The organism is Candidatus Baltobacteraceae bacterium (assembly GCA_036559195.1).
Taxonomy (GTDB): Bacteria; Vulcanimicrobiota; Vulcanimicrobiia; order Vulcanimicrobiales; family Vulcanimicrobiaceae; genus JALYTZ01.
Genome location: DATBTN010000060.1, coordinates 1 through 57,671, shown reverse-complemented (window position 1 = coordinate 57,671; position 57,671 = coordinate 1). Strand labels below are relative to the sequence as shown.

Below are 57,671 nucleotides of genomic sequence, written 5' to 3'. Positions count from 1 at the left end.
CCTGCTCGATCGTTTGCGCGGCGGTCTCATCGTCTCGGTCCAGGCCTGGCCAAACTCGCCGATCGACGATCCCTACGTCTTAGCGGCACTGGCGGCCGCGGCCGAAAAAAACGGTGCCGTCGCCGTGCGAATCCAGGGCGCAGCAAATCTCGCCGCCGTGCGCGAGCGGGTCGCGGTCCCAATCCTCGGGCTCGTCAAGCGCGACTACGAGGGATTCGAGCCCTACATCACGCCGACGCTGCGCGAAGTGCGCGAGATTCTCGAAACCGGCGCCGAGATCGTCGCCTTCGACGCAACCGCGCGCCCGCGCCCGGCCGGTGCGACCGTCGCCGGTATCATCGGCGCGATCCACGCCGCCGGCGCTCTCGCGATGGCGGATTGCGCGACCGAGCCCGACGGCGTCGCCGCCGTCGCGATGGGAGCCGACGTCATCGCCACCACCCTCTGTGGCTATACAAAGGAAACGCAAGGCCATTCCCTCCCCGCCCTCGACCTCGTCCACGCTTTCGCCGAACTCGACATCTTCACGATCTGCGAAGGCGGCATCCACACCCCTGCCGACGCCCAATCCGCCCAAATCGCCGGCGCCGACGCCATAGTCGTAGGCACCGCCATAACCAACACCGACTGGCTAACCCAAACCTTCGCCACCGCCCTAAAAAAATAACAAAAAACGACAAAAGCCCGCCGCAAAAATCGCACCGGCTTGCGTGGGGACGGGTACGGCACGGCGGGCGTGCGAGGGAGGAGCGAAGCCAGGATGGCGAGAGCGACGACGAGCCGAGCAGCTTTTTCGCACGATGCGAAAAAGCGGGCGTCCCGCCGTGTCGTGCCCGTCCCCGCGCAAGCAGCCAGCCGATCTCCCAGGGCCTTTTGTCGTGGCAAGGCAAGGACGCTTTTTCCTATAGTCGTAATAGACTCTTCGAGATGTCATGCTCAAGTTTGTTGGGGTATTTGCACGTTGGCTGTAGAGAATAGAGATCCGGCGGTCCATCTCGACCGGGGTTTTTGGCTAGCAACGTTGGTGATCGCGGTCCTTTCGGTGCTCAGCATTCTGTATTGGTGGCTGATGGCTCCAATCACGAGCTGGCTGCCCGAGGCCGTCGATAAAGCGCAGCAGATCGATTCGCTCTCGCGCTTCCTGCTCGCATCGGGCACGGCGCTCTTCATCATCGTCGTCGGCTACCTGCTCTATTTCTCGTTCGCCTTCCGCCGTCGCAAGACCGACGCGCCCGACGCGATCGGCGTACAGATCCACGACAATCACAAGCTCGAACTCTGGTGGACGCTGATTCCGACGATCTTCGTCGTGATCATGGCGGTCTTCAGCATCAAGATTTGGGCCGGCATCCAGCTCGGCGACAACAACGGCATGGTCGTCGAAGCGCTCGGGCACCAGTGGTTCTACTCGTTTCGCTATCCCGACGTGCATGGCGAGATCACCAACGAGATGCATCTGCCGCTCGGCGTTCCGGTCACGCTGCACGTCAGTTCGTACGACGTGATCCACTCGTTCTGGGTGCCGGATATGCGCCTGAAGGCCGATATGGTTCCGGGCATCATCAATACGCTGCGCTTCACGCCGACCCGTCCGGGCCGCTATCAGATCATCTGTACGGAGTTTTGCGGAACGCTGCACGGCGAGATGAACAAGCAATACGTGGTCATCGATACCCCGCAAGCCTACAAGAAATGGTATCAAGGCTGGCAGCAAAAGAACGCGCACGCATCCGATGCGATTCCGACGCAGTCGAGCGGAGCGATCAGCCTTGCGGGCGGCGACGTTAACGCCGGCAAGATGCTCTTCACGCAGAAATGCTCGGCGTGTCACGCGATCGCCCCGTTCGCCCACAAGGTCGTTGGGCCGGGCCTCAAGGGCGTTTTGAACGATCCCGCCCACCCGAATCTCGTCGACGGAGCCGCGGCGACGCCGGCGAACGTCGCGAAGATTTTGCAGCAGGGCTATAAGGGCGACATGGGCCAGATGCCCAACCAAACCGCGAACGGACTGACCGACAAAGATATCGCCAATCTCGTCGCGTTCCTGAAATCCACGAAGTAACTGGAGCAAGCATGGCAGTAGCAGCGGTACACGCAGGCGGCATAGCCGACCACATTCATCCCGAGCCGCAAGGGTTCGTGCGGAAGTATTTGTTTTCGATCGATCATAAGATCATCGGCATTCAATACCTCATCACGGCCGGCGTCTTTCTGGTTCTCGGCGGTCTGCTCGCAGAGTTGATTCGCGTGCAATTGATGAACGCGAACGGCGGCTTTATGACGCCGGATACCTACAACGAGGTCTACTCGGTACACGGCTCGACGATGGTCTGGCTCGTGATCATTCCGATGTTGACCGGCGGCTTCGGGAACTTCGTCTTTCCGCTGCAGATCGGCGCGCGCGACGTCGCGTTTCCCTGGCTGAATATGTTGAGCTTCTGGCTCTTCCCGCCGGCCGGCCTGATGCTCTACGGCTCGTTCCTGATGGGCGCGCCGGCGGCCGGCTGGACCGAGTATCCGCCGATGTCGCTGCAAGGTCAGGCGGGTACCTCGATGTGGTGCGCCGCGATCTTTTTGGTCGGCGTCAGCTCCACGCTTACCGGTATCAACTTCTTGGTGACGCTGCTCAAGATGCGCGCGCCCGGCATGACGTATACGCGCATGCCGTTGTTCTGCTGGGCACAGTTCGTGACCGCCCCGCTGCTGATGATCGCGACGACGGCGCTTGGCGCCGCACTCGCCGCACTCTTTATCGAGCGCCAATTCGGCGTGCCGTTCTTCGACCCGACCAAGGGCGGCAGTCCGCTGCTCTGGCAGCACATGTTTTGGTTCTACTCGCATCCGGCCGTCTATATCATGATTCTGCCGGTCTTCGGAATCGTCTCCGAAGTCTTCCCGACCTTCGCGCGCAAGCCGATCTTCGGATATAAAATGATCGCCTTCTCGTCGTGTTCGATCGCGATTCTGGGCTTTATGGTCTGGGCGCATCACATGTTCACCTCGGGCATGGCGCCGTTCTTGCAATTGCCGTTTATGGTGCTCACGATGCTGATCGCCATTCCGACCGGCATCAAGATCTTCTCGTGGGTCGCTACGCTCTGGGGCGGCAAGATCCACTTCTCGACCGCAATGCTCTTCGCGATCGGGTTCATCGCGACGTTCACGCTCGGCGGCATCACCGGCGTCTTCTTAGCGGCGGTTCCTTTCGACTTGCACGCGCACGGCACGTACTTCATCGTCGCGCATCTCCACTACGTACTCGTCGGCGGCAGCTTGATGGGCATCTTCTCCGGAATCTACTTCTGGTATCCGAAGATGACCGGCCGCCTGATGAGCGAGAAGCTCGGCAAGTGGTCGTTCTGGCTGTTTTTCATCGGCTTCAACGGCACGTTCTTACCGATGCACAACATGGGACTGCTCGGCATGCCGCGTCGCGTCGCCGAATACGACCCGCAGTTCCAGACGCTCAACCGGATCGCATCGTCGTTTTCGTTCGTGATGACCATCGCAATTCTACTCACCATCATCAACGTGCTCTACAGCATCAAGAAGGGCAAACGAGCGGGGCACAATCCGTGGAACGCGCGGACGCTCGAGTGGCAGATTCCGTCGCCGCCTCACTATTACAACTTCAAACACATCCCGTCGGTGTTCGCCAATCCGTACGACTTCAACGAACCGCTGCCATATCGCGGCCTCGAAGAAGAACTCACCGACTCTCCGGCGCCGATGGGGGCTCACTAGCGTGGCGGTAGCATCTTCGCTCTTGTCGACTCCGCTCACGCACGGGCACGACGAGGCCGATCAACTCTACATCGAGACTCGCGAACTGCGCGTGCAGGGTTTCCTGCTCTTCATGGTCAGCGATCTCGTGCTCTTCTCGTCGTTCATTTTCGCGTATCTCTATCTGCGCAATTCGGGCCAAGGCTGGCCGCCTGCGGGGGGACCGCACGTCGACATCTGGCTCGCGGCCATGAACTCGGTCGTGCTCTTCGGTTCGGGCGCCACGATGCACTTTGCGCTCGAAAACTGGAAGCATCGCAACTTCATCAAATTTGCGAACTGGATGATGGCGACCATCGTTCTGGGCTGCCTGTTCTTGGGCGGTCAGGGCGTGGAGTACGTGAGTCTGTACACGAAGGATCACGCATCGTGGGCCGGCAGCGGAATTTTCGGTGCGTCGTTCTTCACGCTCACCGGCATGCACGGCTTCCACGTGTTCGTCGGCGTGATCTATCTCATCACGCTGCTGCTGCAGGCGACCGCGGGTAAATACACCTTCTCGCGCTATACGGGCCTGACGCTCGGTACGCTCTACTGGCATTTCGTCGACGTCATCTGGGTCGTACTCTTCTCGATCTTCTATCTGCTGTAAGGCGAGGCACCATGGATCATACAATCATCGTCGAACGCACGATCGCCATCGTCTTCGGCATCGTCGTGCTCGTTACGGCACTCGTCGCGCTCAAGAACGATTGGAAGACGCCCGGCCTCGAGAATCACGTCTTCAAAGTGATGCTGGGATTGCTCGCGCTCGGAGGCCTGCTCGGCACGCTCGCCGGCATCGGCATCATTGGAAAGGCATAGCATGTACGACATGACGGACGAGCGCGGCGTTCCGACGAGCCGCGGCATCCCGACGGCGGTTCGCATCGCGATCCTCATCGGCTGCATCATCATCTTTGCCGTTGGCGGCGACGTGATCTTCAACGCCAGCTACGGGCACCAGTGGCCCGCTAACAAAACGCTCCGCGTTCCGCTCTCCGGCGGCTAGCGACGGGGCGCGATTCCGATCGCGAGCAGCGGGATCTCCTCGTCGGGCAACACGCCGGTCGAACGGCCGTCGATTTTGTGGATGCCGCCGAAGGTCGAGAATTCCGCCATCGCCGGGACGACGAGTTCGGGCAGCGGTTTCTTACCGAAACATTCCCACTCGCACGCGACGCCTCGATCTTCGAACAACACCGCGACGTAGCCGGTCGATTCTTCCTCGGATTCGACGTCGGGCGCGCGGTAGCGCACGTAGCCGTCGACGATGAAGATCGGTTTGAACGTGTGGACGTACGCGCGCACCGGGGCGAAAAGCACCGCGAAAAGATAGCCCGCGAACAGGAGCGCTACGAACGCGAAGCACGGCGCTAGCACGACGAGATCGTGCTGGGACGAATGGTTCGCGCGCCACACGATACCCCAGGTCAACAGCGAGAAGAAGAGCGTACCGAGCAGCGGCTCGATCGCAATCGCGAAGCGCCCCGTCAGGCCGCGCCACACCTTGCGGCGCTCGTCGTCGGTCCACGAGCGACGCGCGAGATGCCGCTCCGTCTCCATCCACTTGAATTTCATCGCGCTTCTAGTATCTCACAGGTTGATGCGCGTGCGACGATCTCGCGATGCGCCGCGCTCGGCGCCAAGGTACCGAACGCATGGCCCCAGTTGCCGGCAATGCGCGAATCGATGAAGGCGTCGCTCACCGCCGCCGGAGCGAACTGAACGAGCAGCGCGGCTTGCCAGAGCAACGCGAGCGTTTCTACGAATGCGCGCGCCGACCGCTGCCCGTCCGCACCCCGCGCGCGCGAGAGAACGCGTAGCCGGTCCAGCGCCGCCTGCAGACGTTTTTCGTGCAGCGCCGGCGCGATCTCGGCGCCGAACGCTTCGAACGTCTCGGGCGCTTTCTCGACGATGCGCAGCACGTCGAGCGCGTTGATGTTTCCCGAGCCTTCCCAGATTGAGTTGAGCGGTGCCTCGCGGTAGAGGCGCGGCATTCCGGAGTCTTCGACGTACCCGTTGCCGCCGAGCGACTCCAGCGCTTCGGCTACGTGCGCGGGCGTTCGCTTGCATATCCAATATTTGCCGACCGCCGTGCCCAGGCGGCGCAGCAGCGCTTCCGCCGGATCGTGCTCCGCGCGGTCGGTGGCGCGGGCGAGCCGCACGAGCAGGGCCGTGGCGGCTTCGGATTCCAGGGCGAGATCGGCGAGCACGTTCTGCATTGCCGGCTGCTCGACGAGCGGTCTGCCGAACGCGGAACGATACGTGGCGTGGTGGATCGCGCGCACGGTCGCGCCGCGCATGAGCGCTGCCGAGCCGTTGATGCAATCCAACCGCGTACAGTTCACCATTTCGACGATCGTGGAGATACCGCGTCCTTCTTTGCCGACGCGCAGCGCCCACGCGCCGTCGAATTCGACCTCGCTCGATGCGTTGGAGCGATTGCCGAGCTTGTCTTTGAGGCGTTGGACGAACATGCGGTTGCGCGTTGCGTCGGGAAGCACGCGCGGCAGCAAGAAGCACGTCAAGCCCGCATCGGCCTGCGCCAGCACGAAGAACGCGTCGCACATCGGGGCCGAACAGAACCACTTGTGTCCGGTAAGCAGGTAGGCCTCGCCCATCGACGTGTGCTCGGCAAACGTCGCGCGCGTCGTGTTGGCACGCACGTCGGAACCGCCTTGCTTCTCCGTCATCGCCATGCCCGTAAGCGCGCTGCGCTTTTCGGCGATCGGCACGAGTCGAGGATCGTACTCGCGCGCCGTCAGTCGCGGTTCCCATACTCGCGCGACCTCGGGCTGCAGGCGCAGCGCGGGAACGGCGGCGTACGTCATCGAGATCGGGCAGCCGTGGCCGGCTTCAACTTGCGCCCAAAGAAAAAACTTCGCCGCCCGCGTAACGTGCGCGTTCGCAGCCGGGTCGGCCCACGGTGCCGCGTGCAGGCCGAAGCGCGTTGCTACCTCGAGCAGTCGATACCAACTCGGATGGAAGCGCACTTCGTCGATGCGATGACCGTAGCGGTCGTGCGTTTGCAGTTCCGGTGGATTCGCGTTGGCCTGCTCGCCCCATGCGATACATTCGGGCGAGCCGGCGAGCGTTCCGATACGCTCGACCTCGGCGTCGGGCGCGCTGCCGCTTTCGCGTTCGATCGCCTCGCACAACGCACGGTCCGAGCGAAGTGCGTCGTAGGGCTCGAGCGGCGGGGGCTGGTTGAGGACCTCGTGGGTGTCCATCAACCTCACTCGGGCGTTTGGACTCGAAGTTCCTCTCGCCGGCTGCGCAGAGTTGCGGCGATCGCCATCGCGATCAAGGCGACGACGGCGAAAGCGAGATAGGTATCGCGGTACGCGGCGCTGTCGGAGAGCGCGATGCTCATGATGCCGCCGGCGAGCGATCCGCCGAGGATCTGACCGATGATCAAAAACTGGCTCAGCAAGCCAACGGCGGTCGAGCGCGTCCGCGGCGTCGTTTCGTTGGTGACGATATAGCGCGTCGGCGCGCCGAGCAACGCTCCGAAGCCAAGTCCGGCAACGATCATCGCCGCGATCGACATCCAGAGCGTATCGAAGCCGAGTGCGAAGAACGCGATCCCGACCTCGGTGCAAAACGTGCCGACCAAAAGCACGTCGCGGCTGCCGATGCGATCGAGCGCCCGGCCCGCGCCGGGAATGACCGCGACGAAGACGAACGCGCCGATCGCGGCGATGAGACCCGCGGCAGCGTACGAGAGATGCTGCGCGCCGACCAGCACCGTCGGAACGAAGAAGAGCGAGCCTTCCAGCATCCCGATTGCGAGTTCGAGCGCGTAAGTCTTAACTAGTTGCGGCGTCGTGAACAGCTTCGGCGGCACGATCGGATGGCGCGCGATGCGCTGCCAGAGCCCGAAACCTACGAGCAGCAAGAGACCGATGGCGATCGTCGTCGCGTGCGCGCCGCTGATGCCGTACATGAGCGAGAGCAGTCCCAGCGCGAGCAGGCTCAACCCGAATCCGTCGAGCGGACCGCGCACGCGCGGCGCGTTGACGGGAACGTAGGTGCGCGCGAGATAGATCACGACCGCGGCGAGCGGGAAGTTGAGAATGAAGATCCAGCGCCACGAAACGAAGTGCGTGACGACGCCGCCGAAGAGCGGGCCGATCACGGCCGCAACGCCCCACGTGGCCGCCACCATACCGAGCGCGGCACCGCGCCGCGCCGGCGGAAACGCATCGGCGATCGCCGCGGTGGCGACGGGAAAGATGCCGCCCGCGCCCAGCGCTTGGATCGCGCGCGCGAAGAGAAAGACGTTGTAGCTCGGCGAGAGTACGGCGATCAAACTGCCGAGTGCGAAAAGCGAGACGCACGCGATGTAGATCGGGCGGCGACCGTAGCGGTCGGCGAGCGTACTCATAATCGCGATCGAGACGATGTTCGCGAGCAGGTAGAGCGTGAAGATCCACGAGAGATCGCCCGTGCCTACGCCAAACTGCACGCCGATGGCCGGCAGCGCCGGCGAGAGCACGCCCAGATCGAGGGCGCCGGCGAGCACGCCGAGGCCGAGCGTGAGCAACAGCGGAATCGCGGAGTTTTCGAGTTCGTGTCCCGCGATCGTGCGCGTGCCGGTGTTAAGCAATGATCCGGTCGATTACCATGATCGCGCACATGAGCGCGAGGTAGATCAAGGAGTACTTGAAAAGATGGCGCGCCCAAGTCTTGCCCTTATCGCGCCACGTGCGGACCGCGTCGAGCAAGAAGATGCCGCCGAGCACGGCCGCGGCGGCGAAATAAAACGGCCCCATGATGTGGAGCGGATAGAGCGCGAGCGACGCGAGCACGAGCAAGATCGAATAGTAAATGATCTCGCGTTTGGTGCGTTCGACGCCGCTCACGTTCGGGAGCATCGGAATGTGCGCTTTATCGTAGTCGATCTCGGTCATCAGCGCGAGCGACCAAAAGTGCGGCGGCGTCCAGAGAAAGATGACCGCGAAGAGCCCGAGCGCCGGGCCGCCGATCGCGTGGGTGACCGCGGCCCAGCCGACGAGCGGCGGTACCGCGCCGGCGGCGCCGCCGATCACGATATTGAGCGGCGTGATGCGTTTGAGCCACATCGTGTAGATGACGACGTAGTACGCGTTGCCGGCGAGTGATAGCCACGCAGCCAGCGGGTTAACCAAGAAATACAAGGATGCAAACGAGAGTACGCCCAGCGCGACGGCAAACGCCGTCGCCGCCGAAACCGAGATGCGCCCTTGCGGCAACGGACGGTTGCGCGTGCGTTTCATCAGCGCGTCGATGTCGCGATCGTAGATGCAGTTGAGCGCCCCGGCCGATGCCGATGCCAGCGCCCCGCCCAACAGCGTCCAAAAGACGAGCGCGAGGTTCGGAACGCCGCGCGCGGCCATGACCATCGCCGCCGCGGTCGTGATCAAGAGCAGCACGATGATGCGCGGCTTGCTCAATTCGTAGTAGTCGCCGAGCACGCCGCGCCATCCGCCGGAACGGCCCGCTGCGGCGCCGTCGACGCGGGAGAGCGTGCTGCTCACGCGGCGACCGGTTCGTACGTGCGAACGGCGCCGAGAATCGCGAAGGTGGTGGCGATGACGAACGCTAGGAAGACCAGCGCCGCGTTTGCGGCGTGCGCTTCGCGCAGATCGATGGGCAGGCGCAGCGCCACGTTGAGCAAGCCCAAGAGGACTTGCACGAACACCAGAAGCAGACCCACGGTCGCCATCAGGCGCACGCGCGCGGCCGCCCGCCACGCCCAGGCCAGGGCGAACGAGGCGACGGCGCTTAGCAAGCAGGCAGCCGCAATAAAGCGATGGAGCATTTGCACATACTGACCCGGGCTATATACTACGACGTTCCCCGCGCATCCCGGGACGCTCAGGCAAGCCAGGCCGGCGCCGCTGGAACTGACATACGCCCCAACGCACATCGTGACGAAGGCCACGAGCGTGGTTCCGGCCAGCACGCCGGTCAGAATCGTCTCGGCGGCGTTGCTCTCGCGCGCCGCCGGCGGCGAGCCGCGCAAGCCGGCTCGGGCGAAGATCGCCATCGCGCAGAGTCCCGCGATAAAGGCCATCGCCGTGCCCCAATGCCAAACCACCGAGATCGGGCTGTTCGATAGATGCACGGTCGCCGCCCCGAGGAAGACTTGAAATGCGAAGAGCAGGGCGATCGCCCACATCGTCGGTGCGATGAAGGGCGAGCGTTTGCGGTTGCGCCAGGCGGCGACGACGACGGCGATCACGAGCGGGGTGAGAACAAAGACGAGCAGCCGGTGGGTCCATTCCCAAACCGTTCCATCGCCAAGCGGCGGGACCAACCGGCCATCGCAACGCGGCCAATCCGGGCAGGTCATCCCCGCGCCGTTGATCCGGGTCCAACTGCCGAGCATCACCGCGCCATACGCGACGATAACCGCCGCGAGCGAAAGCCGCCAGAGAGTCTTCACTAGGCTTTACAGTCTAGCCGACGCTCCACGAAGCATCAACGATTATTCTAGCATCAGCACCCGGTGACGGCGCCGGTGATGTGGTCGGCGGCTAGGGCTTCGTCGTTCGAGATATCCGGGATGCGGCTCTCAAAATCGGCGGCGGCCGCACGGGCTTGGTCGGTTGCTCGAAAGTTCGGATTTTTGATCGAGAGCACCGGCACGACCGTATTGTCGAGGGCGTTGCCCCGATGTATTTCGCCGGGGGAGATCGCTCGAGTGGGATCGGGCACGCCGTAGATCCCCATGTTGGCCTGCTGTTGCGATTCGTCGAACGTCACCATGTCGTGCGCGTCGGTCGCCGCCAAAAATCCGTTGAGATCGCGAGCGATCGTCTGCTGACGCCAAAGCGCGCCGCCCAGGACGTCGGCAAAACTTTTGAGTTCTTTTTTCTGGGTCGGGTCGTTCGATTTGGTCGCGAGCCCGCGCAGCCGCTGCACTTCCCGATCGCCCGAGCGCGACTGCTCCATCAGCGTCTTGGCGAGATCGCCGAGGGCGCGCAGCCCGTTCTGCCGGTGTATCACGTTGCCGTCATCCAGATTTACATCGCGCAGCTCCGCGACCGTTTGCGAAACGACGAAGTCGTCGCGCAGCGCGGTGGTAATCGCGCTGTTGGCGTGCGTCGCAATCTCGGCGCACGCGGCCGATGCCCGAACGTTTCCGATGACCTTTAAGACCGGCTGCTCCGTCGCCGCCGGATGCGGCGCGGAGCTCGGGATCGGCGCCGGGACGCCCGCGACGATCAATGCAACGACGAGAACGAGGTGGTGCGGCATGGCGACCTCTTCGCAAAATAACGGTACTAGTAGAATGCACCCGCAGGGCGGCCTGTGACAACACCTCGAACGCCATGCGCGTGAAACGGCTTTGGGTCTTGGTGGCGCTGCTGCTCCTGGTTGGGTGCCGCGACGTTCGCATCCAGACGCTCAAACAAGGAACCACCACGGTTCTCGGAACCGGAAACGAGATCGTCGTGGTGCGTGACGAGCCCACGCTCGAACGCCTCGGCGTTCGCGCGCCGGTCCGCTTTCGCAACGAATTCGGCGTCGTGCTCCTGATGGGCCCCCATACGCGCACCGGCTACAAACAAGTGATCGAGTCGATCCACGCAGATCCGGACCGCGTACGGGTGGTCGGATTCGAAGAGGCACCCGCCGATGGCGGCGAGCCTTCGCGAGACTATCGAACCTACACGCTGTGGATCGTCCCCAACGCCGTCTACCGGCGTGGCGTGCGGGTGGAAGTCGTGACGCCTTCGGACACCGCCGTCGCCCAAACGGTGCTCCCCTAGCTTCGTGCGTCCCCACCTCGCGCTCGATTCCGAGACCCTGGCCGCCAACGCTCGCCGCTGGGCGCATCATTCGCGGGTACCGGTGCGCGCGGTCGTCAAATGCGACGGCTACGGCTGGGGGTACCGCCCGCTGGTAGCGGCGCTCGACGACGTCGTAGCCGGCTACTGCGTCGCCGATGCCGACGAACTCCGGTCGGTCCGCCGTTACACCTCGCACCCGGTCGTCGTTTTGGGCGGCGTCGCTCCCGATCGCCTGGCCGAAGTCCTCGAGGCCGGCGGACTGCCGACCGTCGCCAACGCCTTGGAGCTCGAAATCGCCATGCGGTGGGCGCGCTCCCGCGGGCGACCGCTGCGCCTGCGCGTCGGCCTGCTGCCGGCCGCCGGCTGGACCGGCTCGACGATCGCCGCGGTCGCCGAGTTCGCTCCGGCCTTAGCCGCGAGCGGCGCCGAGGTCGAATTGTGGACCCACGTGACCGACGCGGCGAGCGCCGCCGAACTCTTCGGCCTCTTCGCCGAGGCCGAACGGCTGCTTCGCGGAAGCGGGGTGCGCGTGGTCGGAACCGATCTCGCCAGCACCTATCCGGCGGCCGCCTCGGGTAGCGGCGGCGGGCAGAACGTGCGCATCGGCGTCGGCCTCTTCGGAGCCGGCTCCGACCGCGTAGCGGGGCTGGCGTGCGCGCTGCGCGTGGTCGCGCCGGTGGTACGAATCGAGCGCCTCGCTGCCGGAACGCGCCTGGGCTACGGCGAGGCGACCCTGAGTGACGACGAAGAGGTCGTGGCGGCGCGCTGCGGTTACGGCGACGGCCTGCCTCAAGCCGTGGCCGGAGCGGACGATATCTTATCGGTCGGGATGCAATATCTGACCGCCCGAGCCGCGCGCTGCGACAAAAATCGAACGCAGGTCGTCGTGCTCGATGGTAAAAGCAAGCTCGATGCGTTTGCAGCGCGAGCGGGCCGCCTGACGCACGAGATTGTGACCGCGTTCGGAAATGCCGCGCGCGCAAACAACGTTACGACTGAGGGTTAATGCTGGCACACGCAATCACGGACCTCGCGATTCACGTAGAGCGTCTCGCACTGGTTCTCGAACCGAACGGCGATCCGTCGGAATCCGAAGGAACGTTAAATCCGGCCTGCGCGCGCACGCGCGAGGACGAGCTCGTTCTCTATCCGCGCGACGTCGCGGTGGGGAACATTTCGTGCGTCGGCCTGGTGCGCGCGCGCGAACGCGCGAACGTTCCGTCGTTCGAACGGAGCGGATTCGCGCTGGTTCCCGAAGCGCCGTACGAACTGCGCGCTCACCCCGGCTACGGCTGCGAAGATCCGCGCGTCACGTTCGTCCCCGCCCTCGACCAGTACGTTATGGCCTACACCGCGTTCGGGCCCGACGGCCCGCGCATCGCGCTCGCACTCTCGCACGACGGCCTGGCCTGGAAGCGCCTGGGCCTGCTGCGCTTCGGCAAACCCGGCATGCACATCGGCGACGATAAAGACGCCGCATTCTTTCCGGAGCCGGTGATCTCGCCGCAAGGCGTGAAATCGCTCGCGTTCTATCACCGCCCGATGCTGCATCTTTCCGCGGTCGACGGCCGCGCCGCGATTCCGATGATCGAACGTATGCCGTTCGTGGACCGGGAGTCGATTCGTATCGGCTATATTCCGCTCGAACCGGCGATTGCGGATCGCGACGCGCTGCTCGAGGTCTCCGAGAGCGAACTCGTGATGTCGCCCAACGACGACTGGGGTTCGCTCAAACTCGGCGCCGGCACGCCGCCGGTGCGCATTGCCGAGGGGTGGATGTCGCTCTATCATGCGGTCGACGTCCTCGACGGCAGCGGCATCAAACCGAAGCTGCGATACAGCGCCGGCATCATGATCCACGACTACGCGCAACCGCACCGCATCATCTACCGGTCGCCCAAACCGATTCTCTCGCCGGAGCTCGAAACCGAACGCCGCGGCATCGTCGATAACGTGGTCTTTCCGACCGGTATCGATCCGCGACCCGATCTCGGCGAGCGCGTGTTCGATTTCTATTACGGTATGGCGGATTGGGCGATCGGCGCGGCGCGGCTCTCGCTCGGCGCACCGGTCGACGCCGAGGAACCGGCGGAGAGCGCTGCTTAGGTACTACGCGATCGCGACGGGGATCGTCTTGATCCTCGGACTGATCGTCGCGACCTACGTCAATCGCGACCTGATTCGCATTCGCATCGCGTCGGTCTACGTACCGGCGCCGCCCAAAGCGGATTACCGCCCCGATAGCCGCGCGCGCCACACCGGCGCGACGTTCTTTCCGCAAGCGCCGTGGGCGCTCTCGGCGCTGCCCGAGTGCCTCACACAGACCTCGGTGACCCGCGGCGATATCGCCTTCGTACGCGCGCATTTGCCCAAGACGCTCGCGGCCGTCGCGGCGCCGGCGACGCTGCGCTATGCCGATTGCACGATCGTGGTGCGCGCGAACGACGCGGTGGTCGAGCGCGGTCTGGATCGATTCCACATTCCGCCGCGGGCTCGTTTTTATGCCAAGCCGGGCGAACTCGCGCTTCTGCGCACGCAAGGGGCCCGCGCGGAGTTGCGGACCTACTCGCCGTCGAAGCCCTAGCTTCGCCATGAGCTCCATCGCCCAAGAAGTTGAAAAACGCCGGACGTTTGCGATCATTTCGCATCCCGACGCCGGCAAAACGACCCTGACCGAGAAACTCTTGCTCTACGGTGGGGCGATCCAAACCGCCGGCCAAGTCTCCGCGCGACGGCAGCAGCGCGCCGCCACGAGCGACTGGATGGAACTCGAAAAGCAGCGCGGCATCTCGATCACCTCGACCGTGCTGCAGTTTCCGTACGACGGCCACACGATCAACCTGCTCGACACGCCGGGGCACCAAGACTTCGGCGAAGATACCTACCGCACGCTGCTGGCCGCCGACTGCGCCGTGATGCTGATCGATGCGGCCAAGGGCGTCGAGCCGCAAACCAAAAAACTCTTCGCGATCTGCCGCGCGCGCCGCATTCCGCTTTTTACGTTCATCAACAAGATGGATCGGCCCAGCCGCGACGCGCTCGAGCTGCTCGACGAGCTCGAGAGCGTGCTCGGCATCGGCGTCTTTCCAATGAATTGGCCGCTGGGCAACGGCCCTGGCTTCAAGGGCATCTATGACCGGCAGACGCGCGAAGTGCACCTCTTCGAACGCACCGTGCACGGTGCCAAAAAAGCGCACGTCCAACTCACCGACATCGACGATCCGCAGCTGACCGGCTTGCTCGACGAGGCCTCGTATCGCGAGTTTCGCGACGGCCTCGAGCTGCTCGAAGGGGCCGGCGCCGAGTTCGATCGCGACGCGATGCTGCGCGGCGAGGTCTCGCCGGTCTTTTTCGGCAGCGCCGTTACGAACTTCGGCGTGCAGCTCTTCCTCGATCGCTTCGTCGCGCTCAGCCCGCCGCCGGTCGCGCGCGTCGCCGATACGGGACCCGTCGATCCGGCGAGCGAGCAATTCTCGGGCTTCGTGTTCAAGATTCAAGCGAACATGGATCCCCGCCATCGCGACCGCATCGCGTTCGTGCGGGTGTGTTCGGGGAAGTTCGAGCGCGACATGACGGTCCGCAACGCGCGTACCGGCAAGGACGTGCGGCTCGCGCGCGCGATGAAACTCTTCGCAAGCGAACGCGAATCGCTCGATGCCGCCTATGCGGGGGACGTGGTTGGATTGGCTAACCCGGGCTCGTTTGCCATCGGCGACACGATTTGCGACGGCGACCTCGTACGATTCGACGGCGTTCCGTCGTTCGCGCCGGAACATTTCGCATCGGTTCGCAGTATCGATACTTCGAGTTACAAGTCGTTCGGGAAGGGAATCGCGCAGTTGCGTGAAGAGGGAGCCATCCAGGTCATGTATCCGCTCGGCTCGATGCGAACCGAGCCGATTCTGGCTGCAGTCGGCGCGTTGCAGTTCGAAGTTGCGAAATACCGCCTCGAGAACGAGTACAACGTAAAGACGCTCTTCGCAACGTTGCCGTTTTCGGTCGCCCGCCGGATCGTCGGCGAGCCGGAAACGATCCGGACCGCCCAGTTGCCGTCCAATGCAAAACTCGTCGAAGATTGGGACGCGCGCCCGGTCGCGCTCTTCGAGAGCGAGTGGAGCATGCGGTTGGCGCAGGAGTGGAATCCGAAACTGCAGTTTATCGACTTCACCGGCTCGACAACGGACTCGGCCGATAAAGGAACGGTGATCGCGTGAAACGTTCGACGCTGCTCGTGCTTTTGGCGCTCGCCGTACTCGGCGGCTGCGCGTCGCACAACAAATACGAAACCGAAGCCGACAAAATCACCCGCGCCGTCATCGCAAACGACATGACGCCGGTCGCGAGCGATTTCGCGCCCGCAATTTCGGGCCAGCTCACGCGCGTGCGGGTGGCCGAACTCTCCGACGAGCTCAACGCGCAGGGCGCGTACAAAGGGCTCAAAGAGGACGATCAAAACTGCGCGCCGGCGGCGCATTGCTTCGACGTCACGTTCGAGAAGCGCGCCTATCGGGAGGCGCTCGCGCTCGACGATAACGGCAAAGTGACGGCGTGGCGCGTCCACATGGGCGACGCCGGGTCGGCGTTGCCGTGACCGAAGTCGCCTCGAGCGTCGGTTTCGACGACGTCCGCGCGGCGGCAGCCCGGCTCGCGGGCATCGTGCATCGCACGCCGGTTCTTACCTCGAGCACGCTCGACGCGCGCACCGGAGCGAGCGTCTTCCTCAAGTGCGAGAACTTCCAGCGCATGGGCGCGTTTAAATTTCGCGGTGCTTACAATCGCATCGCCCAGATGAGCGTGGCCGAACGCGCGCGCGGCGTGGTCGCGTTTTCGAGCGGCAACCACGCGCAGGGCGTCGCGCTTGCGAGCCGATTGCTCGGCGCTCCGGCCACGATCGTGATGCCGAACGACGCGCCCGCCGCCAAGGTGGCGGCGACGCGCGAGTACGGCGCCGCGGTCGTATTCTACGATCGGCGGCGCGAAGATCGATCGGCGATCGCTGCGCGGCTGTGCGCGGAGCGCGGCGCGACGCTCGTTCCGCCGTACGACGATCCGCACGTCATCGCCGGCCAAGGAACTGCCGCGCTCGAACTGCTCGAAGACGTTGCCGGAATCGAGTGCATCGTCGCCTGCACGGGCGGCGGCGGCCTGCTCTCCGGTACGGCCATTGCGGCCAACGGCATAGATCCGGCGATCGACGTCTACGGCGTCGAGCCGGAGGCCGGCGACGATTTCGCGCGCTCGCTCGCTGCCGGAACGCGGATCACGATCCCGGTGCCCGATACGATCGCCGACGGCATGCAGACGACCGCCCCCGGCGAGCTAACGTTCCCGCTCGTGCAGCGCTACGCGCGCGGAGTCGTGACCGTCAGCGACGACGAGTTGCGATCCGCCATGCGCTTCGCCTTCGAACGAATGAAGATCGTCATCGAGCCGAGCGGCGCCGCGAGCCTAGCGGCGATCATGTTCGGGAAAATCAACATCCGCAGCAAACGCGTCGCCGCCATCATAACCGGCGGCAACATCGACGCCACGCGCTTCGGCGCACTCATCGCCCCATTGTCATGCTGAGCTTGTCGAAGGACGCCGAGCTAATGCTTCGACAAGCTCAGCATGACAACGGAGCACGCCCCCCTTGTCATCCTGAGCCTGTCGAAGGACGCCGAGCTCATGCTTCGACAAGCTCAGCATGACAATGGAGCACGCCCTCCTTGTCATCCTGAGCCTGTCGAAGGACGACGATCCCCGTCGAAGAACGACGCGCCACGCTCGTGGGAACTGACGACTAAATCCGTTCCTAAGAGACATCGCTCGCATTCCGCATGGTGCTATAATGGCCCAAAAAAGTGCCGGAGGGTGTCGTGATGTTTCAAATCTTCGTACTGGGTGCGGATAGAACGGCGCAGCCGCTACCGTCGGGCGCCCCGATTTTGGGCTCGATTTTGCGTTCCAGGCAACGCTCGACGGAGATTTTTTCTACCAGCCTGCGAGCCTCGGTGCGACCTATGCGGCTTACGTCGGCGCCGCGAGCGTGACCGGCGGCAGCATCGACGCCGCGCGCTTCGGCGCGCTCATCGCGTAGCGAGCGCGATGTTCGCTCGCCGGCATTGGATCCCGCCCGGCGCGCTCGTTCTTGGCCAGCTCGCGCACGGTTTCGCCTGGGCGTTTGCCATCTGGATCGCCACCTGCGGCTCGATCGCCGCAATCACGTTCCCGGCGCTCGCGTGGGTTCACGTAGTCGCGCTCGGCTGGTTCACGCTCGTCGCACTTGCGATTTTGCTGCACGTCGTCCCAACGTTCACCGATCTTCCGTGGCGCGCCGAAGGCGCGGCGCGCTGGTCGCTCGCCGCGTTCGCGCTCGGCGTCGCGCTGCTCGTCGCGGCGTTCGCCGCGTGGCCGCGCCTGCTGCTGCCGGCCGCATCGCTGCTGGTTGCGGCGCTCCTCACGTACCTCGCCGCAGCATTCGCAACGCTCGCCCGGCTCGGTCGCGTCGAGCGCACCGAACGCGCGATCGCGCGCGCACTCGCGATCACGCTGATCGCGCTGCTGCTCACGGCACTTGCGGGAATCGCCCTGGCCGCAATGCTCGCGGGAGTGCGGGTACCGGCTTGGTTCGCATCTCTGCCCGCGGCGCACGCGCATCTCGGCATGTTCGGCTGGCTTTCGCTGTTGATCTTCGGCGTCTCGACGCGAACGGTTCGGCCGCTCACCGGTAACCGCGCGCGTTCGCCGCTCGTGCATATTCTCGTTGGGACGCTCTGCGCGATCGGCACCATCGTTCTCGTCGTCGGTCTTGCGATGCCGATAGCTGCCCTCGCGTGGGGCGGCGCTGCACTTTTCGCGGCGGGAGCGGTGCTCTATGCGTTGCAGATGGGCCTGCTGTTGCGTCGCGCTGCGGTTACGCACCGTCCGCCGCAAGCGTTTATGGCGGCGAGTCTCGGGTGGCTGCTTGTCGCACTCGCCTTAGGCGCGGGGGTACTCGACGGCAAGGCATGGCAACTTGCCTATGGCTTCGTGCTGCTCGTCGGTTGGATCGGCCAGATGGTCAACGCGCACATCCATCACATCGGCGTGCGGCTGATCGCAACCGTGTACCGCGGCGAAGACGACGAGACACCCCCGCAAACGCTGCTGCTCGCACCGCTTTCTTGGACGGCATTTCTCGCATTCCAAATCGCAATCGCCACGGTCGCATGCGGCCTCGTGCTGATGCTCTTCCCGTTCGTTGCGATCGGCGCGTGCATCGGAGTCTTGGGCTGGCTCGCGATGATGGCCAACCTTCTTCGCGCACGAAACGCAACGCAATCGACGTCGCCCGCCTAACGGCAGGAACGAGTAGGAAAAACAATGGGCGGCCGTATGGCCGCCCGTCGTTTTGAGTGCGGTATTCGTGCGTTCGTTACGCGCGTTGCGCCGTGTGCGGCGCGGACGCGTGTACCCGTTCGTAAGAAAGCGCGACCAGCGCGGTTACGATCGCGCTGACACCCAGGACGACATTGCTCCAGATCATACCCGTATTGCCCTGCGCGAACGTGGTAGCAATAAAAAGCCAGATGCCGGCGAGAATGTTGACGACCGGCCAATAGCTCATGCTCTGCGATTTCGCATAGACAGACATTTCGATGATCGCTACGATGGCGATGACGATTCCCGGGATCACCATGGCCCAGCGGGCCGCTCCGGTGGTCGGGGTTGTTACGAACGGCGAGATGATCGTGAGAATACCGACTGCGATGTTGATCCAAGGCACTCTATTCGGTACGTTCATGTTGTATCAAACCTCCGTACACACGCATATTCCCAACCGGCCGCGGGACTCACGTTGCGAGCGCTTGTCAGCGGCCCATCGCGTAGAACTCGGCGTTCGGTCGCATGTCCATGAGACCGGCCATGCGGTTGGAGAATCCGAAGAACGACGCGATCGCACCGATATCCCAAATGTCGTCCTGACTGAAGCCGGCTAAGTGGAGCTGGTCGATCTCGTGTTCGCTCGCCGCGAAGCCCGGCTCGTTAACGCGCGCGGCGAACCCCAACATCGCGCGCATGCGCGGCGAAAGCTCGGCCGTGCGCCAATTATTCGCGATTTGCTCCGCCAGCACCGGATCTTTGCTCAAAACGCGCAGCGCCGCTCCGTGTGCGACCATGCAATACTGGCAGCGGTTCTCCGAGGAGACCGCGACCACGATCGCCTCGCGCTCGACGCGGCTCAACCCACCCTGCGTCTTCATCAGTACGTCGTGATACTGCATGAACGCGCGAAAGTGATCGGGACGCTTCGCGTACGCGCGAAAAACGTTTGGAACGAATCCCAGCTTTTCGCGATTCTTATCGTAGACCTCGCGAATGTCGGCGGGAAGTTCGCCTTCGCTCGGCTCGCCGAATCGCGATACGTGGGCTCGATTTTGCATGTTAGGGGCGTCCTCCCAAGAGTCTGGCGGCCGCGCTGCTGGCCTGCGTGGTTGGAGCCGCGTCCGCCCCTTCGATAACGTCGAGCAAACGCGCGAGGTTCTCATTGAGGGTTTCGTCACGCCCCGCTCCCGCTGCATCGTGCTTTGCGGTTGCGTTCTCCATCCGGGCGTACGAGCGGTTCATCGCGGCGACGAGGCGCGTCGCAAGCGAAAACTGCTCCTGCAGCGCCGCACTGCCGGTGTGGACGCGCGGATCCATCGCTATCGTCAGCGGCTGCGAGTACGTGCGGCCGCCGACGGTTAGGCGTACGGTGTAATGCCCCGGTAACGCGATCGCGCCTTGCGGATTGCGGGGCGTATCGTGCACGATGGCCGAGATCGGGTAGTCGTGGACGGCCGCTCGCGGCGACGGATAGTGCAGATCCCACACGAATCGGTGCATTCCCGCGCTCGTCTGCGGAATCGCCGTGGGCCGCACCCAATACGTCGGCACGGTAATCTCCGGATCGATCGGCACGGGTTTGTCGGTGCTCGCATACGAGCGGACGAGATGTCCCGCGGAATCGTAGATCGCGATTGCCAGCGCGCCGTGCGCGGCGTTCGCGAGCGTGTAGTCGATCACCGCGCCGTCGGGCGGATTCTGGCCGACCGGTTCCTCCGGCGGCAGCGGCGTGTCGGGATAGGTGTCGCGGCGTACGCGGTAGGTGAGCTGCGGTGCGAACAAGTGCGCCGGTGCGTCGGCAACGCTCGCGTTGAGTTGGCGCAGCGGCGTGAGATCGTCGAGAATCCAGAACGAGCGTCCGTGCGTCCCCACCACGAGATCGTCGCCGTGCACCACCAGGTCGCGAATCGAGGTCGACGGCAGATTGTTCTGCAGCGATTGCCAGCGATCGCCGTCGTCGAACGACACGTAGACCGTGCGTTCGGTTCCGGCGTAGAGCAGGCCGCGGCGTTTGGGATCTTCGCGCACCGAGTTCACCGGCGCGTCGGCGGGCAGGCCGTTAGCGATCGCCTGCCAACTCGCGCCGCCGTCGTGCGTGCGATAGATGTACGGATGCAGATCGTTGAGGCGAAAGCGATTGACGGCGATGTACGCGGTGTTGCGATCGAAGTGCGAGCTATCGATCTGCGCGACCTTGCTCCACGGACGCATCGCGGGCGGCGTGACGTTGCGCCAGTGCGCGCCGCCGTCGCGCGTCACCCACATCAGCCCGTCGTCGGTTCCAGCCCAGATAAGGTTCTTATCGATATACGAAGGCGAGAGGCTGTAGACGACGCCGCGATGTTTGCCGGCCATCGGGTCGGCGGCCGAGAACGGGCCCATATTCGCGGGCTCGCCCGGGTTCTTACGCGTCAGGTCGGGGCTGATGACCTGCCAGCTGTGGCCGCCGTTGCGCGTCGCAAAGACCACGTTCGAACCGAGGTACAGCACGTGCTTGTCGACGCGATTCCAGATCAGCGGTGCCGTGCGATTGAAACGATACTTCCCGCGTTCGTAACTGGGTGAGATATCCTGCGTCTGCGTCGTGCGCTCGTTATACACGCTCGCTTTGCCGCCGTAGATCAGCCACGGATGCAGCGGATCCGGCGCGACGTACCCGTATTCTTCGGTCCCGACCGGATGAAACTCGCGAAACGTGATCGCGCCGTCGTCGCCGCGGCTCCATACCTCGGCGCTTCCGCTTTCTTGCTGTCCGCCGAAAACGCGATACGGAAAACGATCGTCGGTGATGACGTGATAGAACTGCGCCGTCGGCTGGTTGTACCAGGTACTCCACGTCTTGCCGCCGTCGACCGAGAGCGTCGCACCTTGATCGACGCCGAGTAAGATGACGTTGGTGTTCGCCGGATCGATCCAAACGGTGTGGTAGTCGTCCCCGCCGGGCGCGCCTTTTATTCCAACCCATGTCTTGCCGCCGTCGGTCGAACGGTACGTCGTGGTGTTTGCCGAGTAGACCGTGTCGCGTTCTTTGGGATCGGCCGTAATGCCGGCAAAATCTTCGGTGCGTCCGCAGACGCGCTCTTCACTGTTGGTTTGCATCCACGACGCACCCGCGTCGTCGGAACGATAGATGCCGCACCCGTCGGCCTTTTCCACGATCGTGTAGATGCGGTTGGAGTCGGCGGGCGAGATCGAGATGCCGATGCGTCCGACGCCCTTCGGCAAGCCGCCGTGCAACTGCGTCCACGTCGCGCCGCCGTCGGTGGATTTATACAACCCGCCCTTGTTGTAAAGTTCGTAAACTTGGGTGAGGTGCCACGGGCCGTTGCGGGAGGCCCAGAGCGCGGCATAGACGGTGTCGGGATGGTTCGGATCGATAACGACGCTCACCGCGCCGGTATCGCCGTCGTCGGGACCGAGCACTTTTTTAAACGACGCGCCGCCGTCGGTCGATCGATAGAGTCCGCGCTGCGCGTTCGATCCGTACGGATGCCCCACCACCGCGACGTAGAAGCGATTCGCGTCCCGCGGATCGACCGCGATGGCTTGGATCTGTTCGCCGTCGCGCAGACCGAGGTGCGTCCACGTCTTGCCGGCGTCGGTCGATTTATAGACGCCGTCGCCCGTCGAGAGATCGGGCCGGCGCAACCCCTCGCCGCTGCCCACGTAGATCACGTTCGGGTCGGAGGGTGCGATCGCCAGTGCGCCGATCGAACCGGTATCCTGACCGTCGAAAATGGGATTCCAGACGCGTCCGTAGTCGACGCTCTTCCACACGCCGCCGTTGTTCGGAGCCATATAGAAGACGCCGGGTTCGCTCGGCACTCCCGAAACGGCGACCGTACGCCCTCCGCGAAACGGGCCGATCAATCGCCAATGCATGTCGGCGTAGAGTTTTGGACTCATCGTCGCCGAAACGGCGGCTGCGGGAAACGCGGAACCGAGCAGCGCGAACAGCGCACCTAAAAAAACAAAGCGGCGAAGCATCAGACCCTCCTACTTCGCTCGCTACTACGAAATGCCGATTACGACCTTGCGCTACGGCGTTAGCGCCGGCGGCGAGACGTCTTCTTGCCGGGGTGTTTGGGCTGGAACGGCGGGCCGACTTTGAAGGGCCGGTCGCGCGGAATCGTGTCGTCGACGTCTTGGCAGCCGACGGGTGTGAAATCGCGGCAGTCCTCGGGACGTCCCTCGTAGATGCCGCAATAATACTTGCCGGAATGCGAGCCCTTGAGAAAGACGCAGTTGTCGGCAACGTCGTCGGTAACTTTGCGAATCCACCCAACGTGAAAGCCGTCGGCCGACGGACGTTTGACGATATACTCATCCATCACGTCCTGGTACGACATCTTCAGGTGTTCGGCCATGCGCCGAACGTCGGCTTTGCTCACGAAAGGCTCGTAGCCGCTGCAGCACTCGGCGCAGCCCGGCGGGCACGCCAGATTCTCGGGCAAATCCTTGAGGTGCTTGCGCGCCAAGTCGATGACTTTACCGATCGCCTTGACCATCTCCGCATCGTCGTTGTATTTGTAGACCCATTCGCGCTGCACGATTTCGTTCGCGTTGTAGTAGCGCGTCGTATCTTGATTGTAGGTGACGGTGATGTGTTCTTCGTCGATCTCGATCTCTTTGACGCGCTCCATCGGCGTCGTGTCGAGCATCTCGGGATGCGTGGGCTGGCCCGTTTCGCGCGTGAACGCGCGTAGGGCGGTGAGGTCGATCGTTTCCATGGAGCCGGAACCTTCGGGGTTGCGTCGCCCGCGCCTGTGCGGAGCGCGCTGTGCGTATTAAAGAGGCGGCGGAGCCCGAGCGCGAAAGTGCCGCCCATGCCAACTGATCAGAAAATGCGTACGGCGATCGGCGTCGATCTCGGCGGGTCGCACGTCGGCGCCGCCGTCGTAAAGGAAGATGGCACGATCGTTAGCCGGCACGAAGGGGATATCGAGGATCGCTCCTTCGATGCGGTGATCGCCTCGATCGAGACGGTCGTCGGAGCCGCCCTCAAAGATGCGAAAGGCAAGCTGGTCGGCATCGGCCTCGGTTCGCCCGGCAATATCGATCTCGCGACCGGCTCGATCGTGTATTCGCCGAACTTCGGCTGGCACGACGCGCCGCTCGGCGCGACGCTGCGCAAGCGCTTCCCCGACCTGCCGATCTTTATCGCAAACGACGCGCGCTGCGCGACGCTCGGCGAACACACCTTCGGCATCGGCCGCGGCACGACGAATTTCGTGCTGCTAACGCTCGGTACGGGAATCGGCGGCGGCATCGTCTCCGAGGGGCGGCTCTTGCTCGGTAACCGAGCGGGCGCAGGTGAGATCGGGCACCATCAAATTCGCCCGACCGACGGCTTCATCTGCGCCTGCGGCAAGATCGGCTGCTTCGAGGCGCAAGCGTCGGGCACGGGATTGATTCGGCACGCCTTTGCGGTCGCGCCCTCGTTTCCGCGCAGCACGCTGCTCGACAAGTCGCGCGATAAACTCGGCTCCAAGCAAATTCGCAAAGCCGCCCAAGCCGGCGACAAGCACGCGCTCGCCGCATGGGCAAACTTCACCGGCGATCTGGCACTCGGTATCGCCAACATCGTCGCGTTCGTCAATCCGGAAGTGATCGCGCTCGGCGGCGGGGTGAGTTCGGCGGGTCAATTAATGATCGACGCGATCGTGCCGCGCGTCGACGAACTCACGACGATGGCGCCGAAAGGCACGACCAAGATCGCGATTGCGAAGCTCGGCAACGACGCCGGTATCGTCGGCTCGGCCGCAGTCGCTTTTCGCGGCGGATTGACCTCGGGGCATGGACAGACGTAGCGTCGCGCTCGTTACCGGCGCGTCGGGCGGTCTCGGTCTCGAGTTCGCAAAACTGCTCGCCGGCGGCGGCCACGATCTCGCCCTGATCGCGCGCTCCGGTTCGAAACTCGAAGCGATCGCCGACGTTTTGCGCGGCACGTTCGGCATCAACGTCGAGTGCGTTACGATGGATCTCTCCGCGCCCGGCGCCGCGAGCGCCCTTTTCGATCGTGTGCCGGATTGCGACGTGCTCGTCAACAACGCCGGCTTCGCGAACAACGGGCGCTTCGCCGAAATCGCCGAGCAGCAGATTCGCGACGAGGTCAATCTCGACGTCGTCACGCTGACGGAACTCACGCGGCGGTATTTGCCGGCGATGCTCGAGCGAAAGCGCGGCTGGATCCTCAACGTCGCCTCGACGGCGGCATTTCTTCCGGGGCCGCTGATGGCAGTTTACTACGCGAGCAAAGCGTACGTGCTCTCGTTTTCCGAAGCGCTCTGGGAAGAGACGCGCGGCAGCGGCGTCAGCGTAACGTGTCTGTGCCCCGGCGCAACAAAAACGGGCTTTCAAGCCCGCGCCGACGTGCAGTCGACGCCGATAATGCGTCTTCCGCAAGCCGACGCCGCGAAAGTCGCCAAGGCCGGCTACGAAGCGATGCTCAAGGGCCAGCGCGTCGTCGTGCCGGGATTCTCCAACAAACTCGTCGCCTTCTCGCCGCGCATCACCCCGCGCCGCGTCCTCCTGACGATGTCCCGCAAAGCCGTCGAACGCCCCGATTAAATTGGGCTTGCCGTATTTCGGCCGTTGCATCGCTAAGGAGTAATTACGAATCTCATTGGGGGCAACGCCGTGCTTGGGACTTCGCCGTCACGAGGCGCGAACGTAACGGATAGCGTGTAATCTCCAGGTGCGAGGTCCGGAAATAATTTGCTAATTCCAACAACGAACCCTCGAGAGAACTTGTACCATTGACACGGCTGCCCGGGGTCCCGTCGCGGCGCAATCTCTACGACACTTGTCGAATCAATGGGCGGGTTTTGTAACGTCGCCGCATGGGGCAACAGCGCGGCTCCTTGGGAGCTTCGCAATTGAAATTGAAAATCCAGGTAACCCTGCATGCAGCCCAAATTCAATCTAGTCGGTGAGCTGACGCCCAGTCGGATGTATTGGGCGCGTCTTGCTCGATAACTCGATTCATAGGAACCTCGGACAGTGACGCCCGTAGGCGAAATCGCTCTTACATTTTGAGTTACGGAGTAATTCGCGCTCGCCACGCCTGAATTTGCTGCCGCTACGAGAAGAACGATTAGGAGGGCAGCGGCCGCGATCGATTTCGGCATAATTCATTTCCTCTTAAGTTTAGCAGGCCGCGCGCTGCGCATTGAAAATCGCGGCCCAACCGGGTAGTACAGCCGAGTTCGTTGCCGTCAACGAAGAAGCTGGGCGATGGCACTCGTATCTGCAAAACAGGTGGCAAAGGTACTAATTTCCGCCGCAACGGGTCGCGCTTTTAGGGCGTGATAAGGAACCTCATTGGGGCAGTGGGGTAGGCGGAACTTCGCCATCGCGGGGCGCGAACGTAACGGCCAGGGTGTAGTCTCCCGGCGCAAGATTTGGATATAACAGATCGATCCCGACAACGAACCCGCGCGAATACTTGTACCATGCGCAAGGGCGACCGGCTTCATGCCGTGGCGGAATCTCGATCGTGATCGAATCTACCGGTGGATTTTGCAACGTCTCGGCGCGAGGCGCGAGCATATGTCCTTGCGCGTCCTGCAACTGATAATGGAAATCAAGGTATCCTTGCATGCAACCCAAGTTTAGCTGCCTAGTCGAACTGACCCTTAACTTGATATTTTGCACACTATGGTTTCGATAGCTCGGTTCGTAGGTTCCCTCGACGTTGACGCCGGTGGAGGAAGTTCCCCTGACCTCGTTCATCGCAACATTGCTTGCCTGCACGCGCACTCCCGAACTGGCCACAGCGAGCGCGAGGAGTAGCACACCAGCGCTAACTGATCCGGGCATATTGGGCAGTTTGGACATAGAGCACTTTCCTTAGGATTTTAGCAAGCTGCGCCGAGAGGGTTGAAAATCGCAGCCCAGCTGGGAAATTCGACCGAGCTTGAGGCCGTCCGCTCTTGCGAAAAAGTTGGCTGCCGCGCTGATTACAAAGGCTTAGCAGTTTGGCGGCGCGGGACCGGGTTTGCGGCGTAGAATTTGTAGTCGCTGTATTGCAGTTGCGCGTGTTCGCGCAGCCAGAATAAGAGGCCGCGGCCTTTTACATCTACCAACAGCGTCGAGGGCAACGTATAGCCGTTGAACTGGGCGAAATTCTGCGCGAGCCGCACGCGAACGCCCTCGGTGCTGACCGTACCGTCCACTTCGATCGGCACGAGCGTCTGCGCGTCGGCATACAGCGTGGCGAACGGGTAATCGTCGTTTGGCCCGCACGTCGGCGCGAGGTCGAAGCGCAACGCGGCGCGCCCGTTCCGTTGCACGGATTCTTCGCTCTGCGCCCGGTAGCAGCGCGCTTTAAAAGCGGGATCCGAGATCGGATTGGAGCCGCGCTCGTCGTTGACGGCGATCTGCGGGTTGCGATGCTCGGAGGGCGGCCCCTGCACGATCGCGCCGTCTTTCGTGCGGACGTAGACGGTCTGTGGACCGTCGCTCTCGCGATCGATGCCGCGCGCCCAATCGCGCGAATCGTAGGAAACGTAGGCCGGAAAATGGCCGGAATCGAGCGCGGCAACCGCGCGCGCGTAATCGGCAGCGATGCTCATGCCCCAGGTACGGCGTGCGGCCCCCGGGTGTTTCGCGGGGCAACCCTACAGCGCGATCGCCTCGCGGAGGGGCACGTATTCGTCTTCAGCGGGGATCGTGCCGGTGTTCGCGATCTGCGCGATCAAGGCGGCGATTCGCCGGGAACTGCGGCGCGGCGCGACGAGTTCTTGCTGGCGGCGCATCATCGTCAGCCGCTCGGGGCTGTTCACGAGTCGCTTGACCGCGCGCACGACCTCGGCCGAGGTGTTGATCGCGACGTCGCCGATGCCGTTGTTGCGAACGAAGTCCACGTTTCCGCGCTCTTGACCCGGCACGTAATCGTACACCACGACGGGAAGCTGCGCGGCATTGGCCTCGGCGAGGGTTCCCGGCCCGGCTTTGGTGACCAGTAAATCGGCGGCGCGCATGAGCTCCGGGATTTTGTCGGTGAATCCCATTACGGTTACCGGTGTCGGCAGGCCCGGCGCGAGTTCCGCCAGTTTCTCGCGCAGCGTATCGTTGCGCCCGCAGACGACCACCATGTGCATGGGCAGCCGCGCCTTTGCGAGCGCCAGCGTCGTCGGCAAGAGTTTTCCGCCGCCCTCGCCGCCTGCCATCAACAACGTAACGAATGCGTTCTGCGGCAAGCCGAGCTGCGCGCGCAATTCGGTTTTCGTGCCCTCGACGTCGTCGAATTTCGGATGGATCGGATGACCGAGCATGCGCAGACGCGAGGTGCGCACCCCGCGCGAGAGCGCGCGTTCGTAGACTTCGCGCGCCGGAACGACGACGGCATCGGCTTCCGGCGTCAGCCACGACTCGTGTACTTTGCCCAGATCCGTGATCACGGTCACGATCGGGATGTGCAGCATCTTGGCGTCGGCGCGCGCGCGCAACGCCGCGTGATTGAGTAGCGGATGTACCGAGACGATCACGTCGGGCTGATAGGCGATGAACAGATCGCGCAGGCGCTCGCGATAGAGCGGCTCGCAGAAGCGCACCAGCGCCTTGTAGCGGCGGCGACCGTTGGTCGCATAGTAGAGGGCCCCGTAGACCGGTGGGGCGTAGCGCAAGGCGGCGGAGTAGCCCCAGCCCAGCTGCGTGAGCGGGAACGAACAATGCGCGGCGACATCGTCGATCCGGTGCTCGAAGGCACTGGGCTCTTCGATCTCGTCCAGAGCCGCCACGATGGCGTTGGCCGCACTGCGGTGGCCGCCTCCGGTATCGGAGATCAAGAAGAGCGCCCGTTTGGTCAAATCAGTACCCCGTGTGCAGTTTAGATACGGACCGGTTGCCGCTTGATACGGCGTACCGCGGCGTTCCGGGATCTCCGGCTGGTCGGAGCGAGCTTGGCCATGAGGGCACGCGCGGGGGCGTCGTAAAAGCGGAAGATGTCGCCAAACTCGATGTCGGGGTTTCGGTGATGGCCGTCGTGGTCCTCGGGCAGCACGATCTGAAGCGGCCGCAGGGCGGCCTTCAACCAATCGGGCGTCTGCCAGCCAAGATCGGTCGTATGGCGCCACCACACGTGGAATTGCCCGAGTAGAAGCCCAGCCACCGCGCCCGGCCACGAGAGCTGCCACGTCAGCGCCGCGACCAGCAGGTAGGGAACCGCTCCAAGGATGCCGTCGAGGATCACCGATGGGTCGCGCGAGATCACGGCGTGGTCCCAAAAGGAGCGGCGCCGGTCGTGATGGGTACGCAAATGTAGCGTGAACCATAGGTGCTGCGGCACATGATAGAAGAACGTTGACGCAAAATCGCCTACTATGAGGACGATGAGCGCTGCTGCAACCGCTGCCATTCTTTCACTGCCTTCGCGTTTCCGCGGGAATCGTGGGTATTATCGTGATGTTGTTCGGCTGCTCGTTTTCAACCTCCGAAAACGGCACTTCCAATACCGTCTCTATACCCAAGCTCGTTGACTATGCCCTAAGCTGGCGAGCACCCGCATACGTGGACTCGCTGGCCGGCATGGAATTGCTGCACGACGGGCCGCCGGCGCACGATGCCACGCTCGCGCTCACCCGCGCCATCCTGCACACCAACGCGCGCATCGCCCCGACCGATGCATTGCGGTTGGCCGGCGCCGCCGTGAGCGCGGCTCGCACCCGCGGAATCGCCCCCGAATTTCTCGGCGCGACGCTGCTGCAGGAATCGGCCTTTAACCCGCTCGCGATTTCGAGCGCGGGTGCCATCGGCATCGCGCAGTTCATGCCCGATACGGCAAGCGGGCTCGGCATCGATCCGTACGACCCGTTCGCAGCGATCGGCGGCGCCGCGGCGCTGCTCGCGCAATACGTGCACGCGTATCGCGGCGTCTATCCAGATCCGTACGCCGCCGCGCTCGCGGCCTACAACGCCGGTCCGGGCGCGGTCGCGCAATATCGCGGGATTCCGCCCTATGCGGAAACGCACGCATACATCGACGATATCTACGAACGCTGGCTGCGCATCGCCGGCTACGAAGGCTCTCGTTAGGGAAAGCTGCAGGCCGCCCCATGGCGAAGGCGTTGGTATGAAACACCACCATCGTCTCGTTGCCGTGGCGGCTCTTGCCATTCTCGCGCTTGCGGGATGCGGCGGCAGCGCCTCGGGAGATCTCGCCTCGTTCAAGGCACCCGACGGATGGAGAGGCGGCGGCATCGGGGGCTACTCCATGTGGATATCGCCGGATGCGAAGAACGGATCCGGCGAAGTGCTGATGCTCATGCGGCTGCCGTATCGAAGCGGCTCGCACCAAGATCTTTCGATGGCGACTTCGCAGTATCAGCACGCGAAAGTCTTGCAGCGAAAAACGATCGATATCTGCGGCAAACAACCCGCGAACTACGTGGAAATGGCGGCCGATCAGAAGACCGGCAAACACGAAAACGTACAACTCGTCAGCACGCGTTACAACGATACGGTCTATTTCGCCATGTACGCGCGCGACGCAGGCACCCCCGCCAACCCCGCCGCCAACACCGCAATCCGCAGCCTCTGCCTAAAACACTAACGCCACAAGCTCACGCTCCGACAAGCTCATGCTTCGACAGGCTCAGCATGACAAGGAAGACCTTCTTGTCATCCTGAGCCTGTCGAAGGACGGAGCCTAGTGTAAAACGCGCTTGAAGAAGGTTTGGACGAGGTTCCAGGCGTCGGCAACGGTTTCGGCCATCGATTCGTCGGAGGTGCCCTTGTGGCCGGCGATCGCTTCGGCGCTGCCGTGGCGGAAAAACGCGTGGCCGACGTCGGGATACACTTGGACTCGCGCGTCCTTGCCCTCGGCCTTTAACGTACGCTCGATACGGTCGATGAGGTCCCGCGTGATATACGCGTCTTTCCCGCCGAACGCCAGCAGCAGCGGACAGGCGATCTTCGCGGCATCGACGAGGGCCTCGGGCTCGCCGCTAGCCATCGGCGAGGCGATACTCCCGCCGTAAAAACAAACGGCGCCGGAGAGCTCGGGGAGGGTCGCCGTAACGAACGCAACGGTTCCGCCGTAGCAGAAGCCCCACGTTGCAACTTTGCCCTTTTTCACGAAGTTCTGTGCAGTAAGCCAGTCGATCGCAGCGGAGACATCCGCGCGTAGCGACTCCTTCGTTACATTAGCGGCGGCCTCGAAGCCGTGCTTGAGTCCCTCGTCGGTGTACGGCTCGTTGAGGTTCGGATGCGTACGGTGATAATAGTTGATAGCAAGCCCAACGTATCCGGCACTGGCAACGAGATCGGTGATGCGCTTGACCTCGCTATTCACGCCGAAGACCTCTTGCAGCACGATCACGGCCGGGTGGGCTCCCGAGCCCTCTTCCGGGCGAGCGAGATAGGCCCCCATTTGCGAGCCCCCCACGGGAATGGTCAAGTTCTGATTGATCACGTTTGGATGCTCCTTCGTCGAATGAGATTTTTCTCCCGAGCGGCGTTTCCTGGGAGCCTTTTGGGGGAAACGTGGGCGACATGAATGCGACGTTGACGACCGTGTCGGATCGGCTGGAGATCGTCACCGCGTCCCATCCCGTGCACGTCGCGACGTTTGCCGAAGATGTGGCATCGGGGCTATCCGGACCGAGCAAGAAATTACTCTCGAAGTATTTCTACGACGAATTGGGTTCGGCGCTTTTTGAAGCCATTACCGTCTTACCCGAATATTACCTAACCCGCGCGGAGACGCAAATCTTGCGCGAGTGGGGTTGGGAGATCGTACGCGCGCTCGGCAATCCGATCGAGTTTCTCGAACTGGGGAGCGGCAGTGCCGTAAAAGCGCGCATACTGATAGAAGAAGCGCTGCGCGTGCAAGGAACGCTGCGTTATCGCCCGATCGATATCTCGCCGGAAGCCGTACGCACGTCGGCGATCGCGCTCGTCGATGCGTATCCGAAACTCTCCGTAACCGCCTACGCCGCCGACTACTTCGCCATCCTCGGCAGCGATCAGTTGCGCTTCGATCATCGCGCGCTCGCCATGTTCATGGGCTCGAACATCGGCAACTACCAGCCGCACGAAGCCGCGCATCTCTTAGCCTCGCTCGCATCGTCGCTGCGCCGGGGCGACGGGCTCCTAATCGGCGCGGATCTGAAAAAAGATCGCGCGACGCTCGAGCTCGCCTACAACGACCGCGCCGGCGTGACCGCGGCGTTCGATAAAAACGTGCTCGGACGCATCAATCGCGAACTCGGCGGATCGTTCGATCTGCGCGATTTCGAGCACATCGCCGTCTACGACGAAGATCGCGGCGTCGTCGACTCGTTTCTGCAGGCGCAACGCCCGCACGACGTCGCCATCGAACGCTTGGATACGATCGTGCACTTCGCCAAAGGCGAACGCATCCACACCGAGTCTTCCTACAAATTCTCCGTCGAAGACATCGCCCGCATCGGCGCCGCCGCCGGCTTCACGCTCCACCGCACCTGGTTCGACCGCAAAAAACAATTCAGCGTAAACCTCCTAATCCGAACATAGCCCGCCCACCCCCGGTTCGACCTTGTCATCCTGAGCTTGTCGAAGGACGAGCCTGTCGAAGGACGACCCCGTCGAAGGACGAGCCCGTCGAAGACGGTTCTCGTAAAAAAGGCACCGACGGGGTTGTCATCCTGAGCTTGTCGAAGGACGCGCGCATGAATGCACGTTTCGTACGCGTTTGCGCTTTCACGTTCTCCGCACTCGTCGGAATCGCGCCGCTGGCCGCGCCTGCTGCGGGCCGTCCGGTCGCCGCCGAAGACCTCTTCAAGCTTACCTACGTGTCGAATCCGCAGATTTCGCCCGACGGCAGCCGCGTGGTCTTCGTCGCAACGCGAATGAACGGCCCGAACGACACGTACTATTCGAACTTGGAACTGGTCGACGCACGCACCGGCGCGCTGCGCGCGATCACTCGCGGCAACCACGATTCCAGTCCGGTCTGGTCGCCCGATAGCCGCACCATCGCGTTCGTGCGTGCCAAAAAAGGCGCCCGCCCCCAAATTTACGCCTATCGCGTGAGCGACGGGCGAACGCAGCAGCTCTCGCACGTCAAGGGCGGTGCGACCGGGCCGCTCTATTCGCACGACGGCAAGCACGTCGCGTTCTCGACCGTAACCGTCGACGCGCCGCATAGTACCTACATCGACTTCAAAGCGGCCGGATTCGCGCCCGGCAAGAAGCAGCGCCGGAGCGACGTGCGCATCATCAACACGATGCACTACCTCGCCAACGGTGCCGGATTCGTCTACGACAAGCACGCGCACATCGGCGTCATGAACGCCGACGGCAGCGCAACGCGCGCCCTGACGAGCGGCCATCAATGGTCCGAAGGCGGATACGCATGGTCGCCCGACGATCGGACGATCGCGTTTAACTCCCTGCGCCGCGATCCGCCGAGCCTCGGCCCGAACGACATCTACACGATCTCCGCAAGCGGCGGCGCGATGCACAAACTCGCATCGAATCAAATCTCGAACAACCTGCTAACCTACGATCGCAGCGGCAACCTCTGGTACCAGAGCGGCGGCGTCGCCGATCCGGCGGAGCTTCCCGCCCTCATGCACGCCGCCCCTGACGGTACGCAGCCCGTCGTGGTCGCGGCGAAGAACACGGTCGATTTCGGCGATACGGTGCTCGCCGACATGGGCGAGCCGGGCGGTCTGTGCGGCCCGATTTTCGCGCCGCACGACGCGTTCGCGCTCATCGACGTGAACAAGCCCGGTTACAGCGCGCTCGTGAAACTCAATCCCAAGACCGGCGCGCTCACCGATGTAACCGGCACTTCCGGCGAGGCCGCCGAGTGCACGATGGACGGCGCGGGGCGCTACGCAGCCTACACGCGCAGCGATTTCACGCACCCGCGCGAGGTCTATCTACTCGATCTCGCAACCGGCAAGAGCCGTCGGCTGACGGGAATCAACGATGCGTATCTCGCCTCGGTCGAGCGTTCGGTTCCGCAACCGTTCACCGTGAAAGATGACGCCGGCTTCACCGTGCAGGCGTGGTTCATGCCCGCGATCGGCACCAAACGCGGCGAGCGCCGCCCAACGATACTGGATATTCACGGCGGCCCGGAGACGCAGTTCGGCAACACCTACTTCGATGAATTCCAGTATCTCGCAGGCCAGGGCTACAACGTCGTCTTCGCCGATCCGCGCGGCAGCGTGGGCTTCGGCTACCCGTTCGAAGAGGCGCTCGCAAAACATTGGGGCGACGCGATGTTTGACGACCTGCAGCGCGTGATGGACGAGGTTATCAAACGTCCCGACGTCGATCCCAACCGCCTGGCGGTCTCGGGCGGCAGCTACGGCGGTTACGCGACGCTATGGGTGATCGCGCACACGCATCGTTTCAAAACGGCGATCGCCGAACGCGTCGTAAGCAATCTCGCCACCGAGCAACTCGCCGCCGATCTCGCATCGGATAACGCGCTCGGCGGCCGCTACTCGTGGGGCCTACCGTGGGAAGCCGGCAATCAATACGCCGCGCAATCGCCGATCACGTACGTCGCAAACGTCACCACGCCGCTGCTGATCCTTCACTCGGAGCAAGACACGCGCACGCCGATCGATCAAACGCTCCAAGAATTCAGCGCCCTCAAGATCCTCGGCCGCACCGTACGCTTCGTCGACGTCCCAGACGAAAATCACGACCTCTCCCGCACCGGCGCCCCCATCCACCGCATCGAACGCCTACACATAATGACCCAATGGCTACAAGGCTACCTACACCCCCTGTTGTCATCCTGAGCCCGTCGAAGGACAGTGCTCGCGGTAAACGCTCCCCATGACAATTTGTCATCCTGAGCTCGTCGAAGGACGGAGCGGAGTTACACCCTAACCGCGCGTTCGGCGCCGCGAAAGAGGGCGTCGACGGCGATTGCTAAGAGCGCGGCCGGGATGCTTCCGGCGAGGGTCTCGGCTGGATATTGCCGGCTCAAACCCTCGAAGATGAACGTCCCTAGTCCGCCCGCGCCAACGTATGCGGCGAGCGTCGCGATGGCGATCATCGAAACGGTCGCGACGCGCACGCCGCCGAGCACGATCGGCAGCGCGAGCGGCAATTCCACTCGCCAAAATCGCTGCGACTGCGACATACCCAAGCCTCGCGCGGCGTCGACCTGTGCGGGATCGACACCGAGCAGTCCTTGCGCGATATTGCGCACGAGCATGAACTGCGCGTAGACCACGAGTACGATAACCGCAGTCCAAAAGCCGAGTCCGGTATACCGCACGAGCACGGCCAGCAACGCGAGACTGGGGATCGTATAGAGCGCGCCGAGTACGCCGAGCAGCGGCCGCCCCACGCGCACTTGGCGGGCCGCGAACACCCCCAACGGTAACGCGATTGCGAGCGCGATGAGCAGCGAGGTTCCCACGAGCGCGAGGTGCTGCAGCGTATACGTGCCGACCGCCGGCAAATGTCCGAAGAAGTAGCTCACGCGCGCCGAGCCGCGGTCGAATGCAAAGCGGAGCGCAGAGCGTCGAAGGTGAGCGTGCCGATCGTCGCGCCGTCGGCCGTCACGGCGAGTTTTTGCGCGCCTTGCAAGAAGAAGTTGAGCGATTCGCGCAGCGTCGCATCGGCGGCGACCGTACCGTCGGCGGCTCCGTCGCTCGGCATCATCGCATCCCGCGCGCGCAGCAGACTCAACCGCCGAACGACGTCGTGCGTATCGAGTAATCGCTCGACGTACGGCGTCGCGGGCGCGCTCAAGATCGCGAGCGGCGTGTCGTACTGCACGAGTTTGCCGTCGCGCAGGATCACGATCCGATCGGCCAAACGCAGCGCTTCGTCTACGTCGTGGGTGACGAAAAGAATCGTGGTGCGCAGCGCGCGCGCGATGCGGCGTGTCTCGTCCTGCAGCGAGGCGCGTACGATCGCATCGACGGCCCCGAACGGCTCGTCCATTAGCAGCACCGCGGGCTGCGCGGCGATCGCCCGCGCTACGCCGACCCGCTGCGCTTCGCCGCCCGAAAGTTCGCGCGGTTTGCGGTCGCGATAGCGCTGCGGGTCGAGCGCGACGAGCGCCAACAATTCATCCACGCGCGCTGCGATGCGCGCGCGATCCCACCCGACGAGTTCGGGAACGACCGCGACGTTCTGCGCGACCGTTAGATGCGCGAAGAGCCCGACGGCTTGAATCACGTACCCGATGCCGCGTCGCAGCTGCTCCGGCGCGATCTGCGCGACGTCGCGGGCGTCGACGAGCACGCGGCCGCTTTGCGGAACGACGAGCCGATTGACGGTGCGTAAGAGCGTCGACTTTCCGCAGCCCGAAGGGCCGAGAAAGACGGTGAAACTTCCGGCTGGAATCTCGAAGCCGATCTCGTCCACGGCGTTGCGATCGGTACCGGGATAGCGAACGGTCACCGATTCGAAGCGAACCGGTGCGCCGCCGGACGGGTCGCTCAATGGATCGCGTGCTCTTTAAGAAAACGAGCGGCGACCTCGGCCGGGTCGGATTTGTTGTGATCGACCGCATAGTTCATCGAGCGCGCGGCGGCGTCGGTGATGAGCGGGGCGACCGCATTAAGCGCGGTCGCGATCTGCGGATGCGCCTTGAGCGCATCGAGCCGCACGACCGGCGCCACGTTATACGGCGGCCAGAGATGCTTGTCGTCGGCGAGCAGCACCAGATTGTTCGCCCCGATCTGCCCGTCGGTGGTAAAGGCCTGCGCGACGTCGGCGTCGCCGTGCAGCAGCGCGTCGTACTTCAAACCGGCGTCGTACGTCTTCACGTCTTTGAAGTGGAATCCGCCATAGACGCGCTGCAGGCCGGGGATGCCGTCGGGGCGGCCCAAAAACTCCGCGATCGCCGCGAGCCGCAGCTGCGGCGCGAGCGGCGCGAGTTGCGAGAGCGTCGTGAAATGGTATTTCGTCGAAATTGCCTGCGTCGTGACGAGCCCCTGCGAGTCGTTCATCGGCGACGGATTGAGCCAGGTTGCATGAAACTGCTTTTGGTACGCGTTCTTCACCGCTGCGTAGGCGGCCGCCGGATCGGAGATCGGCGCGTGGTGGAGCACGTCGATGAGCGCCGTTCCCGTATACTCGGGGTACAGATCGATATCGCCGTGCTCGAGCGCCGCCATGCAGATCTGCACGCTGCCGAGATTGAGGTGGCGCTGCACCGTGAAGCCATGCGCTTCCAGCGCCTGCGCGTAAATTTCGCCGATCACGAGCGCCTCGGTGAAATTCTTCGAGCCGACGCGAATGGCGGGGCCGCCGGAAGCGCCGCGCCCGCCGCAGGCCGGCAGCAGCAGCGTCGCGCCCATCGCGGCGAGCGCGGATTTACGAGTGAACGTCATCGAGCCTCTCCTTGCAGTCGTCTTCCGGTAAGTGCGAGCAGTGCTTCCGCGACGAGCGCGAGCACCGAGACGCCGACGGCGCCAACCAATAAGTAGCGTTGATCGAAGTTCGCCAGTCCCTGGAGAATGTACTCGCCCAAACCGCCGGCACCGATGAACGCCGCGAGCGTCGCACTCGCAACGATCTCGATCGTTGCGGTGCGTATCCCCGTAAAGATGACCGGCAGCGCGAGCGGCCACGAGACGCGCTTGAGTATCTGCCACGGCGTCATCCCCATACCGCGCGCCGCGTCGATAGCCGCCGCGGCAACGCCGCGAAAGCCGAGATCCGTATTGATCGCGATCGGCGGAATGCCGAGTAAGGTCAGCGCGACGACCGCCGGCCAAAAGCCGACGCCGAGTACCGGCAGCACGAACGTGAGTACCGCGAGGCTCGGAATCACCCGCCCCACGTTGGCGGCGGCGAGGACCGGCCCGCGCGCGGGGCGCAGGTGCGCGGCGAGCCCCCCGAGCCCGATGCCGATTGCGATTGCGGCGACTAGTGCGAAAAACGAAAGCGCCACGTGCGTTTCCACATGGGCGGCGAAGCTCGCGAGGGTCAAACGCTTGAGGATCCTTGCATTTGCCTAGACTTTCTCCACTCAGTGACGAAACCCACGCCCCTATGCTCTCGCAACCGGACCTTCACGCCCTCTCCGAACCCACGGTCCGCCCCCTCGACGATTCCTCGCTCTACTTCAGCCGCGAGCTTTCGTGGCTGGAATTCGACGATCGCGTGCTCGAGGAGGCCCTCGATGCCCGCAACCGCCTCTTCGAACGCCTGAAGTTCGTCGCGATCTACGCCACCAATCTCGACGAGTTCTTCATGATCCGCGTCGCGGCGATCAAGCAGCAGATCGAAGCGCAGGTTCACCGACGTTCGGAGGACGGGCGTCTGCCGCCCGAGCATCTGCTCGCGATCTCGGCGCGCTTACGCGTCTCGCTGGCGCGTCAGATGCGGCTGCTCACCGACGAACTCTTTCCCGAACTCGAGACGCACGGGATTCGCTTTTGGCGCGTCGCCGATCTCGACGAAGAGACGCAGTCGAACCTAGAGCGCGTCTTCGACGATCGCGTCTTTCCGGTGCTCACGCCGCTTGCCGTCGATTCCGGTCATCCATTTCCGTATATTTCGAATCTCTCGCTATCGCTTGCCGTGGAACTCGAAGAGGTGACGCCCGACGGCGTGAAGCTGCACTTCGCGCGCGTAAAGATTCCGCCGACGCTGCCGCGTTTCGTCGCGCTCGACGGCGCGCCCGAGGGCCAGCGCTGGTTCGTATTGCTTGAGGATCTGATCGCGCATCATCTCGACGCGCTGTTCCCGGGCATGGAGATTCGCGAATCGTATCTCTTCCGCGTCACGCGCGATGCGGATCTCGACCTCCAGGAAGACGAAGCCGACGATCTGCTCGCCGCGATCGAATCGGAGCTGCAGCGTCGCCGCTTCGGCGAACCGGTGCGGATCGAGATCGAACGCGGGATGCCCGATTACATGCGCGACCTGCTGCTCGAAGCGCTCGATCTCTCGGATGTCGATTGCTACGAGATCGGCGGCCTGCTCGGCTCCGGCGACCTTTGGGCGCTGGTAAATCTGCCGGATTACGCGCAACTGCACGATCCGCCGTTCACGCCGGCGATTCCCAAGCGGCTCATCGGCGTCACCGATATGTTCGCCGCGATTCGCGAGAACGATATCGTGCTGCACCATCCGTACGAGTCGTTCGATCCCGTCGTGCAGTTCGTCGCGCAAGCCGCGGTCGATCCGCGCGTGCTCGCGATCAAACAAACGCTCTACCGCACGTCGGGCAAGAACTCGTCGATCGTGCGCGCGCTGCTCGAAGCGGCCGAAAACGAAAAGCAGGTCGCCGTGATGATCGAACTCAAGGCGCGCTTCGACGAAGAGAATAATATCGAATGGGCGCAGCGCCTCGAGCGCGCGGGCGCGCACGTCGTCTACGGATTTGCGGGGCTGAAAACCCACGCCAAACTCTCGCTCGTCGTGCGTCAAGAGGACGACGGCATTCGCCGCTACATGCATTTCGGTACCGGCAACTATAACGAAAAGAGCGCCCGGCTTTACACGGATCTCTCGCTTTTCACGTGCCGCCCCGAGTTAGGGACCGACGTCAGCCAACTCTTCAACGCCCTCACCGGTTTTTCGAAAGTCACCGACTACGAAGATCTGCTCGTCGCACCGGTCAACCTGCGCCGCGAATTGCTCTCGCTTATCGATCGCGAGACCGAACACGCGCGCGCCGGCCGCCCGGCGGGCATTCGAGCCAAACTCAACGCCATCACCGATGGGGAACTCACGCGCGCGCTCTACCGGGCCTCGCAGGCGGGCGTTCACATCGATCTCATGGTGCGCGGCATGTGCGTGGTGCGCCCGGGCGTGCCCGGCGTCAGCACGACGATCCGCGTGCGCAGCATCGTCGGCCGCTTTTTGGAGCACTCGCGCATCTGCGCCTTCGAGAACGGCGGGGATCGCGAACTCTACATCGGCTCGGCCGACTGGATGGGGCGCAACCTGGACCGGCGCGTCGAGACCATGGTCCCGGTGCTCGATCCGCTCCAGGCCGAGACGATCTACGGGCAAATCCTGGCGATCGCGTTCGCGGACAACGTGAAAGCCCGCGAGCTCCAGACCGACGGTACCTACCGCCGCCTGCGGCCGCAGGGAGAGATGCCGATCGATTCGCAGCATATTTTCTTGACACAATCGCAGTCGGTGTAGTTAAGTTGGCTTAATAGCCGTTGTTACCGAGCTGTGCCCCACGGCTTGAAGGACTGAATTGTGATCGCACGATTTTTGTTGCGTGTTACCGCTTGCGGTATGATCGGCGCTCTTTTGACGTTCGCGCCTACGGCGATTCCGGCGTCGGCCCAGACGGCCGCCGCGCAGAGCGCCTCCTCCGTATCGGGTGCCGTGAGCGACGGCGCGGGCGAACCGGTCGCCGGCGCCCTCGTCGTTTTACGCGGACCGTCGAAATACACGGCGGCGACCGATGCGAAGGGGACGTTTTCGGTGCCGGGCGTCGCGCCGGGCGTCTACGTGCTGACGGTCAACAAGCCCGGCTACAGCACGGCCGTCCAGAACGACGTGGTCGTGCTCGCCGGCCAAACGCAAGACTTCACCGTGCGCATCGATCGAGCGACCTTTTCGTCGCTGCGCACGATCGCGAGCGTCCACGCAACGGGGCGCGGCACGTTCAATACCTCCGCGGCCTCGGTCAACGTCGTCACCTCGCAGGCGTTCGTCGATCAGGCGCAGCCGCAGGTAACGCGCGTGCTCAGCCAGATTCCCGGCATTCAAATCTCGTTTCCCTCCAACTCATCGAACGCGGCTTCGCCCGGATCGATTACCGTGCCGAATATTCGCGGCGCAACGTCGTACGAAACGGCCTCGCTCATCGACGGTCATCCCATCTCGGTCGGGCAGTACGGCGACAACGTCACGACGTTTCTCAACAGTTTCATGTTCGGCAACGTCGAGGTGATCAAGGGTCCCGGCGCCGATTCGCCGGTCGTTAACAACGCGATCGGCGGCACGACGAACTTTCGCACCAAGGAGCCCACGTTAACGCCCAAGCCCGAACTGCTCGTGGGCGTCGATAACCGGGGCGGCACGTTTACGAACTTCGGTTTCTCCGATACGATCGGCCGCCTGGGCTTCGTCGTGGATATCGCGACCAACAACAACCCCTCGGCGCTCAACGGACGATCGGTCTACTACGATCCCTCCGGCGGCGCGTACAACGGCGGCACGCTGCAAGGCAACGCGACCTCATCGAAGGTGGGCAACACCGGCAGTTTCATTACCACGGGTTTTCCGCTGCTCGCTTGCTGCTACGGTCTCGCCGGCAACCTCGATCAGACCGCCGAACTGCTCAAACTCCGGTATCGTTTTTCGCCGGTGACGGTCGCGACGGTAAGCTATCTCGGCGGTCAAACCGCGAGCGACCAAAACGGCAACACGTCGGACTTTACCAACGGCCAATTCGTTCCCGGCGATCCCGCGTACAACGGTTCGCTAGCGCCGGGGGCCGTCCAGGTGGCTAACGTTTTCCCGGGGGCCTTCAGCGGTGAGACCAATAAAGAACCGATCTTTCAAGGCGAAGTCTCGAGCACGCTGGGCAAGGACACGCTGCTCGCGCGTTACTACAACGCGTCGATCACGCGCTACCAGTTCCAGGGATTCAACCTAACCAATCCCGACTTCAATAACGTCACGCTCTACGGTGTTTCCTCGGGCGCGGGGAACGTCAACCAGACCTTCAGCGGTACGCCCGCGACCGTCGGCTTCAACGATTACTATCAAGAACCCGAGGTCGACAAGCTCTCGGGCGGATCGTTCCAATATCAACACCCGATGGGCGAGGATTTACTGACCTTCTCGGTCGATCGGACCGCGTCGCAGAGCACGGACTACTCGGTTTTTCCGGGACCCTTCTATTCGTTCAACCTTCCGCCGGGAACGTCGCAACTCTTTACGACCTACCTCCTGCGCGGTCACTTCTTTGTAGGCCGGCGTCTCGACGTAACGTTGAGCAACTATCTCAACACCTATCGAAGCACGTATCCGATCGGCTGTCCGGCCGCCGGCTGCGCTACGGCCGACGCGGCGATTCATGGTACCGGCGTAACCTTCGGGACGACGAACAATACGCACGACGATCCGCGCATCGGTTTCGTGTACCGGCCAAACGCCGCGACGGCGATTCGCTTCGCCGCCGGCAGCTCGATCGCGCCGCCGTTCTTGGGGCTGCTCAATCAGATTACCTCGACGCCGTCGTATGACGCGACCAACCAAGTGGCGACCGAACAGCAGAGCAACGGCAATCTCAAACCGGAGACGGGCTTCGGCTACGATCTCGGCGCCGACGTGCGGCTGAGCGATCCAACGACGGTCGTCTCGGGCGATCTGTACTACACCAACCTCTTCAACCGTTTCTTCGCGCAGACGGTCGACACGGGTCTGGTCTGCGGCGCGGCAAATCCTTGCACCGGCGGCGCGCCGGCCGGGACGCCGATCCTCAATCAAACCAACGTCAACATCAGCAACGCGCGCTTCGAAGGCATCGAGCTCGCGATTCGTAACGCGCCGCCGGTCGGATTCGGATACACGCTCTCGGGCGCGCTCCAAAAAGGCTACTACTACGATCTGCCGGCCTATTTCTACTGTTCGATTCCGGGACCGGGCTGCAAGCAGGATCAAAACCTCAATATCATTGCCGGCCAGAACACCAACGGCGTCGGCGTCGGCATCGGCGGTCTCTCGTACAACGGCAACATGCGCATTCCGTATTCGCAAGGCAATGCGGAATTCTCGTACACGTTCAAGAGCGGCGCCTACGCGTCGTTCGGCGAAACCTACTTCGGACACAACAACTCGCTCAACGAGCCGGCGTTCGGCATCGCGTACGCCACGCTGCGCGCGCCGGTGGGCGAACACTTGTCGCTGCAGCTCTCGGGCGACAACATCTTTAATGCCTACCCGGGTTTTCTCCCGATCTACGGCGGCGGCGTGCCCATCCCCCTCGTCGGCGGCTCGAGCGCGGCGACCGTCGGCAACGTTCTGGGACCCCCGACGTACCGTCTTATCCTTTCCACAAGGTTTCCTTAAGCCGCGGCCCTTGACACCGCCGCAACCTCTGTAGTTTAGTGAGTGCAATAGCACGCTACGCTATTGAGGGGGATGTGTGGTCAAGTTTTTTGGCACGCTTTGCGTTTTCGCATTGTCGTTTGCGCTCGCGCAGGCGGCGCAAGCGAGTACGGTAACCGGGAAAGTCACCGATACGAACGGCGCTCCGGTTGCGGGTGCCGCGGTCGCACTCACGGGGCCGGCGACGTATCGATCCGCCACCGACGCCACCGGCGCGTTCACCATCGGCGACGTTGGGCAGGGCGTGTACTCCGTCGCGATCAGCAAGGCCGGCTACAATCCGGTCAACGAGGACTTCTTCACCGTCCTCGCCGGGGCGAGCCCCAACATCGTCGTGACGATGCAGGCGATCAACTTCACATCGCTGCGCACGATCGCGAGCGTTCGGGCGACCGGCCGCGGCACGTTCAATACCACGCCCGCATCCGTGAACGTCATCAGCGCTCAAACGATCCAAGAGCAGGGCGCGACGCAAGTGATGAAGGTGCTCGACGAAACGCCCGGCATCGTCGCGAGTCTGCCGCAAACCGGCGGCAACGCTGCCGCTCCCGGTGCGATCACCTTTCCCAACATTCGCGGCGCGCTCTCGTACGAAACGGCCACGCTGATCGACGGCCACCCCGTCTCGGTCGGCACCTTCGGCGACTACGTCACGACCTTTCTCAATCCGTTCATGCTCCAGAACGTCGAAGTCGTCAAAGGACCGGGCGTCGAGGCTCCGGAGGTGAACTACGCGATCGGCGGCACCGTAAACTTCGAGACGAAGGATCCGACCTACACGCCGACCGGGTTCTACTCCGCCGGCATCGACAATCGCGGGAGCGCGACGGTCAACTTCGGCTTATCGAATACCGTCGGCAAACTCGGATTCGTGGCGGCCTATTCCGATGCGAACCTCTCGAGCGCGACCAACAACTACCAATCGATCCTTTCGCCCTCGAGCCCGACGAACGGTATTCTGAACTTCAACGGAACGACCGGCACCACGATCGGCTTCAACGATGCGTTCCCGACACCGATCGTTCCGGGCACGATCTCGGCCGTCGAAAACAACTACAATTTGATCGCGTGCTGCCAGCCGATCACGAGCTTGTACGAGAATCGCTCCGAACTCGCCAAGCTGCGGTACAAGTTCTCGCCGGCATCGAGCCTGACCGTCGCCTATCTGGGCGGCCAGACCTTTGCCAACAATAACGCCAACGCCGGCGACATCACGCCCTCGACGTTCGCGACCACGTCCAAGACGTACGCCGGCTCGATTCCGAACGGCAGCATTCAAGATGTCGGCTTCGTGCGCGTTGGCGACGATCGCGAAATCAACAACGAGCCGATCTTCGAAGGCGACTTCCGCACGACCCTGGGCAAAGACACGCTGCTCGCGCGGTACTACGCCGCCGGCATCGACCGCCTGCTCTACACCGGCAGCACCGATCCGTTCCGGCCGCAAACCTTCGGGTATCAACTCTACGGTAACGACTCGAACTCCAAACAGACCTTTAGCGGTCAAACCGTTCCGGTCACGTTCTTCAACTATTTCAACCAGGCCGAGATCGATCGGCTCAAAGGCTATTCGTTCGAGTACGATCATCCGTTTGGAAACAACGACAAGGATCTCGCCGAACTCTCGTACGATCAGTCCGACTCGACGACCACGAGCTATAATCTGTTCGTCAGCGGTCCCTCGGCGAGCAAAGCCGCGTTTACCACGAGCGGCTTGCGTTTGAACCAGAGCATCACGCTGCCGGCCGGATCGGGGCAGTTGTTCCGCACGCTGCTGCTGCGCGGCAACTTTCAATTGAACGATCGCTTAACCGTCGCGATCGCGAACTATTTCAACAACTATCGCAGCACGTATCCAACGAAGTGTACGCTGGGCGGCGGCAATGGCTGCACCTTCGACGGGAACGGCTTCGTCTTCAACACGACGACGCACGCCCACTACGACGGACGAGTTGCGGTTGAATACCGGCCGAGCGCGAGTCTGGCGCTGCGGCTCTCCGCCGGCTCCGCAATCGCTCCGCCATACTTGGCGCTGCTCAGCGGAACGCTGCAGCCCATCTCGTTCAACAGCAAATCGAACATCGCAACGGAGAAGGTGAACTCGGGAGCGCTTTCGCCGGAGACGGCGTTCGGGTACGATCTCGGCGCCGACTATCGTTTTCGCGACGGCGTGACGACGCTCTCCGGCGACGTGTACCAAACCAATCTCTTCAATCACTTCATCACCGAAACGACCAATAGCGGCCAGCTCTGTCCCGCGAACGACCCGCTGACCAACGCCCCTACCGGTTGCCAAGCCAACACGCCGCTCTTTTTCAACTCGAACGTCAACCTCAATAACGCGCGTTTTCAAGGTCTCGAGCTCTCGCTGCGCCATCGTCCCACGACGGGCTTCGGCTACACGCTGCAGGGCGCGCTGCAGAAAGCCTATGCCTACAACCTGCCGCCGTACTTCTATTGCAGCACGCCGGGTCCGGGGTGCACGGCGAATACGAATCTCGCCATCGTCGCCGGGCAGAACTTTAACGGCGGCGGCATCAGCGGCAGCGGATTGAGCGTCGGCGGGTTCAGCAACCAAAACGTTCCGTACGCGCAAGGCTACGGGGAGCTGAGTTACCGGCTCGCCAACGGCGCGTACGCGATCGTCGGTGAGACCTATTTCGGCAAGAACAACGCCCTCAATCGCGCGCCGTTCGGCGTGCTGAGCGCTTCGGTAAGTTATCCGCTAAACGACGGGCTCTCGCTGCAGCTCTCCGGGGATAACCTGACGAATCAATACCCGGCCGTCTTCCCGAACTTTGGCGGCGGGCTCGCGATCCCGTTGGCAAACGGTCAAGCCGCCGCCACCCAAGCCAACGTTCTGGGCCCGCAGATTCTTCGAGTCACGCTCACGAAGGTGTTAGGAAAGCCGTAGCGTTACGACGGCGTCTTACTGAGCTCCAGCACGATCTTCCACTCGTGCGGCATCAGCGGCTGCACGGAGAGGCGCTGCCCGCGGCGCAGCAGCGCCATGCCGACCAAACGCGGTTCCTCGCGCATTCGGGCCAGCGTTACCGGATGCGCGAGGGGCTCCACGTAGCGCACGTCGACCATCTGCCACATCGGTTTATCGGGTTTGCTGCGGGGATCGTAATACTCGCCGCCCTTCTCGAACGCGGTGAAATCGGGGTAGCCTTCTTTCACGACCTCGCAGATGCCGACGGCCGCAGGTTCGGGAATGCTCGAGTGATAGAAGAAGCCGAGATCGCCGAGGCGCATTTCGAGCATGTTGTTGCGCGCTTGAAAACTGCGAACGCCAGACCACGGCGTACGCCCGTCGATTTTGAGCTGGTCGAAGCCATACGCGTGCGGTTCGCTTTTGAAAAGCCAGTATCGCGGCATGGATGCTCCTGCAAAGTGGTTACGAAGCGCGCTCTCGAACGAGGTTAGATGCTCCCTCACGCGCTCCTCGTCGCCGCCCTCGCGTTGGGCCCGTGGCTCGTCGTTAGCGACGTGCACTACAACCCGCTGGGGAGTACGACCGCCGCCGCAACCGCCGGTTCCGATACGAACCCCGCGCTTCTCGCTCGCTCGCTCGATGCGATGCGTCGCATCGACCCCGATCCGCCGGTCGTGCTGGTCATGGGCGATCTGCTCGCGCACCATCTCACGAGCGCGCTCGCAGCTTCCACGATGGCGGAGTTGGCGCGCCGCTTCGATCGCGCGTTTCCGCGGGCGCAGTTCGTGCTGGTGCTCGGCAACAACGATTCGGCTTGCGGCGACTATCGCTCGGCGCCGAACGGAGCATTCTTACGCGCCGTCGCCGGTGCCTGGGCACCGCTGGTCGACCGCAACGGCGCCGCGCCCGCGTTCGCGCGCGATTTCGCGCGGCGCGGCGCATACGTCGCTCGCCTTCCGATTCGCGGATTGCGCGCCGTCGTGACCGACGACGTCGTGTGGTCGTGGCGGTATCGCGCGTGCGAATCGAGCCTCGCCGACCCGGTGAGCGACCAGTACGCATGGCTCGCGAAGACCCTTCGCTCCACGCCGCGCGGCGATCGTAATTGGCTGCTGCTGCATATTCCGCCCGGCGTCGACGTCTTCTCGACGCGTCTGATTCACGGCGTGGTGATCGTGCCGTTTCTAGGTTTGGGCCAACGTACGCTGCTCGGGTTAATCGACGATCCCGCCGATCGCGTCGCACTCGTCGTCGCCGGCCACACGCACAGGTTCGCATTTCGTTCCAGCGCCGCCGCCGATCCGGCGCGCGACGTGGCGATGCTGCTCGCTCCGGCGATTTCGCCGATCTATGGAAACGACCCGGCGTTTCTCACGATCCGCGTACGCGCCGACGGCACGATCGCCGACCTGCGGGCCGCCGCGCTCGTACGGGGCCGGAGCGCGACGGTCTTCGACTCGCAAGCGAGCTTCGGCATGCAATCGGTGAACGCGGAAACGATACGCAAGGTCACGCAGCGTCTCGAACGCGATCCGGCGTTGCAAGCGCGCTTCGCTCGCGCATACGACGGCGCCGCGCGGCCGCCGGAAGTGACGCCGCAAAACTTTCGCGCGTTTTGGTGCGCGACGGCCAATCTCGATGCGGGGTCGTACCGCCGCTGCGCCGGAACGAGTATCGGGGGCGGCCGCTACCCGCGTATCCTCGCAGGCATCGCCGCGGTGCTGCTGGCGATCGGCGCCGCGCTCTACGCTCGGCGGGTCAGCGCGCGATAGGCCGCGCGGGGTCCGCGCACCACTCGCTCCACGAGCCCGGATAGAGTCGCGACCCGGTCAATCCGGCAATCTCCATAGCCAACACATTGACCGCCGCGGAGACGCCGGAGCCGCACTGGTGCACGATGCGTTCGGGCGGAATGCCGAGCGCCTCGAATTCCGCCTGCAGACGCGCCGCCGGTTTGAATTGTCCGCGCTCGTCGTAGTTGTCTTTGAAGACGCGATTGCGCGCGCCGGGAATATGGCCGCCGACGGGATCGACGGTCTCGTTCACGCCGGCAAATCGTTCGGCGCTGCGAGCGTCCAAAAGCGCGAACGCCGGCGAGTCAAGGTTCGCACGTACGTCATCGACGCGAACGACGCTCTCCGCTCGAACGCGCGGCTCGATGGTTCCTTCCGTTCGCGCGAGCGGCGCGTCGCCGTTGACCGGATAGCCGCCGTCTTGCCACGCCGCGAGCCCGCCATCGAGCACCGCCACCGCATCGTGTCCGATCCATTTCGCCAGAAACCAAAAACGCGCCGCGAACATATCGCCGCCCGCATCGTACGCAACGAGCTGCGTGCGCTCCGTCACGCCGAGCGAACGCAGAAACGCCGCGAAGGCCGCGGGCTCCGGCAACGGATGACGCCCGTTCGATCCGGTCTTGCGTCCAGCCAGATCCTCTTCGACCCCGGCAAAAAACGCGCCCGGAATATGCGCGCTCTCATACGCCCGCCGCCCGGCCGCAAAATCTTGCAGCGAATGCCTGCAATCCACAACAACCCACCCCGAATCACCGAGATGCGCACCAACCTCACCCGCACTCACAACCGTCCCAAACAAATCAATCCCCCTTCGTCACACGACGAAACGCCCTCGGTTAGTGGAGGTTGATGGTTTGTTTGGCGGCCGGTTCGTAGCCGAACGCCTCTTTGAGCGTTTGTTGGAGTTCCCCGCTCTGCGCCATCGGGCCGAGAACGTCGGTGTCGCCGCAGAACTTGCCGTTGATGAAGACTTTCGGCAGCGTCGGCCAATTCGTCATCTCCGCGAGTGCCTCGCGCTTGGGCATGTTCTCGAGTACGTCGACCACTTCGTACGGATAGCCGAATGAATCGAAGAACTGAATCGTCTCGAGCGTAAACCCGCAGCGCGGCGCCGTCTTGGTGCCTTTGCCGTAGACGAGGATCTTGTTGCCGGCGATCTCTTGGTCGATTTGGTCGCGAATTTGATCGGACATATTAATTCTCCGGGAGAAGCGTTTTGAGTTCGACGGCGTGAACGCGTCCGTCTTTGAGCGCGGCCTTGAGCGAACCGTAAACGAGCTGGTGCTGCTCGATGAGGGTCTTGCCGGCGAACGCCTGGGAGCGGACGGTCACGTTGAAGTGGTCCATCGTGCCGGTGCGGTCGACGATCTCGACGTTCGCGTCGGGCATCTGCGCGCGAATGAGCGCGGTCAACGAAGTGTTATCGATCATTGCTTCCGTAACTATGCGTGTAAGCGCGGCGCGTCGTCGCGCCGCAGCGTCTCTGCCAACCCGCGCGCTTCGCGCAGGGTTTCGGGCAGGCGGTCGGAGCCTTGGGTGAGCGCTCGCGCCACGCCCGCGGCCAGCACGACGCCGGTCACGGCGATGAGCACGGCCGGTACGCCTTCGGCGCGAATCGGTCCGATCTCCAGCTTAAACGAGCGCGTGACGCGTGCCAGGCCCTTGAAATACCCTTTGAAATCCACGTCTCCTTACTACGCGGCAGGCCGGGGAATCGCCTTGACCGTACCGCACCCAGCATGCTAGCTGTACGTCTCCACGAAACCGGCGGTCCCGAACGGCTCGTCGTTGAGGATATTCCAAAACCCGAGCCGGCCGGCGGCGAGGTGCTGGTGCGCGTGCGCGCGGCCGCGCTCAACCATCGCGACGTCTTTATCACGCAGGGTCTCTATCCGAACATCGAATTGCCGCGCACGCTCGGAGCCGACGGCGTCGGCGATCTCGACGGGACGCGGGTCGTTATCGATCCGATGCTCGGCTGGGGCGACGATCCGGCCGTCTGGGCGCCGGGTGCGACGATTCTCGGCATGCCGCGCGACGGCACGTTCGCGCAGTACGTCGCCGTTCCGAAAGGCAACGTGCATCCGGCACCCGCGCACCTCAGCGATGCCGAAGCGGCGGCCCTGCCGCTGGCCGGATTGACGGCCTACCGCGCCGTCTTCACGCGAGCGAAACTGCAGGCCGGCGAGACGGTGCTTATCACGGGCATCGGCGGCGGCGTGCAAAGTTTCGCACTGCTCTATGCCAAGCACATCGGCGCGCGTGCGATCGTCACCTCGAGCAGCGACGCGAAGCTCGAGCGCGCCAAACAGCTCGGCGCCGACGTTGCGATCAATTACCGCACCACGCCGGATTGGCACAAGGTCGCGCGCAAAGCCGGCGCCATCGACGTCGCGATCGATTCGGCCGGCGGCGATGCGTTTGCGAAGGCGATCGCGCTCGTGCGCCCCGGCGGACGCGTCGTGACCTACGGCGGGACGGCGGGCGACGCAACCGTCAAACTCTTCCCGCTCTTTTGGAATCACGTGACCGTCTACGGTACGTCGATGGGCAGTCCGCAGGATTTCCGCGGCATGCTCGCGCTCTTCGCCGATCGGTCGCTGCGGCCGGTGGTCGACGAAGTCTTCCCGATGCGCGACGTCGTCGCCGCGGCCAACCGTCTAAACGACGCCGGCCAATTCGGCAAGATCGTTTTGCAGATCGACGCTTAGTTCGGATCGGAGAGACGGTAGATCCGGGATTCGTCGGCGTCGCGCGCGTCGACCGCCTGCGATCGAACGCGGCCTTCCCGCTCGAGTGCGATGAGATGCGCGAGGATCTGCCGCCCGGCGGCGGGCCAGAGCTGCGGCGCCGTTTCGCGATAGATCCGCGCGACGAGTTCGGGAATACTTTGCGCGCGTTCCGCGAGCTCGGCCAGCAGTTCGCGTTCCCGGCGTTGGCGATGGGTGAGGTACTCGTGCAGCTTCGTTCGCGGGTCGCGAACGATCGGACCGTGCCCGCCGTAGATCGCGAGCGCGGCCGGGAATTCATCGTACAGCCGCTGCAGCGTGCGCTGATAGGGTCGCATGGCGCCGCCGGGCGGTGCGATGAGGACCGTCCCTTCGCCCAGCACGACGTCGCCGGTGAAGAGCGCCGCTTCGCGCGGTTCGTAGAAGACGAGGTGATCGAAGCTGTGGCCGGGCGCGTCCATCGCAATCAACGCGGCGTCTCCCAAATGCAGCGACTCGCCATCGCTCACGTCGCGGTCGTGCGCGAATGTTGCGTTCGCGTGCGCGGCGACCGGCGCGCCGGTCGCTTCGTGCAAGAGGCGCGCTCCCGGCGCGTGATCGGGATGACCGTGGGTCACGCAGATCGAGGCGATCCGAACCTTCATCTCGCGCGCCGCGCCTAGTAACGCGTCGATGTGTCCCGCCATTGCGGGTCCCGGATCGATGCAGAATGCGGTACCGTCGCCGGCATCGATCAGATAGCTGTTGGTTCCATCGAGCGTCATCGCCGAGGGATTCGGCGCGCGTACGGTACGAATACGCGAGGTTACCACGTGAATTCCATCTGCGGCGCGATCGAGAAACCGCGCTCCGCAATCGTATCGGGTTCGATTCGCGCGATGGGTTTCGATCGCGCGAATGCCACGAGTGCGTGCGCGTCGTCGAAGCGCGCGAGCCGCTCGATGTGTTTGATCGTGGGATACACCATGCGGAAACTCCCGTCGGCCATGCCGGCGAGCGCGTCGTGCGGGGCGATCCAGCGGCCATCGTGCGTTTCGTAGGCGTCGGCAAGCGCCGCCCGATCGGCTTCGACGCTTGCGACGAAGAAGTGCGCGTCGTACCGGCGCGGCTCGCTCGAGGGCGTGACCCATTGCGAGAAACGCGCGAGCGCCGCCGCGTCCGCATAAAAATCCAACTCATCGAGCAGGGCCGAGAACGCAAGCTCGCCGCGCTGCACGAGCGGACGCGCCGCATGCAAACGTTGCGCGCGTTCGCGCAAACGTGCCGGCGCGATGGGGCGGCCATTCCGATCGGCGACCAGTAACACGCCGGCCTCTTCGTAGAGTTCGCGCAGCGCCGCGATCAGCAGCGCCGGCGCTTCGGGCGGCGCGGCGCCGGCGCGGAATTCGCGCGCGAGCCGATCGGATTCGAGTCCGACGGCGCGAGCGAGCGCCCGATCGCTCGCATCCCCGGCGTCGACCGTTCCGCCCGGAAACACGTAGACGTCGGGCGCGAAGCTACTGGCCGCGCTGCGCCGCAGCATGAAGACCTCAAAGCCTTGGGCGGCCGGTCGAACGAGCATGACGGTTGCAGCCAGGCGCACGAATGAGGAACCCTGCTTCCCGATAGATCGTTGATAGGGATATGAAAACGCGTTTCGTCGCTGCGCTCGCCGCCGTCCTGTTCCCGCTTGGAGCGGGATTGGCCGCCCTCGCCAGCACCTTGCCGGCCTCGCCGCCGCCTAGTCCCGCGCCGAGTGCGGCTCCCGGAAATCCGCTTCCCTCGCTGCCGCCGCAAGGCACGATCGTTAACGACGTGATCAACGCCGTAACCGGCGCCGTGAAGTCGGCCTACGGCTGGAGCAACACGCAGGCACTCGGCAAAGTCACGTATTTCCGCCGCTACGATATGGAAGTGGAATTGCAACTCGGCAAGTTCCGCGACGTGCGTCTGCACCAGGGCACGATCATCTATCCGCGCGGCGCCAGCATCCAAACCGGCCAAACCGTCGACGTCCGCGGCCACGCCGACGCCAACGGCGTCCTAGAAGCCGACCAAATCACCATCAAAAACACCTAACCTGAGCTTTTCGAAAAGCTCACCGTGACAGCGAAACGTGCGCATTTCTCGTGGGGAGCCATCCAAGCGGGCCCGCGCAGCGTCTCTAAGGGGTATCGTCTTTTTTCGTACCGAGCACGGCTCGGAAAGGACCCCTATGAGTACGTTTTACAAAATCGGCGCGGTCGCGGCCGTTACGGCCTTGCTGGCGACCGGCGTCGGTGCTGCCCAGTCGATGGGCGGCATGCATGCCAAGATGAACGCCCATCACATGATGGGCGCCAAAATGTCGGCGGGCGTCACCAACGCTCCCTCGCGTTTCTCGGGCCCGGGCGTCTATACGGGAACGCCCGCCCTTGCAGTAACGCTCTCGATGGTCGAAGCCGGCGGCGGCCCGAGCAAATTCAACACCGTCACCCTGCTGCAAACGCTTGCGGGCAGCGCGTTTAAACCCGAAGTCGCGAAGCTGACGAAGCAATACGGAAGCGCGCAAATCGGCCAATTCCTGAAGACGTTCGATTTCGTCGTTTCCGATTCGCTGGAAATCGCCACCGATAAGGGCGTAAAGCTGCCTTCGACGCCGAATCCCGATCCGAAGAACGGCGAAGCTCTCGCCGGCGCCTTGTGGGCCGCCGGTCAGACCGGCAGCGGGTTTAACGTCGAGGTCATGCTCGATCGCGCCGTCTCACATCCGATCCACGTTCAAGTGATGAAAGATATCGACAAGAAGTTCGGTCTCGCTGCCGACGCGCAGTATCACGCGATTCTGACGACTGCGATGAAGGATCTCGCCTCCGCATATCATTTGAATGCCCAGGGCAAAATGATGTCGGGGAAAATGTAGCTTCGGTTCAACACCGTCAACATGAAAACAGAGGCCGCGCACTCGCGCGGTCTCTGTTTTTTTGCTATTCGCTGAAGCGGCAGGCTCAGCTACCTGTTTTCAGCGGAGTCTACCCAGGTGGATCTTGCGGAGTCATTCCGCCCTCCTCGGGTCTCGGTGAGGATTGTTCTCTCGAGACAAGCGAAATTATACCCAGCTCCGTGCGATCCACGCAAGCAGGGCGGCGAGCGCCCAGTTTACCACGTGCGCGGTCCAGCAATACGAGCAGCTCATGCGGGTGACGAACGTCAGGCTGTACGCCAGATAGAACGACGTGCCCGCGGCGAAGAGCGCGGCCGCCAGCACCAGCAGCGACGCGGGCGGTCCGAGCAGCCAAACCCCAGCCACGATCAGCGGATAGTACGCGATGCCGACGAGTGCGTTGGGCGTCGCGCCGAAGAGCCGCGCGCGTTTGGTCTGCACCACGCTCGCCTCCCGGAGTTGCCCGCGCTCGGCCCGCCGGGTCTTGCGCAGCATGAAAACGGAAGCGTAGAGGCCGATGGCGCATAAGGCCGTGATGATCAGGCGTGGACCCATCGGACCCTCCTTCATTCGAGGTATGGCGGCGGATTGAATCGCCTCGGCAAGCGCATTTTTGGCGTCGCGATCCTGCTGGCCTCGTTTGCATTAGCGGCCTACGTGATCCGCTATCAGCCGCAGGTCGAGCACTTCATCCGATCGCTCGGGCCATTCGCGTATCCGATCGCGATCGCGATCTTCGCCGTGGTCGCATCGGCGCCGTTCTCGGTCACCGACGCGCTCGCGGTCATGAACGGCGCGATCTTCGGCCCGCTCTGGGGCTCGATCATCAACGCGATCGGGCTGGTCTTTGCGGCGCTGCTTGGCTACTGGATCAATCGCCGCGCATCGCATCTGCTCGATCTCGACGCGGCTATCGAGCGATTGCCGCCGTGGGTCAAACGGTTTCCGATCGGGTCGCCGGCCTTCTTGCTCGCGGTTCGCGTCATCCCCGGTTTCGGCGGGACCGTCGCGACCGCGTCGGCCGCCGCATTTCGCGTGCCGGTTTGGGTCCACGTGTGGACGATGTGCGCCATCGCCATCCCAATCTGCACGCTGCTCGCGATTTTTGGCCACGGTATCACCACGATCATCCATCACGCCGAAACGCGCGCGCATAACTACATCCAACACCACCATCCACGCTTTCACTTCCGATTCCGCACCAGCGCTCCGAGGCCAACGAAAACGCTATGAACGCCCAGATGATCACGACGCCGCAGGAGCTCGAAGCGCTCTGCGAACGCGTCCGAAACGCCCCGCGCGTGGGTCTCGACACCGAATTTCACAACGAGCGCAGTTACACCGCGCGCTTGATGGTCGTCCAATTGGCGTTCGAGGATGGTGCGGCGCTCGTCGACCCGCTCGTGCTGCCCGATCTGCGTTCGCTAGCCGAAGCGTTGTGCGAGACGACGGTCGTCGGGCACGCGCTCACGAGCGACTTGAAGATCTTTGCCGATCGATTCGATCTGGTGCCGCCGCGCGTCTTCGATTGTCAGGTCGCGGCCTCGTTTCTCGGGTACGGCATGGCGATCTCGCTGGCCGATCTCGTGCGCGAACTCAATCACGTGCGATTAAAAAAATCGCAGACCGTGAGCGATTGGTCCGCGCGTCCGCTCTCGGAGCATCAAATCGAATATCTGATCGACGACGTGGCGCACCTACTCGACATGCAAGACAAACTGGAGGAGCGACTCGAAGCGAAGGGCCGCCTCGCGTGGGCCGCACAGGAGAGCGCCGCGGTCGCGGATATCGAAAAGTATCGCGTCGATACGCGCCGGCTCTACATGCGCATTCCGGGATCCAATCGCATGAGCCGGCGCGAGCTCGGCATCTTACTCGAGCTCGCGACGCTGCGCGATCGCCTGGCGCGCGATCGCGATCTGCCGCTCAAATACGTTATGCCGGACGACGTCTTGGCTGGTCTGGCCACGCTGCGTCCGAAACGCCTTGAGGATCTCGCCGCGCTGCGGCGGCTCGAGGCCGGTACCCGCCGATCGCTCGGTCCGGCGTTGCTGGAGGCCGTCGCGCGCGGGGAGGCGGTGGCGGAGGACGCGCTACCGCACAAGTCGCCGCGTCCGCTCGGAAACGCTCGCGAAACGCTGGCCGCGCTCATGAGCGTGGTCGTGGGCGAGATCGCGCGCGAGCACGAACTTCCCGCGAGTCTGCTCGTGCCGCGCGCCGCGCTCGAGCGTGCCGCCCGCGAGGTGCCGGCCGATCGCGAAAGCTTCGAAGCGGTACTCGACCTCTCGGCGTGGCGCACCGGACTCGTCGGGGAGCCGCTCTGGCGACTTTTGTCGGGCGAAAACGCGCTTCGCATCGAAGGCTACGCGGGCGGCGATCCGCGAATTAAGATGGAGTGATGAATCAGCACGTTAACAGTTTTAACGCCCTCGATCGGCTGACCGTCGGCGATCGGTCCTATTCGTATTACCGTCTCGACGCGCTCGAGAAGGCGGGCCTCAAAAACGTGAGTCGCCTGCCCTATTCGATGAAGATTTTGCTGGAAAATCTGCTGCGTTTTGAAGACGGGCGATCGGTGAGCAAAGACGATATCGAGGCGCTGGCGGATTGGAATCCGCACGAACCGCCGGAACGCGAGATCGCATATCGCCCGGCGCGCGTGCTGCTGCAGGATTTCACCGGCGTTCCGTGCGTCGTCGATCTCGCCGTCATGCGCGATGCGATGGCCGATATGCAGGGCGATCCGCGCGCGATCAATCCCCTGCAGCCGGTCGAACTGGTCATCGATCACTCCGTGCAAGTCGATTTTTTCGGCACGCCCGAAGCGTTGAAGCAGAACGCCGACATCGAATTCGAGCGCAACCGCGAACGCTACGCGTTCCTTAAGTGGGGCCAAGCCGCACTCGCCAATTTCCGAGTCGTCCCGCCCGATACGGGCATCGTGCATCAAGTCAACATCGAGTATCTTTCGCGCGTGATCTTCGGCGCCGGCGGCGCGGGTGTGACCGCCGATGCGGAGGCTACCGCGGCATACCCCGACACGGTCGTGGGAACCGATTCGCACACGACGATGGCCAACGGCCTCGGCGTGCTCGCGTGGGGCGTCGGCGGGATCGAAGCCGAGGCGGCGATGCTGGGGCAACCCGTCACGATGCTGATCCCCGAAGTCGTCGGTTTTCGCATCGACGGAGAATTGCGCGAGGGCGTGACCGCCACCGATCTCGTGCTGACCGTCACCGAACTCTTGCGTAAGAAGGGCGTCGTCGGCAAGTTCGTCGAGTTCTACGGAAAGGGCTTGAGCAACCTAAGCGTCTCCGATCGCGTGACGATCGGCAATATGTCGCCGGAGTACGGTTCGACCTGCGCGATCTTCCCGATCGACGCACAGACGCTCGACTATTTACGTCTGACCGGCCGCGCCGCCGATCACATCGCGCTCGTTGAGGCGTACGCAAAAGCGCAAGGCATGTTCCGCACCGATGAAACGGCCGATCCCGCTTTCACCGATACGCTCGCGCTCGATTTGAGCACCGTCGAGCCCAATCTCGCCGGACCGCGCCGTCCGCAGGATCGCGTACCGCTGCACAGCGTGAAATCGACGTTCAACAAAGCGTTGGAAGCGTGGGTCGAAGCGCGCGATGCCAAGCCCGCAAGCCCGGCTTCGAACTTTGAGAACGAAGGCGGCGGCGGAACCGCGGTCGCGACGCATGCGAGCACGCAGGTCGCCGACGGATCGGTCGTTATCGCCGCGATCACGAGTTGCACGAACACGAGCAATCCCTCGGTGCTGATCGCCGCCGGGCTGTTGGCGCGCAACGCGCTGCAGCGCGGACTAAAAACGCGCCCGTGGGTAAAAACCTCGCTCGCGCCGGGCTCCAAAGTCGTTACCGACTATCTCGCGAAAGCCGGCCTGCAGCAGCACCTCGACGGCCTCGGGTTCAACATCGTCGGCTACGGCTGCACCACGTGCATCGGCAACAGCGGCCCGCTCCCGGAGAAGATCGCCGAAGCCGTCGCCGAGAACGATTCGATCGTGGCCGCGGTGCTCTCGGGCAACCGCAACTTCGAAGGGCGCATTCATCCGCAAGTGCGCGCGAACTATCTCGCCTCGCCGCCGCTGGTCGTCGCGTACGCGCTCGCCGGCCGCATGGATCTCGACCTGACGACCGAGCCGCTCGGTATCGGCGACGACGGAAAACCCGTCTATTTGAAAGATATCTGGCCGTCGAACGCCGAGATCAACACCGTAATGGCCGAAGCCATCAATGACGAGATGTTCAAGTCGACCTATTCCGACGTGTTCCGCGGCGACGATCATTGGGCGCAGCTCGACGTACCCTCCGGCGAACGCTTCACGTGGGATCCGAAATCCGAATACGTCAAGAAACCGCCGTACTTCGAAAACATGCC

The 57,671-nt window shown here is 63.5% G+C and carries 57 protein-coding genes (1 of these 57 running past the window's edge); 30 read left to right on the top strand and 27 right to left on the bottom strand.

Annotated features, from left to right (window positions below):
* The 6 genes from VIG32_09940 to VIG32_09915 form a co-directional block, all read left to right on the top strand.
* Positions 1-667, top strand: the 3' portion of a protein-coding gene (locus tag VIG32_09940; protein HEY8298330.1) for an N-acetylmannosamine-6-phosphate 2-epimerase. 5 nt of this gene lie to the left of the window's left edge; 667 of the gene's 672 nt are visible here — the last part of the coding sequence; the start codon falls outside the window, past its left edge; it ends in the stop codon at positions 665-667.
* A gap of 357 nt (positions 668-1,024) precedes the next feature.
* Positions 1,025-2,062, top strand: a complete 1,038-nt coding sequence (gene coxB / locus VIG32_09935) for a cytochrome c oxidase subunit II (GenBank protein ID HEY8298329.1) — start codon at positions 1,025-1,027, stop codon at positions 2,060-2,062.
* Between the two features lie 11 nt (positions 2,063-2,073).
* The gene (gene ctaD / locus VIG32_09930; protein ID HEY8298328.1) at positions 2,074-3,744 is read left to right on the top strand and encodes a cytochrome c oxidase subunit I; all 1,671 of its coding nucleotides are present in this window, start codon (positions 2,074-2,076) and stop codon (positions 3,742-3,744) included.
* A gap of 22 nt (positions 3,745-3,766) precedes the next feature.
* A complete protein-coding gene (locus tag VIG32_09925; GenBank protein HEY8298327.1) occupies positions 3,767-4,375 on the top strand; it encodes a heme-copper oxidase subunit III in 609 nt (202 codons plus the stop codon).
* Between the two features lie 11 nt (positions 4,376-4,386).
* A complete protein-coding gene (locus tag VIG32_09920) occupies positions 4,387-4,587 on the top strand; it encodes a hypothetical protein (GenBank protein HEY8298326.1) in 201 nt (66 codons plus the stop codon).
* Between the two features lies 1 nt (position 4,588).
* A complete protein-coding gene (locus VIG32_09915) occupies positions 4,589-4,774 on the top strand; it encodes a hypothetical protein (GenBank protein ID HEY8298325.1) in 186 nt (61 codons plus the stop codon).
* On the opposite strand, the gene VIG32_09910 is transcribed toward VIG32_09915, so the two are convergent.
* Genes VIG32_09910 through VIG32_09885 form a run of 6 tightly spaced genes read right to left on the bottom strand, consistent with a single transcriptional unit; the run spans position 4,771 to position 11,010 of the window.
* Positions 4,771-5,343 carry a hypothetical protein gene (locus VIG32_09910; protein HEY8298324.1) on the bottom strand — a complete coding sequence of 191 codons (573 nt, stop codon included), beginning with the start codon at positions 5,341-5,343 and terminating at the stop codon, positions 4,771-4,773. The genes VIG32_09915 and VIG32_09910 overlap by 4 nt on opposite strands.
* On the bottom strand, positions 5,340-6,995 hold the full coding sequence (locus VIG32_09905; GenBank protein HEY8298323.1) for an acyl-CoA dehydrogenase family protein: 1,656 nt from the start codon (positions 6,993-6,995) through the stop codon (positions 5,340-5,342). The genes VIG32_09910 and VIG32_09905 overlap by 4 nt, the downstream gene beginning before the upstream one ends.
* 5 nt (positions 6,996-7,000) lie before the next feature.
* Positions 7,001-8,374, bottom strand: a complete 1,374-nt coding sequence (locus tag VIG32_09900; GenBank protein ID HEY8298322.1) for an MFS transporter — start codon at positions 8,372-8,374, stop codon at positions 7,001-7,003.
* Positions 8,367-9,284, bottom strand: a complete 918-nt coding sequence (locus tag VIG32_09895) for a heme o synthase (protein HEY8298321.1) — start codon at positions 9,282-9,284, stop codon at positions 8,367-8,369. Before VIG32_09895 ends, VIG32_09900 begins: the two co-directional genes overlap by 8 nt.
* Positions 9,281-10,195, bottom strand: coding sequence for a COX15/CtaA family protein (locus tag VIG32_09890; GenBank protein HEY8298320.1), 915 nt, complete (start codon positions 10,193-10,195; stop codon positions 9,281-9,283). Before VIG32_09890 ends, VIG32_09895 begins: the two co-directional genes overlap by 4 nt.
* A gap of 53 nt (positions 10,196-10,248) precedes the next feature.
* On the bottom strand, positions 10,249-11,010 hold the full coding sequence (locus VIG32_09885) for a hypothetical protein (GenBank protein ID HEY8298319.1): 762 nt from the start codon (positions 11,008-11,010) through the stop codon (positions 10,249-10,251).
* 80 nt (positions 11,011-11,090) lie between these two features.
* On the opposite strand from VIG32_09885, the gene VIG32_09880 reads away from it, so the two are divergent.
* From VIG32_09880 to VIG32_09845, 8 genes are all read left to right on the top strand, one after another.
* Positions 11,091-11,525 carry a hypothetical protein gene (locus VIG32_09880; GenBank protein ID HEY8298318.1) on the top strand — a complete coding sequence of 145 codons (435 nt, stop codon included), beginning with the start codon at positions 11,091-11,093 and terminating at the stop codon, positions 11,523-11,525.
* A gap of 4 nt (positions 11,526-11,529) precedes the next feature.
* The gene (locus VIG32_09875) at positions 11,530-12,552 is read left to right on the top strand and encodes an alanine racemase (protein ID HEY8298317.1); all 1,023 of its coding nucleotides are present in this window, start codon (positions 11,530-11,532) and stop codon (positions 12,550-12,552) included.
* On the top strand, positions 12,552-13,652 hold the full coding sequence (locus VIG32_09870) for a hypothetical protein (protein HEY8298316.1): 1,101 nt from the start codon (positions 12,552-12,554) through the stop codon (positions 13,650-13,652). The genes VIG32_09875 and VIG32_09870 overlap by 1 nt, the downstream gene beginning before the upstream one ends.
* A gap of 28 nt (positions 13,653-13,680) precedes the next feature.
* Positions 13,681-14,130, top strand: coding sequence for a hypothetical protein (locus VIG32_09865; protein HEY8298315.1), 450 nt, complete (start codon positions 13,681-13,683; stop codon positions 14,128-14,130).
* A gap of 7 nt (positions 14,131-14,137) precedes the next feature.
* Positions 14,138-15,760, top strand: coding sequence for a peptide chain release factor 3 (locus VIG32_09860; protein ID HEY8298314.1), 1,623 nt, complete (start codon positions 14,138-14,140; stop codon positions 15,758-15,760).
* A complete protein-coding gene (locus VIG32_09855) occupies positions 15,757-16,137 on the top strand; it encodes a hypothetical protein (GenBank protein ID HEY8298313.1) in 381 nt (126 codons plus the stop codon). The genes VIG32_09860 and VIG32_09855 overlap by 4 nt, the downstream gene beginning before the upstream one ends.
* On the top strand, positions 16,095-17,114 hold the full coding sequence (locus tag VIG32_09850; GenBank protein HEY8298312.1) for a threo-3-hydroxy-L-aspartate ammonia-lyase: 1,020 nt from the start codon (positions 16,095-16,097) through the stop codon (positions 17,112-17,114). The genes VIG32_09855 and VIG32_09850 overlap by 43 nt, the downstream gene beginning before the upstream one ends.
* A 519-nt stretch (positions 17,115-17,633) precedes the next feature.
* Entirely contained in the window at positions 17,634-18,866 is a 1,233-nt protein-coding gene (locus VIG32_09845; protein HEY8298311.1) for a hypothetical protein, read from the top strand.
* A 76-nt stretch (positions 18,867-18,942) separates the two neighbouring features.
* Here the strand turns inward: VIG32_09845 and VIG32_09840 are convergent, their stop codons facing one another.
* The 4 genes from VIG32_09840 to VIG32_09825 form a co-directional block, all read right to left on the bottom strand.
* Positions 18,943-19,311, bottom strand: coding sequence for a hypothetical protein (locus VIG32_09840; protein HEY8298310.1), 369 nt, complete (start codon positions 19,309-19,311; stop codon positions 18,943-18,945).
* 67 nt (positions 19,312-19,378) lie between these two features.
* Positions 19,379-19,951 carry a peroxidase-related enzyme gene (locus tag VIG32_09835; protein HEY8298309.1) on the bottom strand — a complete coding sequence of 191 codons (573 nt, stop codon included), beginning with the start codon at positions 19,949-19,951 and terminating at the stop codon, positions 19,379-19,381.
* A 1-nt stretch (position 19,952) separates the two neighbouring features.
* Positions 19,953-22,880, bottom strand: coding sequence for a hypothetical protein (locus VIG32_09830; GenBank protein ID HEY8298308.1), 2,928 nt, complete (start codon positions 22,878-22,880; stop codon positions 19,953-19,955).
* 59 nt (positions 22,881-22,939) lie between these two features.
* Positions 22,940-23,623, bottom strand: coding sequence for a YkgJ family cysteine cluster protein (locus VIG32_09825; protein ID HEY8298307.1), 684 nt, complete (start codon positions 23,621-23,623; stop codon positions 22,940-22,942).
* Between the two features lie 96 nt (positions 23,624-23,719).
* Between VIG32_09825 and VIG32_09820 the strand changes: the two genes are divergently transcribed.
* Together VIG32_09820 and VIG32_09815 are read left to right on the top strand one after the other, a co-directional pair.
* A complete protein-coding gene (locus VIG32_09820) occupies positions 23,720-24,703 on the top strand; it encodes an ROK family protein (protein ID HEY8298306.1) in 984 nt (327 codons plus the stop codon).
* Positions 24,690-25,463 carry an SDR family oxidoreductase gene (locus VIG32_09815; protein ID HEY8298305.1) on the top strand — a complete coding sequence of 258 codons (774 nt, stop codon included), beginning with the start codon at positions 24,690-24,692 and terminating at the stop codon, positions 25,461-25,463. The genes VIG32_09820 and VIG32_09815 overlap by 14 nt, the downstream gene beginning before the upstream one ends.
* A gap of 750 nt (positions 25,464-26,213) precedes the next feature.
* On the opposite strand, the gene VIG32_09810 is transcribed toward VIG32_09815, so the two are convergent.
* From VIG32_09810 to VIG32_09795, 4 genes are all read right to left on the bottom strand, one after another.
* Complete coding sequence (locus VIG32_09810) at positions 26,214-26,732, bottom strand: hypothetical protein (protein ID HEY8298304.1); 519 nt, start codon at positions 26,730-26,732, stop codon at positions 26,214-26,216.
* A gap of 122 nt (positions 26,733-26,854) precedes the next feature.
* Entirely contained in the window at positions 26,855-27,469 is a 615-nt protein-coding gene (locus VIG32_09805; GenBank protein ID HEY8298303.1) for a hypothetical protein, read from the bottom strand.
* Between the two features lie 45 nt (positions 27,470-27,514).
* Positions 27,515-28,705, bottom strand: coding sequence for a glycosyltransferase (locus VIG32_09800; protein ID HEY8298302.1), 1,191 nt, complete (start codon positions 28,703-28,705; stop codon positions 27,515-27,517).
* A gap of 20 nt (positions 28,706-28,725) precedes the next feature.
* Positions 28,726-29,253 (bottom strand): hypothetical protein, encoded by a 528-nt coding sequence (locus VIG32_09795; protein ID HEY8298301.1) that lies wholly within the window; start codon positions 29,251-29,253, stop codon positions 28,726-28,728.
* Between the two features lie 152 nt (positions 29,254-29,405).
* Between VIG32_09795 and VIG32_09790 the strand changes: the two genes are divergently transcribed.
* Complete coding sequence (locus tag VIG32_09790; protein HEY8298300.1) at positions 29,406-29,930, top strand: lytic transglycosylase domain-containing protein; 525 nt, start codon at positions 29,406-29,408, stop codon at positions 29,928-29,930.
* A 37-nt stretch (positions 29,931-29,967) separates the two neighbouring features.
* A complete protein-coding gene (locus VIG32_09785; GenBank protein ID HEY8298299.1) occupies positions 29,968-30,447 on the top strand; it encodes a hypothetical protein in 480 nt (159 codons plus the stop codon).
* A gap of 96 nt (positions 30,448-30,543) precedes the next feature.
* On the opposite strand, the gene VIG32_09780 is transcribed toward VIG32_09785, so the two are convergent.
* Positions 30,544-31,308 (bottom strand): dienelactone hydrolase family protein, encoded by a 765-nt coding sequence (locus VIG32_09780; protein HEY8298298.1) that lies wholly within the window; start codon positions 31,306-31,308, stop codon positions 30,544-30,546.
* Positions 31,309-31,388: 80 nt separating this feature from the next.
* On the opposite strand from VIG32_09780, the gene egtD reads away from it, so the two are divergent.
* Both egtD and VIG32_09770 read left to right on the top strand, forming a co-directional pair.
* A complete protein-coding gene (gene egtD, locus VIG32_09775; GenBank protein HEY8298297.1) occupies positions 31,389-32,390 on the top strand; it encodes an L-histidine N(alpha)-methyltransferase in 1,002 nt (333 codons plus the stop codon).
* A 155-nt stretch (positions 32,391-32,545) separates the two neighbouring features.
* On the top strand, positions 32,546-34,639 hold the full coding sequence (locus tag VIG32_09770) for a S9 family peptidase (GenBank protein ID HEY8298296.1): 2,094 nt from the start codon (positions 32,546-32,548) through the stop codon (positions 34,637-34,639).
* Between the two features lie 80 nt (positions 34,640-34,719).
* Here VIG32_09770 and VIG32_09765 read toward each other — a convergent pair whose 3' ends face one another.
* The 4 genes from VIG32_09765 to VIG32_09750 are packed head-to-tail and all read right to left on the bottom strand — an operon-like array spanning position 34,720 to position 37,758.
* A complete protein-coding gene (locus VIG32_09765) occupies positions 34,720-35,331 on the bottom strand; it encodes an ABC transporter permease (protein ID HEY8298295.1) in 612 nt (203 codons plus the stop codon).
* Positions 35,328-36,302, bottom strand: coding sequence for an ABC transporter ATP-binding protein (locus VIG32_09760; GenBank protein ID HEY8298294.1), 975 nt, complete (start codon positions 36,300-36,302; stop codon positions 35,328-35,330). Before VIG32_09760 ends, VIG32_09765 begins: the two co-directional genes overlap by 4 nt.
* Positions 36,299-37,195: a glycine betaine ABC transporter substrate-binding protein gene (locus VIG32_09755; GenBank protein ID HEY8298293.1), complete on the bottom strand. Its 897-nt coding sequence runs from the start codon at positions 37,193-37,195 to the stop codon at positions 36,299-36,301. Before VIG32_09755 ends, VIG32_09760 begins: the two co-directional genes overlap by 4 nt.
* Positions 37,192-37,758, bottom strand: coding sequence for an ABC transporter permease (locus tag VIG32_09750; protein HEY8298292.1), 567 nt, complete (start codon positions 37,756-37,758; stop codon positions 37,192-37,194). The genes VIG32_09755 and VIG32_09750 overlap by 4 nt, the downstream gene beginning before the upstream one ends.
* A gap of 101 nt (positions 37,759-37,859) precedes the next feature.
* On the opposite strand from VIG32_09750, the gene ppk1 reads away from it, so the two are divergent.
* The 3 genes from ppk1 (at position 37,860) to VIG32_09735 (ending at position 45,810) form a co-directional block, all read left to right on the top strand.
* Positions 37,860-39,968 (top strand): polyphosphate kinase 1, encoded by a 2,109-nt coding sequence (ppk1, locus tag VIG32_09745; GenBank protein HEY8298291.1) that lies wholly within the window; start codon positions 37,860-37,862, stop codon positions 39,966-39,968.
* 60 nt (positions 39,969-40,028) lie between these two features.
* Positions 40,029-42,857, top strand: a complete 2,829-nt coding sequence (locus VIG32_09740) for a TonB-dependent receptor (GenBank protein ID HEY8298290.1) — start codon at positions 40,029-40,031, stop codon at positions 42,855-42,857.
* 76 nt (positions 42,858-42,933) lie between these two features.
* The gene (locus VIG32_09735) at positions 42,934-45,810 is read left to right on the top strand and encodes a TonB-dependent receptor (protein HEY8298289.1); all 2,877 of its coding nucleotides are present in this window, start codon (positions 42,934-42,936) and stop codon (positions 45,808-45,810) included.
* Between the two features lie 2 nt (positions 45,811-45,812).
* Here the strand turns inward: VIG32_09735 and VIG32_09730 are convergent, their stop codons facing one another.
* Positions 45,813-46,277 (bottom strand): EVE domain-containing protein, encoded by a 465-nt coding sequence (locus VIG32_09730; protein ID HEY8298288.1) that lies wholly within the window; start codon positions 46,275-46,277, stop codon positions 45,813-45,815.
* A gap of 48 nt (positions 46,278-46,325) precedes the next feature.
* Here VIG32_09730 and VIG32_09725 point away from each other — a divergent pair, with 48 nt between their 5' ends.
* Positions 46,326-47,606, top strand: a complete 1,281-nt coding sequence (locus VIG32_09725; protein ID HEY8298287.1) for a metallophosphoesterase — start codon at positions 46,326-46,328, stop codon at positions 47,604-47,606.
* On the opposite strand, the gene VIG32_09720 is transcribed toward VIG32_09725, so the two are convergent.
* From VIG32_09720 to VIG32_09705, 4 genes are read right to left on the bottom strand one after another with little or no spacing between them, the layout of a single operon-like run.
* A complete protein-coding gene (locus VIG32_09720; GenBank protein ID HEY8298286.1) occupies positions 47,593-48,429 on the bottom strand; it encodes a sulfurtransferase in 837 nt (278 codons plus the stop codon). The genes VIG32_09725 and VIG32_09720 overlap by 14 nt on opposite strands.
* A gap of 37 nt (positions 48,430-48,466) precedes the next feature.
* Positions 48,467-48,823, bottom strand: a complete 357-nt coding sequence (locus VIG32_09715; protein ID HEY8298285.1) for a glutaredoxin domain-containing protein — start codon at positions 48,821-48,823, stop codon at positions 48,467-48,469.
* A 1-nt stretch (position 48,824) separates the two neighbouring features.
* Positions 48,825-49,061, bottom strand: coding sequence for a BolA family protein (locus VIG32_09710; protein ID HEY8298284.1), 237 nt, complete (start codon positions 49,059-49,061; stop codon positions 48,825-48,827).
* 11 nt (positions 49,062-49,072) lie between these two features.
* Entirely contained in the window at positions 49,073-49,315 is a 243-nt protein-coding gene (locus tag VIG32_09705) for a hypothetical protein (protein ID HEY8298283.1), read from the bottom strand.
* A gap of 54 nt (positions 49,316-49,369) precedes the next feature.
* On the opposite strand from VIG32_09705, the gene VIG32_09700 reads away from it, so the two are divergent.
* Positions 49,370-50,341, top strand: coding sequence for a zinc-binding dehydrogenase (locus tag VIG32_09700; GenBank protein HEY8298282.1), 972 nt, complete (start codon positions 49,370-49,372; stop codon positions 50,339-50,341).
* On the opposite strand, the gene VIG32_09695 is transcribed toward VIG32_09700, so the two are convergent.
* Positions 50,338-51,171 carry an MBL fold metallo-hydrolase gene (locus tag VIG32_09695; GenBank protein HEY8298281.1) on the bottom strand — a complete coding sequence of 278 codons (834 nt, stop codon included), beginning with the start codon at positions 51,169-51,171 and terminating at the stop codon, positions 50,338-50,340. The two genes, VIG32_09700 and VIG32_09695, sit on opposite strands and share 4 nt — an antisense overlap.
* A complete protein-coding gene (locus VIG32_09690; GenBank protein HEY8298280.1) occupies positions 51,165-51,941 on the bottom strand; it encodes a hypothetical protein in 777 nt (258 codons plus the stop codon). Before VIG32_09690 ends, VIG32_09695 begins: the two co-directional genes overlap by 7 nt.
* 41 nt (positions 51,942-51,982) lie before the next feature.
* Between VIG32_09690 and VIG32_09685 the strand changes: the two genes are divergently transcribed.
* Positions 51,983-52,417, top strand: coding sequence for a hypothetical protein (locus VIG32_09685; protein HEY8298279.1), 435 nt, complete (start codon positions 51,983-51,985; stop codon positions 52,415-52,417).
* A gap of 136 nt (positions 52,418-52,553) precedes the next feature.
* Positions 52,554-53,240, top strand: coding sequence for a hypothetical protein (locus VIG32_09680; protein ID HEY8298278.1), 687 nt, complete (start codon positions 52,554-52,556; stop codon positions 53,238-53,240).
* 186 nt (positions 53,241-53,426) lie between these two features.
* Here the strand turns inward: VIG32_09680 and VIG32_09675 are convergent, their stop codons facing one another.
* A complete protein-coding gene (locus tag VIG32_09675; protein HEY8298277.1) occupies positions 53,427-53,816 on the bottom strand; it encodes a vitamin K epoxide reductase family protein in 390 nt (129 codons plus the stop codon).
* A gap of 33 nt (positions 53,817-53,849) precedes the next feature.
* Between VIG32_09675 and VIG32_09670 the strand changes: the two genes are divergently transcribed.
* The 3 genes from VIG32_09670 to acnA all read left to right on the top strand — a co-directional run.
* A complete protein-coding gene (locus VIG32_09670) occupies positions 53,850-54,494 on the top strand; it encodes a VTT domain-containing protein (protein ID HEY8298276.1) in 645 nt (214 codons plus the stop codon).
* Positions 54,491-55,660 (top strand): HRDC domain-containing protein, encoded by a 1,170-nt coding sequence (locus VIG32_09665; protein HEY8298275.1) that lies wholly within the window; start codon positions 54,491-54,493, stop codon positions 55,658-55,660. Before VIG32_09670 ends, VIG32_09665 begins: the two co-directional genes overlap by 4 nt.
* Positions 55,660-57,671, top strand: a 2,012-nt coding sequence (gene acnA / locus VIG32_09660) for an aconitate hydratase AcnA (protein HEY8298274.1), incomplete at its 3' end; no start/stop codon positions are given. The genes VIG32_09665 and acnA, both read left to right, overlap by 1 nt.

Excerpts from the sequence above, each read along its gene's own strand:
- ctaD (HEY8298328.1), top strand. The coding sequence starts at position 2,074 with ATGGCAGTAGCAGCGGTACACGCAGGCGGCATAGCCGACCACATTCAT.
- VIG32_09920 (HEY8298326.1), top strand. The coding sequence starts at position 4,387 with ATGGATCATACAATCATCGTCGAACGCACGATCGCCATCGTCTTCGGC.
- VIG32_09915 (HEY8298325.1), top strand. The coding sequence starts at position 4,589 with ATGTACGACATGACGGACGAGCGCGGCGTTCCGACGAGCCGCGGCATC.
- VIG32_09910 (HEY8298324.1), bottom strand. The coding sequence starts at position 5,343 with ATGAAATTCAAGTGGATGGAGACGGAGCGGCATCTCGCGCGTCGCTCG.
- VIG32_09905 (HEY8298323.1), bottom strand. The coding sequence starts at position 6,995 with ATGGACACCCACGAGGTCCTCAACCAGCCCCCGCCGCTCGAGCCCTAC.
- VIG32_09885 (HEY8298319.1), bottom strand. The coding sequence starts at position 11,010 with ATGCCGCACCACCTCGTTCTCGTCGTTGCATTGATCGTCGCGGGCGTC.
- VIG32_09870 (HEY8298316.1), top strand. The coding sequence starts at position 12,552 with ATGCTGGCACACGCAATCACGGACCTCGCGATTCACGTAGAGCGTCTC.
- VIG32_09860 (HEY8298314.1), top strand. The coding sequence starts at position 14,138 with ATGAGCTCCATCGCCCAAGAAGTTGAAAAACGCCGGACGTTTGCGATC.
- VIG32_09845 (HEY8298311.1), top strand. The coding sequence starts at position 17,634 with ATGTTCGCTCGCCGGCATTGGATCCCGCCCGGCGCGCTCGTTCTTGGC.
- VIG32_09840 (HEY8298310.1), bottom strand. The coding sequence starts at position 19,311 with ATGAACGTACCGAATAGAGTGCCTTGGATCAACATCGCAGTCGGTATT.
- VIG32_09835 (HEY8298309.1), bottom strand. The coding sequence starts at position 19,951 with ATGCAAAATCGAGCCCACGTATCGCGATTCGGCGAGCCGAGCGAAGGC.
- VIG32_09830 (HEY8298308.1), bottom strand. The coding sequence starts at position 22,880 with ATGCTTCGCCGCTTTGTTTTTTTAGGTGCGCTGTTCGCGCTGCTCGGT.
- VIG32_09825 (HEY8298307.1), bottom strand. The coding sequence starts at position 23,623 with ATGGAAACGATCGACCTCACCGCCCTACGCGCGTTCACGCGCGAAACG.
- VIG32_09820 (HEY8298306.1), top strand. The coding sequence starts at position 23,720 with ATGCCAACTGATCAGAAAATGCGTACGGCGATCGGCGTCGATCTCGGC.
- VIG32_09815 (HEY8298305.1), top strand. The coding sequence starts at position 24,690 with ATGGACAGACGTAGCGTCGCGCTCGTTACCGGCGCGTCGGGCGGTCTC.
- VIG32_09810 (HEY8298304.1), bottom strand. The coding sequence starts at position 26,732 with ATGTCCAAACTGCCCAATATGCCCGGATCAGTTAGCGCTGGTGTGCTA.
- VIG32_09805 (HEY8298303.1), bottom strand. The coding sequence starts at position 27,469 with ATGAGCATCGCTGCCGATTACGCGCGCGCGGTTGCCGCGCTCGATTCC.
- VIG32_09795 (HEY8298301.1), bottom strand. The coding sequence starts at position 29,253 with ATGGCAGCGGTTGCAGCAGCGCTCATCGTCCTCATAGTAGGCGATTTT.
- VIG32_09785 (HEY8298299.1), top strand. The coding sequence starts at position 29,968 with ATGAAACACCACCATCGTCTCGTTGCCGTGGCGGCTCTTGCCATTCTC.
- egtD (HEY8298297.1), top strand. The coding sequence starts at position 31,389 with ATGAATGCGACGTTGACGACCGTGTCGGATCGGCTGGAGATCGTCACC.
- VIG32_09770 (HEY8298296.1), top strand. The coding sequence starts at position 32,546 with ATGAATGCACGTTTCGTACGCGTTTGCGCTTTCACGTTCTCCGCACTC.
- VIG32_09755 (HEY8298293.1), bottom strand. The coding sequence starts at position 37,195 with ATGACGTTCACTCGTAAATCCGCGCTCGCCGCGATGGGCGCGACGCTG.
- ppk1 (HEY8298291.1), top strand. The coding sequence starts at position 37,860 with ATGCTCTCGCAACCGGACCTTCACGCCCTCTCCGAACCCACGGTCCGC.
- VIG32_09730 (HEY8298288.1), bottom strand. The coding sequence starts at position 46,277 with ATGCCGCGATACTGGCTTTTCAAAAGCGAACCGCACGCGTATGGCTTC.
- VIG32_09725 (HEY8298287.1), top strand. The coding sequence starts at position 46,326 with ATGCTCCCTCACGCGCTCCTCGTCGCCGCCCTCGCGTTGGGCCCGTGG.
- VIG32_09715 (HEY8298285.1), bottom strand. The coding sequence starts at position 48,823 with ATGTCCGATCAAATTCGCGACCAAATCGACCAAGAGATCGCCGGCAAC.
- VIG32_09710 (HEY8298284.1), bottom strand. The coding sequence starts at position 49,061 with ATGATCGATAACACTTCGTTGACCGCGCTCATTCGCGCGCAGATGCCC.
- VIG32_09700 (HEY8298282.1), top strand. The coding sequence starts at position 49,370 with ATGCTAGCTGTACGTCTCCACGAAACCGGCGGTCCCGAACGGCTCGTC.
- VIG32_09685 (HEY8298279.1), top strand. The coding sequence starts at position 51,983 with ATGAAAACGCGTTTCGTCGCTGCGCTCGCCGCCGTCCTGTTCCCGCTT.
- VIG32_09680 (HEY8298278.1), top strand. The coding sequence starts at position 52,554 with ATGAGTACGTTTTACAAAATCGGCGCGGTCGCGGCCGTTACGGCCTTG.
- VIG32_09675 (HEY8298277.1), bottom strand. The coding sequence starts at position 53,816 with ATGGGTCCACGCCTGATCATCACGGCCTTATGCGCCATCGGCCTCTAC.
- VIG32_09665 (HEY8298275.1), top strand. The coding sequence starts at position 54,491 with ATGAACGCCCAGATGATCACGACGCCGCAGGAGCTCGAAGCGCTCTGC.